This is a genomic window from Xanthomonas campestris pv. asclepiadis (assembly GCF_020784175.1).
Lineage (GTDB): Bacteria > Pseudomonadota > Gammaproteobacteria > Xanthomonadales > Xanthomonadaceae > Xanthomonas > Xanthomonas campestris_D.
Genome location: NZ_JAJGQM010000026.1, coordinates 1 through 57,671, shown reverse-complemented (window position 1 = coordinate 57,671; position 57,671 = coordinate 1). Strand labels below are relative to the sequence as shown.

38 protein-coding genes, 1 tRNA gene and 1 pseudogene are annotated in these 57,671 nt (G+C 66.0%); 31 read left to right on the top strand and 9 right to left on the bottom strand.

Annotation, left to right across the window (positions count from 1 at the left end; all coding sequences use genetic code 11):
- The first annotated feature begins 127 nt into the window (after positions 1-127).
- From purL to LL972_RS12935, 17 genes and pseudogenes are all read left to right on the top strand, one after another.
- On the top strand, positions 128-4,180 hold the full coding sequence (gene purL, locus LL972_RS13015; protein ID WP_228327951.1) for a phosphoribosylformylglycinamidine synthase: 4,053 nt from the start codon (positions 128-130) through the stop codon (positions 4,178-4,180).
- Positions 4,181-4,615: 435 nt separating this feature from the next.
- A pseudogene (locus tag LL972_RS13010) lies at positions 4,616-8,585 on the top strand (YadA-like family protein).
- Positions 8,586-8,799: 214 nt separating this feature from the next.
- On the top strand, positions 8,800-10,557 hold the full coding sequence (locus LL972_RS13005; protein WP_266104617.1) for a S8 family peptidase: 1,758 nt from the start codon (positions 8,800-8,802) through the stop codon (positions 10,555-10,557).
- A gap of 543 nt (positions 10,558-11,100) precedes the next feature.
- Positions 11,101-17,661 (top strand): ESPR-type extended signal peptide-containing protein, encoded by a 6,561-nt coding sequence (locus LL972_RS13000; protein ID WP_228327949.1) that lies wholly within the window; start codon positions 11,101-11,103, stop codon positions 17,659-17,661.
- Between the two features lie 223 nt (positions 17,662-17,884).
- Positions 17,885-19,768, top strand: a complete 1,884-nt coding sequence (locus LL972_RS12995) for a diffusible signal factor-reguated S8 family serine peptidase (protein ID WP_228327960.1) — start codon at positions 17,885-17,887, stop codon at positions 19,766-19,768.
- A 129-nt stretch (positions 19,769-19,897) separates the two neighbouring features.
- The gene (gspE, locus tag LL972_RS12990; RefSeq protein ID WP_228327948.1) at positions 19,898-21,625 is read left to right on the top strand and encodes a type II secretion system ATPase GspE; all 1,728 of its coding nucleotides are present in this window, start codon (positions 19,898-19,900) and stop codon (positions 21,623-21,625) included.
- Positions 21,626-21,800: 175 nt separating this feature from the next.
- Positions 21,801-23,018 (top strand): type II secretion system protein XpsF, encoded by a 1,218-nt coding sequence (gene xpsF, locus LL972_RS12985; protein WP_104534596.1) that lies wholly within the window; start codon positions 21,801-21,803, stop codon positions 23,016-23,018.
- Between the two features lie 123 nt (positions 23,019-23,141).
- Positions 23,142-23,573 (top strand): type II secretion system major pseudopilin GspG, encoded by a 432-nt coding sequence (gene gspG, locus LL972_RS12980; protein ID WP_039426219.1) that lies wholly within the window; start codon positions 23,142-23,144, stop codon positions 23,571-23,573.
- A gap of 10 nt (positions 23,574-23,583) precedes the next feature.
- On the top strand, positions 23,584-24,093 hold the full coding sequence (gene xpsH, locus LL972_RS12975; RefSeq protein ID WP_228327947.1) for a type II secretion system protein XpsH: 510 nt from the start codon (positions 23,584-23,586) through the stop codon (positions 24,091-24,093).
- Positions 24,090-24,506, top strand: a complete 417-nt coding sequence (xpsI, locus tag LL972_RS12970; protein ID WP_115050127.1) for a type II secretion system protein XpsI — start codon at positions 24,090-24,092, stop codon at positions 24,504-24,506. Before xpsH ends, xpsI begins: the two co-directional genes overlap by 4 nt.
- Positions 24,503-25,138, top strand: coding sequence for a type II secretion system protein J (locus LL972_RS12965; protein WP_228327946.1), 636 nt, complete (start codon positions 24,503-24,505; stop codon positions 25,136-25,138). Before xpsI ends, LL972_RS12965 begins: the two co-directional genes overlap by 4 nt.
- Positions 25,135-25,986, top strand: a complete 852-nt coding sequence (locus LL972_RS12960; protein ID WP_228327945.1) for a general secretion pathway protein GspK — start codon at positions 25,135-25,137, stop codon at positions 25,984-25,986. The genes LL972_RS12965 and LL972_RS12960 overlap by 4 nt, the downstream gene beginning before the upstream one ends.
- Entirely contained in the window at positions 25,983-27,104 is a 1,122-nt protein-coding gene (locus LL972_RS12955) for a PilN domain-containing protein (protein ID WP_228327944.1), read from the top strand. Before LL972_RS12960 ends, LL972_RS12955 begins: the two co-directional genes overlap by 4 nt.
- The gene (gspM, locus tag LL972_RS12950) at positions 27,088-27,741 is read left to right on the top strand and encodes a type II secretion system protein GspM (protein WP_228327943.1); all 654 of its coding nucleotides are present in this window, start codon (positions 27,088-27,090) and stop codon (positions 27,739-27,741) included. The genes LL972_RS12955 and gspM overlap by 17 nt, the downstream gene beginning before the upstream one ends.
- Positions 27,731-28,522 (top strand): type II secretion system protein XpsN, encoded by a 792-nt coding sequence (gene xpsN, locus LL972_RS12945; RefSeq protein WP_039510363.1) that lies wholly within the window; start codon positions 27,731-27,733, stop codon positions 28,520-28,522. The genes gspM and xpsN overlap by 11 nt, the downstream gene beginning before the upstream one ends.
- Positions 28,519-30,816: a type II secretion system secretin GspD gene (gene gspD / locus LL972_RS12940; protein ID WP_228327942.1), complete on the top strand. Its 2,298-nt coding sequence runs from the start codon at positions 28,519-28,521 to the stop codon at positions 30,814-30,816. The genes xpsN and gspD overlap by 4 nt, the downstream gene beginning before the upstream one ends.
- 880 nt (positions 30,817-31,696) lie before the next feature.
- Positions 31,697-32,536, top strand: a complete 840-nt coding sequence (locus LL972_RS12935; RefSeq protein ID WP_228327941.1) for a glycosyltransferase family 2 protein — start codon at positions 31,697-31,699, stop codon at positions 32,534-32,536.
- Positions 32,537-33,048: 512 nt separating this feature from the next.
- On the opposite strand, the gene LL972_RS12930 is transcribed toward LL972_RS12935, so the two are convergent.
- The 4 genes from LL972_RS12930 to LL972_RS12915 all read right to left on the bottom strand — a co-directional run bounded on the left by LL972_RS12930 (position 33,049) and on the right by LL972_RS12915 (position 38,067).
- Positions 33,049-33,777, bottom strand: a complete 729-nt coding sequence (locus LL972_RS12930; RefSeq protein WP_228327940.1) for a UTRA domain-containing protein — start codon at positions 33,775-33,777, stop codon at positions 33,049-33,051.
- A 105-nt stretch (positions 33,778-33,882) separates the two neighbouring features.
- Complete coding sequence (gene pnuC / locus LL972_RS12925; protein WP_228327939.1) at positions 33,883-34,458, bottom strand: nicotinamide riboside transporter PnuC; 576 nt, start codon at positions 34,456-34,458, stop codon at positions 33,883-33,885.
- A 250-nt stretch (positions 34,459-34,708) separates the two neighbouring features.
- Complete coding sequence (locus LL972_RS12920) at positions 34,709-36,874, bottom strand: TonB-dependent receptor (protein WP_228327938.1); 2,166 nt, start codon at positions 36,872-36,874, stop codon at positions 34,709-34,711.
- Between the two features lie 32 nt (positions 36,875-36,906).
- Positions 36,907-38,067 carry a phosphotransferase enzyme family protein gene (locus LL972_RS12915; RefSeq protein WP_228327937.1) on the bottom strand — a complete coding sequence of 387 codons (1,161 nt, stop codon included), beginning with the start codon at positions 38,065-38,067 and terminating at the stop codon, positions 36,907-36,909.
- Positions 38,068-38,421: 354 nt separating this feature from the next.
- Here LL972_RS12915 and LL972_RS12910 point away from each other — a divergent pair, with 354 nt between their 5' ends.
- The 6 genes from LL972_RS12910 (at position 38,422) to pncB (ending at position 45,964) form a co-directional block, all read left to right on the top strand.
- Positions 38,422-39,261, top strand: coding sequence for a glycosyltransferase family 2 protein (locus LL972_RS12910; protein ID WP_228327936.1), 840 nt, complete (start codon positions 38,422-38,424; stop codon positions 39,259-39,261).
- 130 nt (positions 39,262-39,391) lie between these two features.
- A complete protein-coding gene (locus LL972_RS12905) occupies positions 39,392-40,423 on the top strand; it encodes a hypothetical protein (RefSeq protein WP_228327935.1) in 1,032 nt (343 codons plus the stop codon).
- A 13-nt stretch (positions 40,424-40,436) separates the two neighbouring features.
- Positions 40,437-42,344: a glycosyltransferase family 2 protein gene (locus tag LL972_RS12900; protein WP_228327934.1), complete on the top strand. Its 1,908-nt coding sequence runs from the start codon at positions 40,437-40,439 to the stop codon at positions 42,342-42,344.
- A 49-nt stretch (positions 42,345-42,393) separates the two neighbouring features.
- Positions 42,394-43,689, top strand: coding sequence for a hypothetical protein (locus tag LL972_RS12895; protein ID WP_228327959.1), 1,296 nt, complete (start codon positions 42,394-42,396; stop codon positions 43,687-43,689).
- Positions 43,671-44,639: a glycoside hydrolase family 113 gene (locus LL972_RS12890; protein ID WP_228327933.1), complete on the top strand. Its 969-nt coding sequence runs from the start codon at positions 43,671-43,673 to the stop codon at positions 44,637-44,639. Before LL972_RS12895 ends, LL972_RS12890 begins: the two co-directional genes overlap by 19 nt.
- A 128-nt stretch (positions 44,640-44,767) precedes the next feature.
- Complete coding sequence (pncB, locus tag LL972_RS12885) at positions 44,768-45,964, top strand: nicotinate phosphoribosyltransferase (protein WP_228327932.1); 1,197 nt, start codon at positions 44,768-44,770, stop codon at positions 45,962-45,964.
- A gap of 241 nt (positions 45,965-46,205) precedes the next feature.
- Here the strand turns inward: pncB and LL972_RS12880 are convergent, their stop codons facing one another.
- Positions 46,206-47,864: a PA domain-containing protein gene (locus LL972_RS12880; protein WP_228327931.1), complete on the bottom strand. Its 1,659-nt coding sequence runs from the start codon at positions 47,862-47,864 to the stop codon at positions 46,206-46,208.
- Entirely contained in the window at positions 47,857-48,270 is a 414-nt protein-coding gene (locus tag LL972_RS12875; RefSeq protein ID WP_228327930.1) for a post-PEP-CTERM-1 domain-containing protein, read from the bottom strand. The genes LL972_RS12880 and LL972_RS12875 overlap by 8 nt, the downstream gene beginning before the upstream one ends.
- 385 nt (positions 48,271-48,655) lie before the next feature.
- Between LL972_RS12875 and arsC the strand changes: the two genes are divergently transcribed.
- Both arsC and def read left to right on the top strand, forming a co-directional pair.
- On the top strand, positions 48,656-49,078 hold the full coding sequence (arsC, locus tag LL972_RS12870) for an arsenate reductase (glutaredoxin) (RefSeq protein ID WP_228327929.1): 423 nt from the start codon (positions 48,656-48,658) through the stop codon (positions 49,076-49,078).
- A 223-nt stretch (positions 49,079-49,301) separates the two neighbouring features.
- Positions 49,302-49,817, top strand: coding sequence for a peptide deformylase (gene def, locus LL972_RS12865; protein WP_228327928.1), 516 nt, complete (start codon positions 49,302-49,304; stop codon positions 49,815-49,817).
- A 53-nt stretch (positions 49,818-49,870) separates the two neighbouring features.
- Here def and ettA read toward each other — a convergent pair whose 3' ends face one another.
- The gene (gene ettA / locus LL972_RS12860; RefSeq protein ID WP_228327927.1) at positions 49,871-51,532 is read right to left on the bottom strand and encodes an energy-dependent translational throttle protein EttA; all 1,662 of its coding nucleotides are present in this window, start codon (positions 51,530-51,532) and stop codon (positions 49,871-49,873) included.
- A 226-nt stretch (positions 51,533-51,758) separates the two neighbouring features.
- On the opposite strand from ettA, the gene LL972_RS12855 reads away from it, so the two are divergent.
- The 6 genes from LL972_RS12855 to LL972_RS12830 all read left to right on the top strand — a co-directional run bounded on the left by LL972_RS12855 (position 51,759) and on the right by LL972_RS12830 (position 56,270).
- Positions 51,759-52,283, top strand: a complete 525-nt coding sequence (locus LL972_RS12855) for an RcnB family protein (RefSeq protein ID WP_104585544.1) — start codon at positions 51,759-51,761, stop codon at positions 52,281-52,283.
- Between the two features lie 199 nt (positions 52,284-52,482).
- Positions 52,483-53,736 carry a serine hydroxymethyltransferase gene (gene glyA / locus LL972_RS12850; protein ID WP_104649428.1) on the top strand — a complete coding sequence of 418 codons (1,254 nt, stop codon included), beginning with the start codon at positions 52,483-52,485 and terminating at the stop codon, positions 53,734-53,736.
- Between the two features lie 102 nt (positions 53,737-53,838).
- Positions 53,839-54,363 carry a transcriptional regulator NrdR gene (nrdR, locus tag LL972_RS12845; RefSeq protein WP_006453216.1) on the top strand — a complete coding sequence of 175 codons (525 nt, stop codon included), beginning with the start codon at positions 53,839-53,841 and terminating at the stop codon, positions 54,361-54,363.
- Positions 54,360-54,839, top strand: coding sequence for a GNAT family N-acetyltransferase (locus tag LL972_RS12840; RefSeq protein WP_228327926.1), 480 nt, complete (start codon positions 54,360-54,362; stop codon positions 54,837-54,839). Before nrdR ends, LL972_RS12840 begins: the two co-directional genes overlap by 4 nt.
- Positions 54,836-55,930: a bifunctional diaminohydroxyphosphoribosylaminopyrimidine deaminase/5-amino-6-(5-phosphoribosylamino)uracil reductase RibD gene (gene ribD, locus LL972_RS12835; RefSeq protein ID WP_323134217.1), complete on the top strand. Its 1,095-nt coding sequence runs from the start codon at positions 54,836-54,838 to the stop codon at positions 55,928-55,930. The genes LL972_RS12840 and ribD overlap by 4 nt, the downstream gene beginning before the upstream one ends.
- A gap of 247 nt (positions 55,931-56,177) precedes the next feature.
- A tRNA-Ile gene (locus tag LL972_RS12830) sits at positions 56,178-56,270 on the top strand.
- Positions 56,271-56,496: 226 nt separating this feature from the next.
- Here the strand turns inward: LL972_RS12830 and LL972_RS12825 are convergent.
- Positions 56,497-57,174, bottom strand: a complete 678-nt coding sequence (locus tag LL972_RS12825) for a hypothetical protein (RefSeq protein WP_228327925.1) — start codon at positions 57,172-57,174, stop codon at positions 56,497-56,499.
- Positions 57,175-57,193: 19 nt separating this feature from the next.
- Positions 57,194-57,671, bottom strand: a 478-nt coding sequence (locus LL972_RS12820) for a hypothetical protein (RefSeq protein ID WP_228327924.1), incomplete at its 5' end; no start/stop codon positions are given.

The window sequence follows — 57,671 nt, the reverse complement described above, 5'->3', positions numbered from 1 at the left end:
GCCGAATCCGCGCCGTGCGGTGCGAGTCACCACCACACGGATCGCTGGCCGCCACATCCCGGGTCCGGCGCCGACGCATCAGCTCCGTTACAATCTGCAGCCCCGTTTCTGACACGGTTCCCCGGACATGATGGTCCTTGAGGGCGCTTCCGCCCTTTCGCCGTTCCGCCGCGCTCGGCTCGAAACCCGCCTGCAAACCCTCGTCCCCGCGCTGCGCATCACTGGCGCCTGGCACGTCTATTTCATCCGCGCCGAGGCCGGGCAAGCGCCCGACCAGGCCACCTTGCAGCGGATCCTGCAGGCCGAAGCCGCCCCCGCGCCGCAGGCCGAGGATGCCTCCTCGCGCTATGTGGTGCCGCGTCTGGGCACCTTGTCGCCATGGTCGAGCAAGGCCACCGAACTGGTGCGCGGGGCCGGGCAGCCGATCCAGCGCGTGGAGCGCGGCACCCGCATCGATCTGGCCGGCTGGCCGGCCGACGACGCGACGCAGGCCGCCGTGGCCAAGCTGCTGCACGACCCGATGACGCAGTCGCTGCTTGGCTCGGCCGCGGCCGCCGAGGCGCTGTTCAACGTACCCGATCGCGGGCAGTTGCAGCGCGTGCCGCTGGGGGCGCTGGAGCAGGCCAATCGCGACCTGGGCCTGGCCCTGGCGCAGGACGAGATCGACTACCTGCGCGAACGCTTCGCCGAGCTGGGCCGCGACCCGGCCGATGTCGAGCTGATGATGTTCGCCCAGGCCAACTCCGAGCATTGCCGGCACAAGATCTTCAACGCCAGCTGGACCATCGACGGCAAGCCGCAGGAACGCTCGCTGTTCCGCATGATCAAGCACACCCACCAGCAGACCCCGCAGCACACCCTGTCGGCCTACAGCGACAACGCCGCGGTGGTGGAAGGCGTGCCGGCCGCGCGCTATCGGCCGGATCCGGCCAGCGGCGAGTACCGCAGCGAGGCAGTGCTGCCATCGGCGTTTGCGATCAAGGTGGAAACGCATAACCACCCCACCGCGATCGCGCCATTTCCCGGCGCCGCCACCGGTGCCGGCGGCGAGATCCGCGACGAAGGCGCCACCGGCCGCGGCGGCAAGCCCAAGGCCGGCCTGACCGGGTTCACGGTCTCGCACCTGCGCATCCCGACCCTGCCGCAGCCGTGGGAGGCGCCGCGCGCGCTGAACCCGCGCATGGCCCCGGCGCTGGACATCATGCTCGACGGCCCGCTCGGCGGCGCCGCGTTCAACAACGAATTCGGCCGGCCGAACCTGCTCGGCTATTTCCGCAGCTTCGAGATTGCCGAAGGGCTGGGCCTGACCCGTGCCTACGACAAGCCGATCATGCTGGCCGGTGGCCTGGGCGCGATCGATCGCAACCAGGTCGAGAAGCTGCGCCTGCAGCCCGGCGATGCGGTGATCGTGCTGGGCGGCCCGGCGATGCTGATCGGCCTGGGCGGCGGTGCTGCCAGTTCGGTGGCCGCCGGCGACAGCGCCGAGGCACTGGATTTCGCCAGCGTGCAGCGCGAGAACCCGGAGATGGAGCGCCGCTGCCAGGAGGTCATCGACCGTTGCGTGGCGCTGGGCACCGACAACCCGATCCGCTGGTTCCATGACGTGGGCGCCGGCGGCCTGTCCAACGCCATTCCCGAGTTGCTGCACGATTCGGGCGTGGGCGGCATCATCGACCTGGGCCGCGTGCTCACCGACGACCCCTCGCTGTCGCCACTGGAACTGTGGTGCAACGAATCGCAGGAGCGCTACGTGCTGGGCGTACCGCAGGCACGCCTGGACGAATTCGCCGCGATCTGCGCGCGCGAGCGCTGCCCGTTTGCCGCCGTCGGCGTGGCGACGGCCGAGGAGCGGCTGGTGGTCGGCTATGGCGTGTTTGGGGACGGGATTGGGGAGTCGGGATTGGAGATTCGCAAAAGCGATTCGTCAGTTGCCGGGTCCGCCGTTGCTTCCAACCAATCCCCAATTCCGAATCCCCAATCCCCGCTGCCGATTGATTTGCCGATGGACGTCCTCTTCGGCAAGGCGCCGAAGATGCATCGCGATGCGGTGCATCCGCCGGCGCCGCAGTGGCCGGTGCTGCAGACCGCCGCGCTGGATCTGCAGCAGGCTGGTCTGCGGGTGTTGGCGCATCCCACGGTGGCGTCGAAGAGTTTTCTGGTGACCATCGGCGACCGCAGCGTGGGCGGCTTGACCGCGCGCGAGCAGATGATCGGCCCGTGGCAACTGCCGCTGGCCGATTGCGCAATCACCCTGGCCGGCTTCGATACCTTCGCTGGCGAGGCGATGTCGATCGGCGAGCGCACCCCGCTGGCGTTGTTGAACGCGGCCGCGTCGGCACGCATGGCGGTGGGCGAGGCGATCACCAACCTGTGCGCCGCCCCGGTGCAGACGCTGGACAGCATCAAGCTCTCGGCCAACTGGATGGCCGCCGCCGGTCACGCCGGCGAGGATGCCCTGCTGTACGACGCCGTGCGCGCGATCGGCATGGAGCTGTGCCCGGCGCTCGAGCTGAGCGTACCGGTGGGCAAGGACTCGCTGTCGATGCAGGCGCAGTGGGTTGTCGGGAATGGGGAATCGGGAATCGGGAATGGCGAAACGCCAGAGCCCTCCGCTTCCACCATTCCCGATTCCCCACTCCCCATTCCCGGGGAAACGCACAAGAGCGTTTCACCCGTCTCGCTGATCATCAGTGCGTTCGCACCTGTCGGCGATGTCCGCACGCAGTTGACGCCGTTGTTGCGTAGCGACGAAGAGAGCGAGCTGTGGTTGATCGGGTTGGGCGGCGGCAAGCAGCGTCTGGGTGGCTCGGTGCTGGCGCAGGTGTATGCCGACGATGCCGCGCTGCCGGCATTCGGCGGCGAGGTGCCGGATCTGGACGATGCGCAGCGGCTGCGCAGTTTCTTTGAACTGATCCGCGCGGCGCGTGAGAGCGGCTTGTTGCTGGCGTATCACGACCGCAGCGATGGCGGTGCGTTTGCGGCGCTGTGCGAAATGGCGTTCGCCTCGCGCCAGGGCCTGGATATCACGCTCGATGCCTGGGGCGACGATGCGTTCCGCAGCCTGTTCAACGAAGAACTGGGCGCGGTGGTGCAGATCGCCAACGAGGATCGCGCCGCGTTCGCCGATCTGGTCGAGCGGCATGCGCTGACCGAATGCGCGCAGCGTATCGCACGCCCCACCGGCGCGCCGCGCATCCGCGTGAGCGGGCAGGGCCGCGTGCTGGCCGAGTGGCGTTGGGAAGCCTTGTTCGATGCCTGGTGGTCGGTGAGCCATGCCATGCAGAAGTTGCGCGACAACCCGGAAACCGCCGACGAAGAGCGTGCGCAGGCATGCGACTTCCAGGCGCCGGGATTGCGTCCGAAGCTGGTATTCGATCCGTCCGAAGACGTGGCCGCGCCCTTCGTGGCGACCGGTTCGCGGCCCAAGGTGGCGATCCTGCGCGAGCAGGGCGTCAACGGGCAGATCGAGATGGCCTACAACTTCGAGCGCGCCGGTTTCCGTGCGTTCGACGTGCACATGAGCGACCTGATCGAAGGCCGCGTGGATCTGGCGCAGTTCTCCGGGTTTGCCGCTTGCGGCGGCTTCAGCTACGGCGACGTGCTGGGTGCCGGCCGCGGTTGGGCCACCTCGATCCTTGAGCGCTCGGCCTTGCGCGATGCGTTCGCCGCGTTCTTCGCGCGCAGCGACACCTTCGCGCTGGGCGTGTGCAACGGCTGCCAGATGCTCAGCCAGCTCAAGGACATCATTCCCGGTGCCGAGCATTGGCCGCGGTTCCTGCGCAATCGCAGCGAGCAGTTCGAAGCGCGCACCGCCTTGCTGGAAGTGGTGGAGTCGCCGTCTATCTTCCTGCGCGGCATGGCCGGCTCGCGGATTCCGGTGGCGGTGGCGCATGGCGAAGGCCGCGCCGAGTTCGACACCGTGGTGGATCAGGCCGCTGCCCGTGTGGCCCTGCGCTTCATCGATGGCGATGGCGCGGTGGCCTCGCAGTACCCGCTCAATCCGAACGGCTCGCCGGACGGCATCACCGGGCTGACCAGCACCGACGGTCGCGCCACCATCCTGATGCCGCATCCGGAGCGCACCCCGCGCACCGCAAACCTGAGCTGGCACCCGGCCGACTGGGGTGAGGACTCGCCGTGGCTGCGCATGTTCCGCAATGCTCGGGTGTGGTGCGGTTGAATGAAGTGGCGCTGTGCGGCGTGAGCTAAAGCGCCGTGCCAACAGTTTCATTCGACGGCCGTGTGCAGCGATGCACACGGCCGTTGTCGTTGCTGATCCTGCGGCACACCAAATTTAGTCACAATCGATACATGGTTTGCTTCAAGTAACTATAAAAACTACTAGTTATTTACTTGCGGTATACAGTGATGCTGCTTGTGTGATGTCAATCTCAATTGAACCTTTGGTTTTTCAATAGATTCAGACCACGTTATGAATCACTGATTTATGGCGTTTCTGCAGCACTTTATGCATTGATCGTGGATGTTTTTGCGCGGGTATTTGCCGGCGCAGAAGCAAGGCGAGTGCGTTTTCGATAAACCTCAGGGGGACCGTGCGATGCAATCGCGCGGTGGTCGGTTTTTACATGCCAGACCAATGGGGAGTGAGTCGTTAATGAAATCAATTCAATTGGATGCCGGTGGTGAGCAGTATGCTCATCGCCGAACGGTAAGGCTTGCCTGCGATACCCGAAATCACCCAGTATATCGATCTCCGGTACATGCACGCGGCAGGCTGGCGGCAGCGATGCTGCTGGCGCTTGCCGGCATGGCCGCAGCTGCCCAGGCCACCACCACGCATGCCGATGCGCTTGCGCATTGCACGGTGGTCGAGGGCCAGCAACGTTGCGACACCGATGCGGCGACCAGCGACAACGCAGCGTCTGCAAGCGCGAGCGCGCAAGCATCGGCAACGCCTGCGGCCGATACCGATGCACCGGCGTTTGCGGATGGGCAGGATGCGCTGGCACTGGGCAATGCAAGCAATGCGCTGGGCGATGGCACCAGTGCGTTCGGTGGCGGAAGCCTGGCGTTGGAGCGCGATGCCACCGCGATCGGGCACAACGTGTCGGCCGCCGGGGAATCGGCAACCGCCATCGGCGGCGTGGCAACGGTCTACGACTACGACGCATTAGGATTTGTCATCGGGCAACGCGAACAGGCCACGCAAGCATCCGGGGTGGGAGCGACGGCCATCGGCGGTGGTGCACTGGCGGGCGATCCGTTTTCCAGCGCCCTGGGCAGCGGCGCCAGCGCCACCGGCGTGCAGGGCACGGCGGTGGGGTATCGCGCGCAGACCGGCAACGACGGCGCCACCGCGGTGGGTGGTCTGTCCACCGCCAGTGGTTTTCTCTCCACCGCCGGCGGCTACAGTTCGCGTGCCAGCGGAGATACGTCCACCGCCTTCGGTTACCGGGCGCGCAGCGAAGGCAGTAGCAGTATTGCAGTGGGCGATACCGCATTGGCCAGCGGTGTGCAAAGCGTGGTGGTGGGTGGCATCAGCAACTTCGGCTCGATCACCGCCGCCACCGGAACAGGCGGCATCGCGCTCGGCGCAGGTGCGCAGAGCCAGTCCGATTATGCGATTGCCATTGGCTACGATTCCAACATCTTTCCCAATGCGCCAGGTAATACCGATTCCGTGGCGATCGGCCACAGCGCCGGCTCGTTCGCGCCACGCACGGTGTCGCTGAATGGTTTCGCATTGACGATGGGCGATGGTGGCATCGCGATCGGTCACGACAGCACGGCCTACGTGGAAAACAGTATCGCCTTGGGCGCGCGTGCCGCCACGTCGTGGTTCAACGGCAACAACACCGCGGTCGGTGCAGATTCCCAGACCAACGGGATCGATGCGGTGGCGATCGGCTATGGCGCGCGCGTGGGCGATTTTGTCGACGATGCCTGGAATCGCTCTGCATCCAGCGCCGTCGCACTGGGCGCACATTCCTACGCGTACCGCAGCAACACGGTGTCGGTGGGCGATGTGCAGGCGGGTTTGATGCGGCAGATCACCAGCGTGGCGGCAGGCACCGAGGCCAACGATGCGGTCAATGTTGCCCAGCTCGACAGCGTACGTGCGATCACCAATCGGCTCGATAGCACGCTGGCCATTGGCAAGACCGATACGGACGAAGTCGCTGCCCATGTCGATGGACTCAATGCGCTTGCGTTGGGGAGCGCCAGCAACGCGATCGGCGATGGTGCCAATGCGCTGGGCTCGGGCAGTCTGGCGCTCGGGCGCGATACCGTGGCTGTCGGCCGCAACGCCAGCGCAGCCGATGCCTCTGCCGTTGCAGTGGGTGGCGTCGCGTCCGTGCCGGTGTTCGATGCAGCGGGCTCCATCGTCGGCGCACAGGAACAGGCCACCTCGGCCCAGGCGCGCGGCGCCGTGGCGCTGGGCAGTGGGGCGATCGCCCAGCGCAGCTTCGCCACTGCGGTCGGCACGGGGGCCGCGGCCAGCGGCGAGCAATCCATGGCCGCCGGATTCAGCGCACGTGCGCAGGATGATGTTGCCACTGCGGTGGGCGCCTTTTCGACCGCGCGCAGTGCGGCGTCGTCGGCCTTCGGCTTTGGTGCGCTGGCCAACGCGAGCATGACCACGGCGATGGGCTTCAACGCCTCCAGTCTTGGTGAGAGCAGTGTGGCCGTGGGCAGTCTGGCGGTTGCCGCCGGCGAGCGCAGCGTGACGCTTGGCGGCATGTCGCTGATCAGCTCCACGCTCAGGTCGGCAGGCGCCTTCCGGGTCGGTGGCGTTGCCATCGGCGCCGGTGCGCGAAGCGACGGCGATTACGCCGTTGCGCTTGGCTACAACGCCAATGTGTTCTCCAACGACAACAATGCCGACGCGGTGGCGATCGGCCATAGCGCCGCTTCGTTCGCGCCGCGCACGGTGGCGCTGGGGGCACTGGCATCTGCCGAGGGCGTGGAGGGGATCGGCATCGGCTATGACGCGCGCGCCACCTCCAGCAGGAGCATCGCGATCGGGAGCGGCGCCAATACGTCGATCCTCTATGGCGACAATATCGCCCTGGGAAGCAATGCCAAGGCGGACGCACCCGATGCGATCGCGATCGGGCGCAATGCCAACGTCGGCGTGTTCGTCGGTGAAACCGGCAGTGCGGCGGTGGCACTGGGCGTGCAGTCCAATGCGCTGGGCAACAACAGTCTGGCGATGGGCTACAACGCCTTCACCCGGCAAGGGGGGCAGTAACGCCGTTGCACTCGGTGCCGATGCCGGTGCCAGTGGTGCCGATTCGGTGGCGTTGGGCGCGGGCTCGCGCAGCTACGAGGCCAACGTGGTGTCGGTGGGCAACGGCAATGGCCGCGGCGGCCCGGCCACGCGTCGCATCGTCAATGTCGGCAGCGGCGCGATTGCCAGTGCCAGCACCGATGCAGTCAACGGCGGTCAGTTGTTCCAGTCGCTCAGCAACGCCGCCAGCTTCCTCGGCGGTGGCGCGGCGATCGGTGCGCAAGGGGTGTTCGTGGCACCGACCTACGTGATCCAGGGCAGCAGTTACCGCAATGTGGGAGAGGCGCTGACCGCGCTGGACAGCAAGGTCAGCGAGCTGGATGCGCGAGGTGGAACGGCCACCTCCGGCACTGCCGCACGTTCAAGCGCTGCGCGTGTGGCGGCGGCGCCTTCACCAGTTGCGGACGCCTCGACTGTCGCCACCACGGCGGATGCGACAGACGATGGCCTGCAGGCGACAGCGCTGGCCACCGACGGCATGCCAGAAAGTTCGGCGTCGTCGGTTGCTGCAACGGCGAGCGCGCTGGATGCAGGCAACGCGGTGCAGGGCAGGCCGACTGCGGTGGTGGTCGGCAGCATCACCCCGGCTGCAACGTCCACCGCCGTGGGCACGGCCGCAGTGGCCAACCACGTGACCGGCACGGCGATCGGCGGCAGCGCGTATGCGCATGGCCCCAACGACACCGCGATCGGCAGCAACGCACGCGTCAATGCCGATGGCAGCACCGCGGTCGGCGCCAATACGCAGATTGCCGCGGTGGCGACCAACGCGGTGGCGATGGGCGAGGGCGCGCAGGTCAGTGCGGCGTCCGGCACGGCGATCGGTCAGGGCGCACGTGCCAGCGCACAAGGTGCGGTTGCCTTGGGCCAGGGCTCGGTCGCCGATCGCGCCAACACGGTGTCGGTGGGCAGCGTCGGCGGCGAGCGGCAGGTGGCCAATGTGGCCGCCGGCACGCGTGCCACCGACGCGGTCAACAAGGGCCAGCTGGACAACGGCGTCGCCGCGGCCAACAGCTATACCGACAGCCGCTACAGCGCGATGGCCGACAGCTTCGAGACCTACCAGGGCGATATCGAGGACCGTCTGCGCCGGCAGAACCGTCGCCTGGATCGGCAGGGCGCGATGAGCTCGGCGATGTTGAACATGGCCGCCAGCGTCGGTGGCATCGCCACGCAGAACCGCGTCGGTGCCGGTGTCGGTTTCCAGAACGGCGAGTCGGCGTTGTCGGTGGGTTATCAGCGTGCGATCAGCCCGCGCGCCACCTTGACGGTGGGCGGCGCACTCAGCGGTGACGACCGGTCGATCGGCCTGGGTGCCGGCTTCGGCTGGTAACGCAGGCCTTGCCATTGCAACGGCTGCGCGTGCGGCCGCTGCGTGCTCACTCATTCGCTTTGCATTTCATCTTGAAGAGGACGTCATCGTGATTCAGACCCATCGTTCCCGAACGCTCGCCATCGCCTGCAGCGCCGCACTTTCGCTCGCCAGCGGCATCGCCACCGCGGCCATATTGGATTCCGGCGTGAGCACTGCGCAACGTCAGCAGGCCATGCGCGACGCCCCGGTCGACAGCATCATCGTCACCTATCGCAGCGGCACAGTGACCGCGCGCAAAGTCGGCGCTGCGTCGGCGGCCACCATCACTGCGGCGGCATCACGCGCGGCAGTGCGCCTGGCACCGGCCGCCCGCAGCGGCGCGCAGGCCGCGCCGACGCATGTGCGTACCCTGGCGGTGGGCGGTGAGTTGATCCGGCTGCCCACGCAACTCAGCCGCAGCGACGCCGACCGCCTGGTACGCGAGCTGCAAGCCGATCCGGCGGTGGAACATGCGCAGATCGATGCACGCGCCTATCCGTTGCAGAGCAGCGGCGGCAGCTTGCCCAACGATCCGCTGCTGGCGAGCAATCAATGGCATCTCACCGATCCGGTCGGCGGCATCGATGCGCCGGCGGCGTGGAAGACCGCGCAGGGCGAGGGCGTGGTGGTGGCGGTGATCGACACCGGCGTCCTGCCGGCGCACCCGGATCTGGCCGGCAATCTGCTGCAGGGTTACGACTTCATCACCGATGCCGGCCGGTCGCGACGTCCGACCGATGCACGCGTGGCGGGTGCGCTGGACCGTGGCGACTGGGAAGCCGAAGACGGCGAGTGCGGCATTTTTTCCGCGGCGCATGACAGCTCCTGGCATGGCACGCACGTGGCCGGCACGATCGCCGAAACCACCGGCAACGGCATTGGCGGTGCCGGTGTGGCCTACAAGGCCAAGGTGCTGCCGGTCCGCGTGCTCGGTCACTGCGGCGGTTCGTTCTCGGACATCACCGATGCCATCGTGTGGGCGTCCGGCGGGCATGTGGAAGGTGTGCCGGACAATCGCGACCCGGCGGAAATCATCAACATGAGCCTGGGCGGCTTTGGCCCCTGCGATTCGGTCACGCAGGCGGCGATCGACGGTGCGGTGTCGCGCGGCACCACCGTGGTGGTGGCGGCCGGCAACGATGGCTCGGATGTGTCCAGTGCGGTGCCGGCCAACTGCGCCAATGTGGTGTCGGTGGCGGCCACCCGCCTGACCGGCGGCCTGGCGTACTACAGCAATTTCGGCAGCTTGATCGATCTGGCCGCGCCTGGCGGCGGCGCGCGCGATCTGGCAACCGACACCTTGTACGACGGCCCGATCGGCAGCTGGATCTGGCAAACCGGTTACACCGGCAAGACCACGCCCACGTCCGGCCAGTTCGACTACATCGGGCCTGGCTTTGCCGGAACCTCGATGGCCTCGCCGCACGTGGCGGGGACTGCCGCACTGGTGCAGAGCGCGCTGATCGCCGATGGCAAGCCGCCGCTGACACCTGCGGCGCTGGAACGCCTGCTCAAGCGCAGTGCGCGCGCGTTTCCGGTGCAGTTGCCGTTGAGCACGCCGGCCGGCAGCGGCATCGTGGATGCCGGCGCGGCGATCGATCGCGCGCTGCGCCGCTGCGACAGCGGCGATCTGGGCTGCCAGCTGGATGCGCAGGCGCTGCGCAACAGCGTGCCCGAGCGCGGCTTGTCCAATGTGGCCGGCGACGCCGGTGTGTTCGCCTTCGAAGCGAACGCGGGTGCGGTGCTGAGCTTCATCAGCTTCGGTGGCAGCGGGCAGGCGGCGCTGTATGTCGCCTTTGGCCGCGCGCCGAGCGCGACCGACAACGACGGCATGTCCAGCCGCGGCGGAACCAGCCAGACGGTGCGCTTCACCGCACCGCGTGCCGGAACCTATTTCATCCGGCTCGACGGCAGCAGCTTCGATGGCGTGAGCCTGTTGGCGCGCCAGTGATCTGACACATGGCGGCGCGAGGGGGCGCTGACGTCGGTTTCCTGGCGCAGTGATGCGGGTAAAACCGCTCTCGTCGTTGACCGTGATGGGCTGAGTCGTCGGCGCGGGGAGCGCTGACCCGATTCCTGACCTGTTCGGCGCGCCGTTTTGCGCAACCAAGCCTGCTGGCGTCCTGCCAGCGGGCTTTTTTGTCTGCTGTGGACAGGCGTATTCAGCTTGGAAATGTCTTCCAAGACATGATCTAGATCGCTGTTTTCCAAAGAATTATCAAAAAACGAATAAAAGCAAGCCGAAGTGTGATGGAAAGCACACTCAGCTTCGCTTTATGTCAAAAACTTGACGCCTGATTTGACCGCTGTTAACACTTCGCTCAGTTCTATGGTTGGGTAGCGTTCACTTTTTGACTATCCAGGGTGCTGCTTCCCGCGCACCGCCAGTTGGCCCATGGCGCCAATCACCACGGGGATCGCAGCGGCTGGAAGGCCCTCGCGATGGTGGGTGTTCGTCAAAAAACCAGTCCCAACATTCAGGAGCAGTGCGTCGATGAATCGGATTTATCGCAAGGTCTGGAACAAATCGTTAGGCGTGTGGGCCGTGGCATCGGAATTGGCCAGCGGCGACAGCCCGGGCGCAGTGAGCACCGCCGCATTCATCGACCGCCGCCAGAGCCGTTGCCTGGTTGCCGCGATCGCACTGGCGCTGGGTAGCGCCGGCATCGCCATCCCCCTTTCTGCAATGGCGCAGTCGGTCGAGGTCGGCCGCGGCGCGTCGGCACCTGCCGCCAACGCCACTGCCATCGGCGCCGGCAGTCGCGCCAGCGCGACCGGGGCGCTCGCCAGCGGTGCCGACAGCAGCGCCAGCGGCGTCAACAGCAGCGCGATCGGCCGCCAGACCAATGCGATCGGCGAGAACGCGGTGGCCATCGGCTACAACAGCTTCGTACGCCAGAGCGGCGAAAACGGCGTGGCACTCGGTGCTAACGCCGGCGTGACCGGTGCCAACTCGGTGGCGCTGGGCGCAGGCTCGCGCACCCACGAAGACGATGTGGTGTCGGTCGGCAGCGGCAATGGCCGCGGCGGTCCGGCCACGCGCCGCATCACCAACGTCAGCGCCGGCGTCAACGCCACCGACGCGGTCAACGTGGCGCAGTTGCGCGACGTGGCCGATGTGGCCGAAGACACGGCCACGTTCTTCAAGGCGACCCCGGGCGAAGACAGCGTCGGCGCGTATGTCGAAGGCGATAGCGCGCTGGCTGCCGGCGATGCCGCCAATGCCGTGGGCACGGCGACCACTGCGCTGGGAACCGGTGCCAATGCGGTGGCCGACAACGCCACCGCGGTCGGCGCCAATGCGCTCGCCTCCGGGCAGAACAGCGCGGCATTCGGCCATAACGCGCAGGCCCACGGCCCCGGCAGCGTGGCCGTGGGCGGCGCTGCGGTGGACGAAGACGGCGAGCCGTTGATCACCAGTGGCGGCGTGCCGGTCACCACCGGCGCCACCAGTGCCGGCGTCGGCGGAACCGCAGTTGGCGCCAGCGCCAATGCCGATGGCTTTGCCGCCTCGTCGTTCGGCGTCGGTGCGTATGCGGCCGGTGCGCAGTCTTCCGCTTTTGGTGCGGTTGCCAATGCAGCGGGCGATTACGCCACCGCCGTGGGCACGCAGACCAGCGCCAGCGGCACCAGCAGCACCGCTGTCGGTGGTCCGGTCGATTTCATTCCAGGGCTGGGTTTCTTCGTGCAGACCCAGGCCAGCGGCGAAGCGTCCACCGCGCTGGGCGCCGGTGCAATCGCATCGGGCACCTACACCACCGCCGTCGGCACGCTCAGTGAAGCGTCCGGCACCGAAGCCACCGCGGTGGGTTACTTCGCCTATGCACCTGGCGAAGGTGCCACGGCAGTCGGCCCGGAATCCTGGGCCAGCGGCGAGCTGAGCACGGCGTTGGGTTACTACAGCACCGCACGCGGCGCCAACTCGGTTGCGTTGGGCGCCAATTCGGTGGCCACGCGCGCCAACACCGTGTCGGTGGGTGCGGCCGGTGATGAGCGCCAGATCACCAACGTCGCCGCCGGTACCGAAGGCAGCGATGCGGTCAATCTCGATCAGCTCACCGCCGTGTCCGACGTTGCATCCACCACTGCGCGCACGTTCGTCGCCACCGGCGATGGCACCGCGATTGCAGAGGGCATCGACAGCGTTGCGGCCGGTTCCAACGCATCGGCAGTGGGTGACTACAGCGCTGCATTCGGTTCGACCAGCGCGGCATCCGCGCAGGGCAGCACCGCGCTCGGTAGCGGCGCCATCGCGACCGGCGAGAATGCAAGCGCACTCGGTTTCAACAGCAATGCAGTCGCCGACAACGCCACTGCGCTTGGCGCCGCCAGCAGCGCGTCGGGCGAGTCCAGCACCGCAGTGGGCGGCGCAAGCCAAGCCACCGCCAGCGGCGCGACTGCACTGGGTTACGAGAGCATCGCCAACGGGGCCGACTCCACTGCGCTGGGGGTGGGCAGTGTGGCCTTCGGCGCCACCAGTACGGCCGTGGGCGGTGCAAGCGTCGCGTTCGGCGATGACAGCGCCGCTTTCGGCGCCAATGCCGCCGCCGGCGGTAGCGCATCCACTGCGATCGGCGCAAACAGCAGTGCCTTCGGCGAGCGCACCGTTGCGCTGGGTGGCGCCAGTAACGCGTCGGGCGACGACAGCATTGCGCTCGGTGCGAGCAGCCAGGCCTCCGCGCTGGGCACGACGGCGGTCGGCAGCAATGCCAATGCCAGCATCGCCAATGCCACGGCGGTGGGGTTCAACAGCAGCGCCGGTGACGACTACGCCACTGCGCTCGGCGGCGACAGCAACGCATCGGGATATTTCAGCACCGCCGTCGGCGGCAACAGCATCTCCAACGGACGCTACTCGACAGCGATCGGCTATGAAAGCATCGCCAACGGCGGCTCGGCCACTGCGCTGGGCATGGCCAGCGTAGCCTGGGGCGATGGCAGCACCGCGATCGGCATCGAGAGTTCGGCCTATGGCTACGACAGCACCGCAGTGGGCCCCAATGCCTTCGCCGCCGACACCGCGTCGGTGGCGATGGGTGCGTTCGCCAACGGGTGGGGCGCGCGTGCCATTGCACTTGGCAGCGAATCTGCCGCGGTAGGCGATGAAAGCGCTGCGCTGGGCTGGGAAGCGCAGGCCGATGGCGCGCAAAGCGTGGCCATTGGTAGCAACGCGCTTGCGTCCGCGCAAAACAGCGTAGCGCTGGGCGCCGGCGCAGTTGCCGATCGCGCCAACACGGTGTCGGTGGGCAGCGTCGGTGGCGAGCGCCAGATCACCAATGTCGCCGCCGGGACCGAAGGCACCGACGCGGTGAACCTGGACCAGCTCAACGCAGTCGGCGAAACCGCCGAAACCACCGCGCGCCTGTATGCAGGCACCGGTGACGGCACTGCCGTCGCGCAGGGCGAGGACGCCACCGCAGCCGGGTCCAACGCCACCGCCGATGGCGATTACAGCAGCGCGTTCGGCTCCAGCAGCCAGGCCACCGCGATCGGCGCGGTCGCCATCGGCAGCGGTGCCAGCGCCACCGCGCAGTACGCCAATGCGGCCGGTTACAACGCCGCCGCCAGTGGCTACGGCAGCGTGGCCAGCGGCGCCTTCAGCCAGGCCAGCGGTGATTACGCCGTGGCCGTGGGTGGTGAAAGCGAAGCCGCCGGCGCGCAGAGCACTGCACTCGGCGCAGCGGCAGGTGCATACGGCGATGGCTCGCTGGCAGTCGGTGCGCTGAGCGAGGCACAGGGCAGCGAGTCCACCGCGATGGGCTATTTCGCCAGCGCCAGTGGCGATTCGGCCACCGCGGTCGGCGCAGAAAGCGTGGCCGATGGCACCAGCGCGGCTGCGTTCGGCTTCGGCGCCGAGGCCACCTCCAACTACTCCACCGCCCTGGGCGGCTATTCCAGCGCGACCGGATTCAACAGCACCGCGCTGGGCAATTTCAGCACCGCCAGCGGCTCCAGTACCGTGGCCGTGGGTGGTGATGCCACCGCAACCGGCGACTACAGCGTTGCGGCCGGCCAGGGCAGCGTGGCCAGCGGCTACAACAGCGTGTCGGTCGGTGGCGCCTTGCTCGGCCTGCTGCCGACCGAAGCCTCCGGCGACTTCTCCACCGCGCTCGGCGGCGCTGCATGGGCACCGGGCCTCAACAGCACCGCGCTCGGCAATTTTGCCGAATCCACCGGCGAAAGCAGCGTGGCGCTGGGCGCCGATTCGGTGGCCGATCGCGACTTTGCGGTCTCGGTGGGCAGCGCCGGCAACGAGCGTCAGATCACCAACGTGGCCGCCGGTACGCAGGGCGCCGATGCGGTGAATCTGGACCAGCTCAACGCCGTTGCCGAAACCGCGCAATCCACCAGCAAGTACTTCCAGGCCAGCGGCAGCGATGACAGCGATGCCGGTGCCTACGTGGAAGGAGACAACGCGCTGGCTGCAGGCGAGGGCGCCAATGCCACCGCCACCGGCGCCACGGCGTTGGGCGCAGGTGCGCAGGCGGTGGTCGATAACGCAACGGCGGTTGGCGTGAGTGCGCTGGCCAGCGGAATCGGCGCAGCGGCGGTGGGCAACAATGCCCAGGCCACCGGCGAAAACAGCAGCGCCGTTGGCAGCAATGCGCTGGCCAGCGATGTCGGCGCCACCGCAAACGGTGCCGGCGCGCAGGCGATTTCGACCTATACCACCGCGCTCGGCAGCGAAGCAGTGGCATCGGACAACCAGGCCACGGCGGCCGGTTTCCGCAGCACCGCTTCCAATGTCGGCAGCGCCGCCTTCGGCGGCTATAGCGAATCCAGCGGCCGGCTGTCGTCGGCGCTGGGTTACGGCGCGGTGGCCTCGAGCGACTACAGCACCGCGGTCGGTGCCGCATCGTTGGCCTCCGGTGCAAGCGCGGTCGCCGTGGGCGAGTTCAGCGAAGCCACCGGCGACGAAAGCGTGGCCGTCGGTGGCAGCACGTTCTTCGGCTTTATCCCGGCGCGTGCCTCCGGCACCGGCGCTGCCGCGTTCGGTGCGGGCGCATGGGCCACGGCCGACTACACCACCGCCATCGGCTGGAATTCGTATGCCGACGGCGTCAATGCCACCGCGCTCGGTCAGAGCGCTGCGGCACTTGCCGACAACACGCTGGCCCTGGGTGGCGGCAGTCGCGCCGATGCGGTCGGTGCCAGCGTCGTCGGTGTGGATGCATCGGCGACCGGCATCAACAGCACCGGCGTCGGTCGTCAGGTCAACGTGATCGGCGAGAACGCGGTGTCGGTGGGCTACAACTCGTTCGTGCGTCAGAGCGCGGTCAATGGTGTGGCCCTGGGCGCCAATGCCGGTGCGACCGGTGCCGATTCGGTGGCGCTGGGCTCGGGTTCGCGTACCTACGAAGCCGACACGGTGTCGATCGGCAGCGGCAACGGCCGCGGCGGTCCGGCTACGCGTCGCATCGTCAATGTCAGCGACGGCCAGGCGGCGACCGATGCGGTCAACAAGGGCCAGCTGGATTCCCTGGCGGCCGATGTGCAGACCACCAACGGCATGGTGCAGACCACCGGCGAAGGGGTGGCCACCGCAACCGGTGACCGCGCCACTGCTGCAGGTGCCGGCGCAACCGCCAGCGGCGCACGCAGCGTGGCGATCGCCTCCGGCAGCCGCGCCTCGGCCACCGGCGCCAGCGCCATGGGCGTGGACAGCAGCGCCAGCGGCGTGAACAGCACCGCGATGGGCCGGCAGACCAATTCCATCGGCGAAAACGGCGTGGCGCTGGGCTACAACTCCTTCGTGCGCCAGAGCGGTGCCAATGCGGTGGCGCTGGGTGCCAATGCCGGTGCCAGCGGTGCCGATTCGGTGGCGCTGGGCTCGGGCTCGCGTACCTATGACGCCAACGTGGTGTCGGTCGGTAGCGGCGATGGCCGCGGCGGCCCGGCCACGCGTCGCATTGTCAATGTCGGCAGCGGCGCGATTTCCAGTGCCAGCACCGATGCGATCAACGGCGGGCAGTTGTTCCAGTCGCTCAGCAATGCGGCCAGCTTCCTTGGTGGTGGCGCGGCGATCGGCGCGCAAGGCGTGTTCGTTGCGCCGACCTACGTGATTCAAGGTGCCAGCTACAACAACGTCGGTGCGGCATTGACCGCCTTGGATAGCAAGATCACCGAGCTGGACGCAGGTGCTGGTATTGCAACGGCCGGTACTGCGGCACGCACGGTATCGCTGCGTACTGCAGCGGTGCCTGCTGTTGCTGCCAGCGCAGTGATTGCATCGAGCAACGTTGTCGACGACAGCAGCGCCAGCGTGCAGGGCACGCCCACCGCCGCAGTGGTCGGCAGCATCACCCCGGCTGCAACGTCCACCGCCGTCGGCACGGCGGCCGTGGCCAACCACGTGACCGGCACGGCGATCGGCGGCAGCGCGTATGCGCATGGCCCCAACGACACCGCGATCGGCAGCAATGCGCGCGTCAATGCCGATGGCAGCACCGCAGTCGGCGCCAACACGCAGATTGCCGCGGTGGCGACCAATGCGGTGGCGATGGGCGAGGGCGCGCAGGTCAGTGCGGCGTCCGGCACGGCGATCGGTCAGGGCGCACGTGCCAGCGCACAAGGTGCGGTTGCCTTGGGCCAGGGCTCGGTCGCCGATCGCGCCAACACGGTGTCGGTGGGCAGCGTCGGCGGCGAGCGGCAGGTGGCCAATGTGGCCGCCGGCACGCGTGCCACCGACGCGGTCAACAAGGGCCAGCTGGACAACGGCGTTGCCGCGGCCAACAGCTATACCGACAGCCGCTACAGCGCGATGGCCGACAGCTTCGAGACCTACCAGGGCGATATCGAGGACCGTCTGCGTCGGCAGAACCGTCGCCTGGATCGGCAGGGTGCAATGAGCTCGGCGATGTTGAACATGGCCGCCAGCGTCGGTGGCATCGCCACGCAGAACCGCGTCGGTGCCGGTGTCGGTTTCCAGAACGGCGAGTCGGCGTTGTCGGTGGGTTATCAGCGTGCGATCAGCCCGCGCGCCACGCTGACGGTGGGCGGCGCACTCAGTGGTGACGACAGTTCGATCGGTGTGGGTGCCGGCTTCGGCTGGTAACGCGCTGGGTGCATGACACGCGGCGGCGCCGATGTGCGCCGCCGCGCCAGAGCAAGGCCCGAGGGGGCGGGCAAGGACCGTGGCTGGGCCGGCCAACGGATTCGATGGAGTGATGGCCTTACCAGGAGTGGCTGATCAAACGCAGCGAGCTGCACGGCAGTCGCGCAGCAGTTTCGAGAGCCGCTCCCAGCTGATCGACGAAAAACACGAAGAGGACTTCACCGTGATCGACAAGAATTTCCGTCTCTCCCCGCTGACCGGCGCCATCTTGATGATGGCACTCGGGGCATCGGGCACGCTCGCTGCTGCCCCGCAACTGCTGGTCAAGGAACCGACCCAGGCAGCATCGGCCGGCGCTGCGTTCAGTAGCCGCCTGATCGTGCGCTACAAGGACAACACCGCCGCTGCGACCGATCGCGCCAGCAAGCTGAGCGCGGTGCAGGCCGCCGTCGGCCGTGTCGGTGCGAGCACCGGCGCACGCAGCAGCGCAGCCGCCGCCAAGGCGACGTATGTGCGCAAGCTCGGCATCGGCTCGGACCTGATCAAGCTGTCCAGCACGCTGACCACCGCACAGGTGGACAAGGTGGTGGTCGAGCTCAAGAGTGACCCGTCCGTGGCCGACGTGCAGATCGATCGCATGCTGCGCCCGGTCGAGATCAAGAAGAGCGTTGCTGCCGCCGACGTAACCCCGCAACTGGTGCCCAACGACCCGCTGTACGCGCAGTACCAGTGGCATCTGAGCAACCCCAACGGCGGCATCAATGCGCCGGCCGCATGGGATCTGTCGCAGGGCGCCGGCGTGGTGGTGGCAGTGCTGGACACCGGCATCCTGCCGGGCCATCCGGACTTTGCCGGGAACCTGCTGCAGGGTTACGACTTCATTACCGATGCCGAAGTCTCGCGTCGTCCGACCGATGCCCGCGTGCCGGGTGCGCTGGATTACGGCGACTGGGAAGAGGCCGACAACGTCTGCTACGACGGCTCGTTGGCACAGGAAAGCTCCTGGCACGGCACCCATGTCTCGGGCACCGTGGCCGAGGCGACCAATAATGGCGTAGGCATGGCCGGCGTGGCACCGAAGGCGACCATCCTGCCGGTGCGCGTGCTCGGCCGCTGCGGTGGCTACACCTCCGACATCGCCGATGCGATCGTCTGGGCGTCCGGCGGTACGGTTGCTGGCGTGCCCGCCAACACCAACCCGGCCGAGGTGATCAACATGAGCCTGGGCGGCGGCGAGCCCTGCGATTCGGCCACCCAGCTGGCGATCAACGGCGCCGTCTCGCGCGGCACCACCGTGGTGGTGGCGGCAGGCAACAGCGGTGAAGATGCGGCCAACCATTCTCCGGCCAGCTGCAACAACACCATCACCGTGGGTGCCACGCGCATCACCGGCGGCATCACCTACTACTCCAACTACGGCAGCAAGGTGGACCTGTCCGGCCCGGGCGGCGGTGGCAGCGTGGACGGCAATCCGGGCGGTTACATCTGGCAGGCCGGCTACACCGGTACGACCACGCCGACCTCGGGCACCTATACCTATATGGGTTTGGGTGGCACTTCGATGGCATCGCCGCACGTGGCCGGCGTGGTCGCGCTGGTGCAGAGCGCGTCGATCGGTCTGGGCGATGGCCCGCTGACTCCGGCCGCAGTGGAAGCGCTGCTCAAGCAGACCAGCCGCCGCTTCCCGGTGACCCCGCCGGCCAGCACCCCGATCGGCAGCGGCATCGTCGATGCCAAGGCCGCGCTGGAAGCGGTGCTGGTGGAGCCCTGCGATCCGGCCACCGAGAGCTGCGCGCCGACCGCCATCGCCTTGACCAACAAGGCCCCGTTGACCGGCCTGAGCGGTGCCGCCGGCAGCTCCACGCTGTACAGCTTCGAGGCCAAGGCCGGTGCCGTGCTCAGCTTCATGACCTACGGCGGCACCGGCGATGTGTCGGTGTATGTCAGCCATGAGGCCGAGCCCAGCGCCACCAGTTACGACGCCAAGTCGACCCGCCCGGGCAACAGCGAAACCGTGCGTTTCACTGCCCCCAAGGCCGGCACCTACTACATCAAGTTGGTGGGCGCTGCTGACTACACGAAGCTGACGCTCGTCGCACGACAGTAAGCCGTCCCATAGTGTGACCGATGCCCCCGGCCAATCACCGGGGGCATCGTTTTTCAGGACGATTCAGATGCGTACGGTTGATCGTCGCGGCAAACTGCTACAGTCGGCGCCGGACCAGTGGAGACGAGTGTGAACGCGGTTGCCGTCGATCCAATTGAGCATCGCAGTGCGGAGACACGCATCGTCGAAGCGCTGCTTGAACGCCGTCGTCTGAAAGACACCGATCTGCTGCGCGCGCGCCAGTTGCAGACCGAATCCGGCATGGGCCTGCTGGCCTTACTGGGCCGTCTGGGCCTGGTGTCCGAACGCGATCATGCGGAGACCTGCGCCGATGTGCTGGGTCTGCCGCTGGTGGATGCACGCCAGCTCGGCGATACCCCACCGGAAATGCTGCCGGAAGTGCAGGGGCTGTCGCTGCGCTTCCTCAAGCAATTCCATCTATGCCCGGTCGGCGAACGTGATGGCCGGCTGGAGTTGTGGATCGCCGATCCCTACGATGATTACGCGATCGACGCGGTGCGGCTTGCGACCGGTTGCCCGCTGTTCCTGCAGGTCGGCCTGCGCTCGGAAATCGACGATCTGATCGAGCGCTGGTACGGCCAGGGCCGCAGCGCGATGGGCACCATCGTGGAAACCGCCGACGGCGATGCCAACAGCAGCGACGATATCGAAGCGCTGCGCGACCTGGCGTCCGAAGCGCCGGTGATCCGGCTGGTGAATCTGGTGATCCAGCATGCGGTGGAATTGCGCGCCTCGGACATCCATATCGAACCGTTCGAAAGCCGGCTCAAGGTGCGTTACCGCGTGGACGGTGTGCTGGTGGAAGGCGAAAGCCCGCCGGCCAAACTCACCGCCGCGGTGATCAGCCGCATCAAGATCATGGCCAAGCTCAACATCGCCGAACGCCGGCTGCCGCAGGACGGCCGCATCATGCTGCGCGTGCAGGGCAAGGAGCTGGACCTGCGCGTCAGCACCGTGCCCACCGCGCACGGCGAGAGCGTGGTGATGCGTCTGCTCGATCGCGAGACGGTGGTGTTCGACTTCTACAAGCTCGGCTTTACCGAAGAGTTTCTGCCGCAGTTCCGCAAGGTGCTGGAGCAACCGCACGGCATCATGCTGGTGACCGGCCCGACCGGTTCGGGCAAGACCACCACGCTGTACACCGCATTGAGCCAGCTCAATACCTCCGACGTGAAGATCATCACCGTCGAAGACCCGGTGGAATACCAGATCGAAGGCATCAACCAGATCCAGGCCAAGCCGCAGATCGGGCTGGATTTCGCCAACGCGCTGCGCAGCATCGTGCGCCAGGATCCGGACATCATCATGATCGGCGAAATGCGCGACCTGGAAACCGCACGCATCGCGATCCAGTCCGCGCTCACCGGCCATCTGGTGCTGTCCACGCTGCACACCAACAATGCGGCCGGCGGCATCACCCGCCTGCTCGACATGGGCGTGGAAGACTATCTGCTCACCTCCACCATCAATGGCATCCTGGCGCAGCGCCTGGTGCGCAAACTCGACCTGGCCAACGCCGAGCGCTATCCGGCATCGCCGGAAGAGATCGAACGCTTCAACCTGCGCCGGCTGCAGCCGGACGGCGAGATATACCTGTATCGTCCGCGCGCCTCTGCCGCCGCGCCGACCGGTTACCTCGGCCGCACCACCATCGTCGAATTCCTGGTCATGAACGACGAGTTGCGGCGTGCGGTGATGCGTCGCGCCGGCATGGGCGAGATCGAACAACTGGCCCGCAAGGCCGGCATGCGCACCATGTACGAAGACGGACTGTCCAAGGCCTTGCGTGGCGAAACCACCATCGAAGAAGTGCTGCGCGTGACGGAGGATGCGTGAGAGTCAACGGAGCCACAACGAGCATCGGATGCTCAGGATCGGAAGATAACCAGGGCAAGGTCCCGGCAACGCGTCACGCACGCGCACAGCTGCGCCCACTCGCGCCAACGCAGCGCAGGATCCTGCTTTTCCCGATTCCCGATTCCCGATTCCCCAATCCCGGCCGTCCAGCCTGATGCCCCTGTACCGCTACAAAGCGCTTGACGCCCACGGCGAAATGCTCGATGGCCAGATGGAAGCGGCCAGCGACGCCGACGTGGCCCTGCGCCTGCAGGAGCAGGGCCACCTGCCGGTGGAAACACGCCTGGCCACCGGCGAGAACGACTCGCCGTCGCTGCGCATGCTGCTGCGCAAGAAGCCGTTCGACAACGCCGCGCTGGTGCAATTCACCCAGCAGTTATCCACGCTGATCGGTGCCGGCCAGCCGCTGGATCGCGCCCTGTCGATCCTGATGGATCTGCCCGAAGACGAAAAGAGCCGGCGCGTGATCGGCGATGTGCGCGACACCGTGCGTGGCGGCGCGCCGCTGTCCTCGGCGCTGGAACGCCAGCACGGGCTGTTTTCCAAGCTCTACATCAACATGGTGCGCGCCGGCGAAGCCGGCGGCAGCATGCAGGACACGCTGCAGCGCCTGGCCGATTACCTGGAGCGCAGTCGTGCGCTGCGCGGCAAGGTGATCAACGCGTTGATCTATCCGGCGATCCTGCTGGCGGTGGTCGGCTGTGCGCTGCTGTTCCTGCTCGGCTATGTGGTGCCGCAGTTCGCGCAGATGTATGAAAGCCTGGATGTGGCCTTGCCGTGGTTCACCCAGGCGGTGTTGAGCGTGGGCCTGCTGGTGCGCGACTGGTGGCTGGTGTTGATCGTGGTGCCGGGCGTGCTCGGGCTATGGCTGGATCGCAAACGGCGCAATGCTGCGTTTCGCGCCGCGCTGGACGAATGGTTGCTGCGGCAGAAAGTGGTCGGCAGCCTGATCGCGCGCCTGGAAACCGCACGACTGACGCGTACCCTGGGCACCTTGTTGCGCAACGGCGTGCCGCTGCTGGCGGCGATCGGTATTGCGCGCAATGTGATGTCCAATCTGGCGCTGGTCGAAGATGTCGACGCCGCGGCCGACGACGTCAAGAACGGCCATGGCCTGGCGATGTCGCTGGCACGCGGCAAACGCTTCCCACGGCTGGCCCTGCAGATGATCCAGGTCGGCGAAGAATCGGGCGCGCTGGACACGATGCTGCTCAAGACCGCCGACACCTTCGAGCTGGAAACCGCGCAGGCCATCGACCGCGCGCTGGCCGCGCTGGTGCCGCTGATCACGCTGGTGCTGGCCTCGGTGGTGGGGCTTGTCATCATTTCGGTGCTCGTACCGCTGTATGACCTGACCAATGCCATCGGATAACGTGGTAGTGGAGTCACAACAACTTTCCGGCGACCGCGCGACACCCATGCGGGAACCATTGCAATGGCCGCCGTGTCATCTTCTGGCGGCAGCATCTTTCATCGACGTGCAAGGAAATCGTTCATGATCAAGCGCTCCATCACCCGTAGTCCATCGCGTGCAGGCCAGGCCGGCATGAGCCTGCTGGAAATCATCATCGTCATCGTGCTGATCGGCGCGGTGCTGACCCTGGTCGGCAGCCGTGTGCTCGGTGGTGCCGATCGCGGCAAGGCCAACCTGGCCAAGTCGCAGATCCAGACGCTGGCCGGCAAGATCGAGAATTTCCAGCTCGACACAGGCAAGTTGCCAAGCAAGCTCGATGATCTGGTCACCCAGCCGGGCGGCAGCAGCGGCTGGCTCGGCCCGTACGCCAAGCCGGCCGAACTCAACGACCCGTGGGGCCACACCATCGAATACCGCGCGCCCGGCGATGGCCAGCCGTTCGATCTGATCAGCCTGGGCAAGGACGGCCGCCCCGGTGGCAGCAGTTACGATTCGGACATCAAGTACCAATAAGCCGTTCGCCATGCGCGTTGCGTGTCAGCCGTTGCGTCATCCGCATGGAGTGGTCGGCCCTGGTCGCACACGCACGCGTGGCAGTTCGTTGCTGGAGATGCTGCTGGTCATCGCCTTGATCGCGATGGCCGGCGTGCTGGCCGCCACAGCGCTCAACGGCGGGATCGACGGCATGCGATTGCGCACCGCCGGCAAGGCGATCGCCTCGCAGCTGCGCTACACGCGCACGCAGGCGATCGCCACCGGCACGCCGCAGCGTTTTCTGATCGATCCGCAGCAGCGCCGCTGGGAAGCGCCCGGCGGCCATCACGGCGATCTGCCGTCGTCGCTGGAGGTGCGTTTCACCGGCGCGCGGCAGGTGCAGTCGCGGCAGGATCAGGGCGCCATCCAGTTCTTCCCCGATGGCGCCTCCACCGGCGGGCGCATCGATCTGCGCGTCAAGGACGCCATCTGGCGCGTGGACGTGGGCTGGATCACCGGCGAAGTGCGTTCCGGGCAGTTGCGGACGCCGGCGCCATGAAGCGTCAGCGCGGTTACACGCTGATCGAGGTGATCGTCGCCTTTGCGTTGCTGGCGCTGGCGTTGAGCCTGTTGCTGGGATCGCTGTCCGGTGCCGCGCGTCAGGTGCGTGCGGCCGACGACAGCACGCGCGCCACCTTGCATGCGCAATCGTTGCTGGCCGCCCAGGGCATGGACAAACCGCTGGTGCCCGAGCAGCAACAAGGCACCTTCGAAGACGGGCATTTCCGTTGGTCGATGGATGTGCGCCCGTACGACGAGCCACGACGCAATCCGCAGGCGCCGGTATCCCCCGGTGCGCACACGCTGCTGCAGCTGACCCTGGTTGTGCGCTGGGGCGAGCAACCCAACCAGGTCCTGCAGTGGCGCACCTTGCGGCTGGTGGCTGCGGCGCAACCGGGAAGCGCGCCATGAGTCGCTCGCGCAGCGCCGGTTTCACCCTGATCGAAGTGTTGCTGGCGACGATGTTGCTGGTCGGCGGGCTGGCATTGGCGTTTGCCACCTTGCGCTCGGCCAGTGCGGTCAGCCAGCGCGGCGAGGCGATCGCCCAGCGCAGCGAGCGCGTGCGTGCGGTGGAAGAATTCCTGCGCCGGCGATTGGCGGCGGCACTGCCGTTCGCGATGGGCATCGACCCGCAAAGTCAGCAGCCGATGCTGTTCATCGGCGAACCGCAGCGCATGCGTTTTGCCGCCGATGTGCCGGATTACTTGGGCCGTGGCGGGCCGTACCTGCATGATCTGTCGGTGGCCGGCGATGGCGAGCAGCGCACGCTGCGGATCGCATTGACCATGCTGCAATCGGGCAAGTCGATCGAAGAGGGCACCACGCTGCCGCCGGAAACACTTGCCGACGGCGTGCAGCAGGTGAGCTTTCGGTATCGCGGCATGGATCCGCAGAGCGGCCGCCTGAGCGCATGGTTGCCGCAGTGGGAATGGCACGACCGTCTGCCGTTGCTGGTGCGCATCGATATCCGTAGCGGCGGTGCCGCCTGGCCGCCGCTGGTGGTGGCCTTGCCGCAATCCAGCAACCCGGGAGCAGGGCAATGAGCGCAATGCGCGGTGCCGCGCTGGTATTGGTGCTGTGGCTGATTGCGCTGCTCACCGCGATGATCGGCGCATTCGCGCTGACCGCGCGGGTGGAAGCGCTGCAGGGCAGCATGCTGCGCAATGGCGCGCAGGCGCAGGAATACGCGCGCTCCGGGCTGGAATACGCGTTGTCCCGCCTGCAGAGCACCGATACCCAGGCGCGCTGGCTTGCAGACGGACGGCGCTATCGTTGGCAGATGGACGATGCCACGGTGGAGATCCGCATTACCGACGAAAGCGGCAAGGTGGACTTGAACATGGCCGAGCCCGCGCTGCTGGCCGGCCTGGTGCGCGCGGTCGGTGCCGAACAGGGCCGCGATACGCGCATTGCCGGCGCCATCGTCGACTGGCGCGATGGCGACTCGCTGAGCCAGCCCGGCGGTGGCGCAGAAGATCGCGATTACGCCGATGCCGGATTGCCGTACAGTGCCAAGGATGGCCCGTTCGAAACGCTGGGCGAGTTGCGCCTGGTGCTGGGCATGGATGGCGAGCTGTATCGCAAGCTGTTGCCCAACCTCACCCTGTACAGCGGCCGCTCGCGTCCCGAAGCGCGCTTTGCGCCCGGCCCGGTGCTGACTGCGATGGGCCTGGATGCGCGGCAACTGCTGGCCCAGCGTGACGCGCCGCCGGGTTTGCCGGGCAGCGAGGCGACGGTCGGTGGGTCGGACACTTATAGTATCGAGAGCCGGGCGCGACTGAGTCAGGGACGCGAGGCCGTGTTGCGGGCAGTCGTCTCCACCAGTGCGTCCGCATTACCTGGGTCGGCGTATACCGTGTTGCGTTGGGAAGAGGGAGCAGCAGTGCAATGACCGCATGGCGGGATACCTTGGGTCGTATCGGCGTACGCGCCATGCCGGGAGCCGGAGGCTTCTGGCGTTGGTGGCAGCAATCGCTGCTGGCCTGGCTGCCGCAGCGCTGGCAATGGCAGTTGGGCCTGTCGCCGTCGCGGCTGTTGTTGCAGCTCGATGGGCAGGCGTTGCAGTTGCTGCGTCAGCGCGATCACAGCAGCGAGTCCATCGCCAGCCTGCCGTGGCCGGTGCAGCCGCAGGAAGTCAATGCCCTGCTGCCCACCGCGCTGGAAGGCCTGCCGCGGCACTGGCTGCTGCCGGCCGCGCATGCCCTGCGTCGTCCCTTGCGCCTGCCTGCCGCCGCCGCGGCGCGGCTGCAGGATGTGGCGCGCTTCGAGATCGATCGGCAAACCCCGTTCACCGCCGACCAGGTGTACTTCGATGCGCGCGTGCTGGACGTACGCGAAGATGGCCAGCTCGATGCCGAGCTGGTGGTCGTACCGCGACGCCTGATCGATGGCCCCGATGGCGTGCCCGACGCATGGACCAGCGCCTTGTCCGGCATCGATGTCGCCGATGCGCAGGGCCTGCCACTGGGCGTGAACCTGCTGCCGCCGGCGCGCCGGCTGCGGCGCAGCGACCCGATGCAGCGCTGGAATCTGTTGCTGGCCGCCGCCGCACTGGTGCTGCTGGCCGTGGCCGGCTGGCTGCTGCTGGACAACCGCCGCCAGGCCGCCGACGACCTGCGTGCCAAGGTGCAGGCCAACGCCGCGCGCGCGCGCCAGGTCGCCGCCGAACGCCAGCAGTTGCTGGATCTGGTCGAAGGTGCCACGTTCTTCCAGCAGCAGCGCGCCACCCGCCCGACCTCGGTGGAAATCTGGGACGAGCTGAGCCGGCGCCTGCCCGGCGGCACCTATCTGGAAAAATTCTCGGTCGAAGGCGGGCAATTGCAGTTGATCGGGTTGAGCAACGAAGCCTCTTCGCTGGTGCGGCGTCTGGAGGGCTCGCCGCTGTGGCGCACGCCCTCGCTGACCGGCGTGCTGCAGAGCGATGCCGGTCGCAACGTCGACCGCTTCACCATCACCGCCGAACTGGCCGGCCCCGATGCCAAGGAGGCGGCCGATGCCACGCAGCGTTAAGCGCGACCGCTGGATCGCTTTGGGCCTGCTGTTGCTGGTGATCGGCGTGGCCTATCTGGTGCTGGTGCACCCCTGGTTCACCCAGCCGATGATCGCCGTGCAGGACGACCTGCAAGCGCTGCGCGAGCGCGAGCTGCGCGTGCGCGTGCAACTGCAGCAGGCGCCGGAAGTCAGCAAGCGGCTGCGCCAGGCGCGCCAGACATTGGAAAGCCGCCCCGGCTTCCTGCCGGAAACCTCGGCCGAACTGGCCTCGGCCGGTCTGGTGCAGCGGCTGGAGCGCGCCGTGGTGGAAGCCAGCCCCGGCAACCGCAGCTGCGCCATCAGCAACCGCTCGCCGCTGCAGCCGGAGAGCAAGGACCGCTTCACCCGCGTCGCGGTGCAGGTGCGCCTGCGCTGCGGCACGCCGGAGCTGGCCTCGGTGCTGTACAGCTTGGAAAACGGCACACCGCGCCTGTTCGTGGACAATCTCAACGTGATGGCGCAGCGCTACCAACTCTCGCCCAACGAAAGCGGCAACGGCCTGGATATCGCCTTCGAACTGGCCGGCTACCTGCGCCCGGGCGCCAGCGCCGCGCCGTTGAACACCGATGCCGCGCCTGCCGCTGCAGACGCCGCGGAGGCCAGCAATGCGCCTTGACATGATCGGTCTGCGCACCTGGCTGCTGGCCACCGTGGTTGGCTGGGCGCTGCTGGTGTGCGTGCTGGCCGTGGCCGGGCTGGGCAAGCGCGTGGAGTTGCTGCCAGACGACCCGGCCCTGGTGCAGCGCCTGCCCACCCTGCCGGCACCGGCGCCGGAACGGCTGGGCGCGTTCGAAAAATATTCGGAGATCGCCGCGCATCCGGCCTTCGCCGAAGACCGCCTGCCACATCCGTTCTTCCTGTCCGGCAATGACGGCAGCAGCGCCGCCTCGACGGTGCGCCTGACCGGCGTGCTGCTGACGGACAACTTCAAGATGGCCACGCTGACGCTGGACCCGCAGGATTCGGTGCGTGTGCAGCTGGGCGGCGAAGCGGTCAAGGGCTGGCGCCTGCTCGCCCTGCAGCCGCGCAGCGCAACCATCGAAGGCCCCGGTGGCACTCAGACACTGGAGCTGCACGTGTTCAACGGCCTGGGCGGGCAACCGCCCACCGCCAATGCGGGCGCGCGCGGCGCTGCCGGCGCCATGCCGCCGTTACCGTCGCCCGATGCCGCCGCGGCCGCACCGACGCAGCCGCCGCAGACCCAGCCCGCCACGCCGCCACAGCAGCCCGGTGGGCAGACACCGCCGACGGTGCCGCCGCAGCGCAGCGATGGCGCCCAGGAAGCCCCACGCCCCTCCGATGATCAGATGCGCGCCATCCGCGAACGTATCGAAGCCCGACGCCGCCAGCTGCAACAGCAGCGCCAGAGCGGCTCTACCCCCGGTCAGACCCAATGAGTGAACGCATGACGCAGCGCCTGTTTCCCGTGTCCCTGCTGATCGGCCTGTTGGCCGGTTGCGCCTCCACTCCGCCGCCGGAGGTGCGCCGCGACGCGCGCCTGGACCCGCAAGTCGGCGCTGCCGGTGCCACCCAGACCAGTGCCGAGCAACGCGCCGAGGGTAATGCCAGCGCCAAGCCCACCCCGGTGATCCGGCGTGGCAGCGGCACCATGATCAACCAGGGCGCGGCTGGCGCCCCGGCACCGACGCTGGGCATGGCCAGCAGCGGCAGCGCCACCTTCAATTTCGAAGGCGAATCGGTGCAGGCGGTGGTCAAGGCGATCCTGGGCGACATGCTCGGGCAGAACTACGTCATTGCCCCCGGCGTGCAGGGCACCGTGACCCTGGCCACGCCCAATCCGGTCTCACCGGCGCAGGCCTTGAACCTGCTGGAAATGGTGCTGGGCTGGAACAACGCGCGCATGGTGTTCAGCGGCGGCCGCTACAACATCGTGCCGGCCGACCAGGCGCTGGCCGGCACCGTCGCGCCCAGCACCGCATCGCCGTCGGCCGCGCGCGGTTTCGAGGTGCGCGTGGTGCCGTTGAAGTTCATCTCCGCCAGCGAAATGAAGAAGGTGCTGGAGCCGTACGCGCGCCCGAACGCCATCGTCGGCACCGACAATTCGCGCAACGTGATCACGCTGGGCGGCACCCGCGCCGAGCTGGAGAACTACCTGCGCACCGTGCAGATCTTCGACGTGGACTGGCTGTCGGGCATGTCGGTGGGTGTATTCCCGATCCAGTCCGGCAAGGCCGAAAAGGTTTCTGCAGATCTGGAAAAGGTCTTTGGCGAACAGAGCAAGACGCCCAGCGCCGGCATGTTCCGGTTCATGCCGCTGGAGAACGCCAACGCGGTGCTGGTGATCACCCCGCAACCGCGCTACCTGGACCAGATCCAGCAGTGGCTGGACCGCATCGACAGCGCCGGCGGCGGCGTGCGCCTGTTCTCGTACGAATTGAAGTACATCAAGGCCAAGGACCTGGCCGACCGCCTGTCGGAAGTGTTCGGTGGGCGCGGCAACAACGGCGACTCCAACGCTTCGCTGGCCCCTGGCTCGGAAACCAGCGTGCTCGGCGGCGCGCTGGGCAACCGCGACAGCAGCATGGGCGGCAGTTCGGGCACCACCGGCGGCAGCATCGGCGAGAGCAGCGATGGCAGCTCCTCCGGCAGCAGCTTCGGCGGCAGCAGCGGCAGTGGCAGCAGCAGCGGTGGACTAGGCAACGGCAGCCTGCAGCTGTCGCCGCGCAGCAACGGCAATGGCGCGGTGACGCTGGAAGTGGAAGGCGACAAGGTCGGCGTGTCGGCGGTGGCCGAAACCAATACCTTGCTGGTGCGCTCCACCCCGCAGGCGTGGTCCTCCATCCGCGACGTCATTGAAAAGCTCGACGTGATGCCGATGCAGGTGCATATCGAGGCGCAGGTGGCGGAGGTGAATTTGACGGGCCAGCTGAGCTACGGTGTGAACTGGTATTTCGAGAACGCAGTGACCCGGCCGTTCGATGCCAATGGAAATGGTGGGCCTGCATTGCCGCCGGCCGCCGGCCGAAATATCTGGGGCGATATCGCCGGAAGTATCACCAACAACGGTGTGGGCTGGACGTTCTTGGGGAAGAATGCAGCCGCGGTCATCAGTGCGCTCGATCAGGTCACCAATATTCGCTTGCTGCAGACGCCATCGGTCTTTGTGCGAAACAACGCCGAAGCCACGCTCAATGTGGGTTCGCGCATTCCGATCAATTCCACATCGATCAACACCGGGCTGGGCAGCGACAGCAGCTTCTCGTCGGTGCAATACATCGATACCGGTGTGATCCTGAAAGTGCGTCCGCGCGTCACCAAGGACGGCATGGTGTTCCTGGATATCGTGCAGGAAATCAGTACGCCTGGTGCGCGTCCTGCTGCGTGTACGGCCGCGACCACCACAACCGTCAATAGCGCCGCCTGCAATGTCGACATCAACACGCGCCGTGTCAAAACCGAAGCCGCGGTGCAGAGTGGCGACACCATGATGTTGGCCGGGCTGATCGACGACAGCACTAGCGATGGAAGTTCCGGGGTGCCGTTCCTCAGCAAGTTGCCGGTTGTCGGTGCGTTGTTCGGTCAGAAGACCAGAGATACGACTCGCCGCGAAGTCATCGTGCTGATTACCCCGTCGATCGTGCGCAACCCGCAGGAAGCGCGCAACCTCACCGACGAATACGGCCAACGATTCCGTGCGATGGAGCCTCTTCATCCCGGGAAAAATAATTGATAGGAAATAAGTGATTAATCGTCGAGGTTATTTTTTTCTGTGATTGCGGTCGCGGAATTTAGCTCTGTGCTCGGTTAACGTAAGGCTACGTACACATATGGATGTGAAAAGATATGCGCGCCAAAATTTTACAGATGTTTCTATGCCAAGTTTTTCTCGCGATCGCTTTGATTTATGTTCCTGGTATTTCAAGGGCATCAGAATATGATGATTTTGATTATGTTTGCGCCAGTGACGCGGTTAAGAGTGGATCCGTTGTAGATGCAATAATTAAATCAAATGAACTGGCTGGCTATTGCAAAGATGGTCTAGTAAAAAGGGTTCGGGATGTCTCTTTGGTCAAAAGCACAGTGATAGAAGTGTGTCAAGGGTCCACAATCCCTGCCGGCTGGGTAATTGTTGAAACAGTGTCGGGGCTCCGAACTGCCCAGGACCTACTGGGTACTTGGCCTACAGGATTGAGAGGGTTCAGGGGCTATCGCAAATAAATGCGTGCTCGATTTCGCAGATTCCTGTGAACTGGGTTATTACTCGCGTAAATTCTGGTGATGCGAAGTGTTACGATCCAGGTAAATCGATGTATCTTTCTTACACTTTAGCCGATTCAGTTGGACAGGCCGCTATGCAGGTGTGCGGGGTTTCCCCTATTCCATCGGGATGGGTCATTACTGCAACAACTTCCGGGGTTGCCGAGTGCTTGGATATGCCCTGGGGTGGTTATCGAGCATTTTCGATAATTAATTTAAATTAATAGAGATTGCTTGCATCTCTGGCTGATTGGCGCTGTTTTACAGGTCTTTTTCGCCGCTCGGGACGGTGAAGTTCTTTCCAATATCGCCTGATATGCTTGGAGCTAATTGATCAGCTAGCTTGAGGTTTAATGAACGACACGTTGCCCGTCGTGCTGGTGCCGGTCGGCACCGACGACGAGGCCCTGGATGCGTGCCTGGGTGCACTGGATGCGGCCACGCCCGCCGGCACGCGGGTGTGGCTGGCCGACGATGCGCAGGCCGGCCCACGCGGCCGTGCTGTGATCGCGCACTGGCTGGCGCGTACGCGCCTGCAGGCGCATCACACACGGCGCCAGCGCATGCTCGGCGAGGTGGCGCATCTGGACGAAATGCTCAGCGGCTGCGGCGATGCCGATGTGGTGGTGCTGGGGGTGGATGCCTGCCCGCTGCCGGGTTGGTTGAATCAGCTCGACGCCTGCTTTGCGCGCGATGCGGCGATCGCCACCGCCACCCCGTGGAGCAATGTAGGCGAAGCCTGTGCCTGGCCACGCCTGGGCGAACTCAATCCGCTGCCGGCCGCGCCGGAGCGGCTGGCCGCTGCGTGTGCGGCGATGCCGCCGCTGCATCCGGAACTGCCATCGGCGATCGGCCATGCGGTGCTGCTGCGCGGCAGCGCGCGGCGCAAGGCCGGCGGCCTGGACGCCAGCAGCTATGGCTCCTGGTATGCGGCACTGGTGGACCTGAGCCTGCGCATGGGTGGGCTGGGATGGCGCAACGTGCTGTGCGACACCGCCTTTGTCGCCTCGCCGCACGAAGGCCGCCCGGCCGATGGCGACATGGATGCCCTGGCCACGCGCTGGCCGGCCTGGCACGCCCGCCTGGCCAACTTCCTGATGCACGACCCGCTACGTGCGCAGCGCGATCAACTCTCGCAGTTGCTCGCCGATTTACCGCCGCCGGATCCACAACGCAGACTATTTGACGCGTAGAACAGCTGCCAAAGCGGCATGCTCACCGTCAGGCGGGTGCAGCCGGTGTTCGGTGGACTCGTACAGTGCAGTTCTTGAGCGCTGTCCTATTCAACCTGACGACTGCTCGCCGTACGGTGAGTGCAGTGGCTTTGTCGGCCGTATGTTGGTGGGTGCTATCGGAAGTCCAGGTCAAACGCCGAGTGGGTCGAGGGCGCGGTGCCCTCACCGCTCGCGGGACACGCCGTGAACCCGTCCCTGGGGGCTCGGTGGCGCATCCATGCCGCCACACGGTCCCGCAATCGGCGAGGACTCCGCACCACAGAGGGAGTCGGTTGCTTTGTTGAAAACACGCACACCGACCATCTTGACTGGTCCTTGCCCGCCCCCCGTCGCGGGCTCTTACGCGGCATGGATGCCGCGTAAGAGCTTACAAGGACGTCCTCGCAGCGTGTCCCGCGATGGTGGGTCGGCAAGGGCCCTGCAGCCAGGCCGCAGTGCGGTGACTGACGTGACGTAGTCTTGTTAGCCGCTCAAGAAGCCGACCGCATCGGTGCCTCGGTCCGCACCACCACTTCCAGCGCGTCGTGGCGCCAGGATTCGATATCCAGCTCCACTGCGCGGCCGTCTTCGGCGAAGCTGATCCGCTGCAGCCGGAAGCAGGGCGTGCCGGTGGTGGACTGCAGCAACAGGGCTTGCGCGGCGTCCAGCCCGGCCGGATGCATCGACAGCTGCGCGCGGCTCAGGAACAGCCCGAGTTTCTGGTTGAACACGCTCGACAGCGAGCCGGCCAGGTCGTGTTCCAGCAGGCCCGGTGCCCAGGCGGCCAGCACCACGTTGGTTTCCAGCAGCACCGCGCGGCGGTCGATCCAGCGGCGGCGTTGCAGCACGAAGACTTCTTCGTACGGCGTCTCCAGCCGTAAGGCGCCCGCGTAGGCAGCCCCCGCTGCCTGTCGTGTGGCACTCAACAGCTCGGTGCGCGGCTTGCGCCCTTGCGCCGCCACGTACTGCATGAAACCGGCGATGCTGGTGGGGTCGTAGCGCACGCGCGGTGCGCTGACGTACCAGCCACGACGGTTCTCGCGGTAAATGCGTCCCTGCGCTTCCAGTTGCTGCAAGGCCTCACGCAAGGTGATGCGTGTGCAGCCGAAGCGTTCGGCAAGCTCGCGCTCTACCGGCAGGCGCTGGTCCGGGCCCCATTCGCCGGCGGCGATCTGCGCGGAGACGATTTCGGTGATGGCGTGCTGGCGCGGTGCGCTCATGCGGCGATCCGCCGGTGGTGGCTGCAGCGCCTGTGCAAGACAGTTGGGTGAGAGAGGTACATGCGGCGATGGTAAAGAAGAACGCGCCCGCAAACTGCAGGTGGCTCAGGCGACGCCTGCCGGGTTCTGCTGCTGTTGGGCTTTCCAGCTACGCCATCCATACACCGCAAGCCCCACGAAACCGGCGTAGAGCAGGGCGGTGGGGTATAGCCCTTTGCTCAAGAACAGGCCTACGTAAATGCAATCGAGCACGATCCAGAGCACCCAGTTGGCGATGCGTTTGCGCGCGGCCCACACGCTGGCAACCAAGCTGAAACTGGCCAGCGCCGCATCCAGCCACGGCAGCGTGGCATCGGTGCGGTGATGCATGTAGGCACCGAGCGCAGCAGCGAACGCCGCGCCGATGCACAGCGATAGCCACAGTTCCGCAGCCGGCATCGGCAGCGGGCGAATCCGCGTCTCTGCAGCGGCACCGCGTTGCCAGTGCCACCATCCGTAGAGCTGGGTCAGCACGTAGACGCCCTGCAGCAGCATGTCCGAATACAGCTTCCACTGATAGAACAGCCAGGCATACAGCGCCACCGCCACGATGCCGACCGGCCAGCACCAGCGAATGCGCCGCGCGGTCAGCCACACGCCCAGCAGGTTGATCACGACGGCGGTGGATTCGAGCAATGACATGCAATGCCTGATGGAAAGTGGACAGCGGTGGAAGAGGTGCAGGCCGTGCAAAACAGCGGTGCGGTCGGAAGTGGATGCTGCGCGATGCCCTGAATCTGCCTGCATGCAAGCGCGGCAGCGCCCTCACCGCTGACCCCTGCTTCCCTTCAGCCAGTGCCTGAAACACGCACAGGCACAGGGGCCTTCGGTTCGCTATCCTTCCCCCGCCTGCGGGGGAAGCTGCCCGAAGGGCGGATGGGGGCAGCAGACCTCAAAAATCCACCTGCGCGGTCAAGCGCGCCGTACGCGGCGCGCCCGGGAACAGATAGGCATCGCCCTGGTATTCGCCGGAATCGCGCCAGTAGCGCTTGTCGAACACGTTGTCCACGTTCAAGCGCCAGGTGGTGACCACCCCGCCCAGTGCGGTGGCATAGCGCGCGCCCAGGTTGGCCACGGTGTAGGCCGGCACGCTGGCGTTGCCGAGCCGGTCGGCGAACTTGCGCCCGCTGTATTGCACGCCCGCCAGCAGCACCAGGCCATCGATGCCGGGCACGCTGTAGTCGGCCTGCAGGCTGGCGCGCAGCTTGGGCACGTTGATGGCCTGGTGGCCTTCGTACTCGGCAATATCGGTGTCTTCGGCGCGCGCGCGGATCGCCGCGATGCTGGCGAAGATGCGCAGCTGCGCGGTGGCCGCGCCATCGGCCGACAGTTCCAGCCCGCGGTTGTGCAGGCGGCCTTGTTGCACGAACAACAGACCTCCATCGGCCTGCGGCTGGGTGAACTGGTAGGCCTGGCGGATGTCGAACAGCGCCGCGCCCAGGCGCAGGCCGTCGAAATCGAATTTTGCGCCGGTTTCCAGCTGGTACGCATTGGTCGGCGGCAGGATCTCATCGGCGTTGTCGGCAAACCACGGGGCGGTACCGCCGGCGGCCAGGCTTTTGGCGTAGCTGGCGTACAGCGACACCTGCTGCTGCGGTTTGAACAGCAGCGCCGCCTGCGGCAGCAGCGTGTCCTTGCGCGTGCGGCGCTCCAGGACGCCATCGCGATCGAAGCTGCGCTCGTCCAGGCGCACATAACGCGCGCCCAGCGATAGCTCCCATTGCGATCCAAGCCCGATCCGGTCGGCGACCACCAGGGCGCGTTGCCGGCTGTCCAGGCGGCGCTGTTTCGGGTCCAGGGCGACGTCGGTTTGTGCAAACACCTGCGGGTCGCGGTCGATGCTGCCGCTGCCGACGAATTCGTTGACCGAACCGAAACGATCGATGGTGCGGCGGAGCCAGTCGCCGCCGATGCTCAGGTGGTGATCCAGTCCGCCGGTGAGCACGCGGCCTTCCAGCGTGGCGCGCAGTTGATCGTGAACGCGGGTGTCGTCGGGGTTGCGATAGTCGTAGACGTCGTACTCGCCTTGCGCGCTGAAAAAGTTCGGTGTGGCGATATCGGCGCAACTGGCCGCGCCGTAACAACCCCAGGCGAACGCGGAGAAGTCGTTGATCACCGAGCGGCTGCGCGCCGCTTCGGCAGTGGCGCGCCAGTCGTCGTTGAACTGGTAGGCGTAACGCAGCTGCGCATTGAGCGCATCCATCTCCACCGGCCGCGACCACGGCTGGTAGCCGAGCAGGCGATGCACATCGATGGCGCGCGGCACCTGGGTGCCGCCCAGCAGTTGATAACCCGGCACCGAGCGTTGCTGGCGATGCTGATATTCCACATCCAACTGCAGCAGCGATTGCGGGGTGATCTTCCAGTCGCCGGCCAGCGAGAGGAAATTGCGGTAGCCGTCGGCGTGGTCGACATAGCTGTCGATGTCTTCGCGTGCGGCATTGACGCGCAGGCCCAGGCTGCGTTCGGCGCCGAACCAGTCGCCCAGGTCGGCGGCGACATAGCGCGAACCTTGTTCGTCGGTCCCCAGGGTCACGCTGCGCACGTACTCGGGCCGCTTGGTGCGGTAGTCGATCAGTCCGGCCGGTTCGTTGACGCCCGATTGCAGCCCGGCCAGACCCTTGAGGAGTTGCACCTGCTGCTTGTTTTCCAGCGCGATGGATTGCTCGCCCACCGCGCTCAGGCCGTTGATGCGGTAGCTATTGGCGGCGTTGAGCGAATAGCCACGCACGACGAAATTCTCGTAGTAGCCGATCGGTGCGTAGGCCTCGCCGGCGGAGGCATCGGCGCGCAATACCTCGCTGAGCACGCGTGCCTGGCGGTCGAGCACTTGCTGGCGATCGATCACCGCGATCGAGGCCGGCGCATCCAGCAGCCGCGTGGCGCCGAAGCCGGTCAACGCCGTGCTGGCGTCGGCGCGTTCGCCACGCACGTTGACCGCATCCAGTTCGACCGCCTCGGCACCGGGGTGCTGCTGCGCGAGTGCAGGCGTGGCAACACATAGCGCAAGTGCAAGCGCGAGCGGGCGGTGGTGGGGCAGGGGGGCGGACAGGTGCATGCGCAAGACTCGAAAAGGAGAAGGAAGACCGCTCATGGCAACCGGCGCGCGCGTACGTGCAGGTGATCGAGCAGACGCTGGCCATCGGCGCTGGCAAACCAGTCCGCATGGCCGAGCAGGTAACGGTGATAGGCGATATCGGCGTTGTCGGCCGAGCGGGTGATGCCGGCGAAGTAGTCGATCTCGCTCAGGGCGAAATCGGCATGCACGATCGGCAGCAAGGCGGCCAGCTGCCGCAGCTGCGCGGCGTCCAGTGCGCAGTGCCGTGTGTAGCCGTCCAGCAAGGCGTCTAGCTGTTCCAGCTGCGGCTGCGCGCGTTGCCCCGCATCCAGGTTCAACCATGGAATCAGATTGCGTTCGATCGCCGTGGCCAGATCGAACATCGCAAAGCTGCGGTCGCACAGGCCGAAGTCGAACACCGCGCTGACCTCGATGTCGCCATCGTCGTGCGTGCGCCACAGCAGGTTGGAGGCATGCCAGTCGCCGTGCGTCCACAGCGGCGGCAATGCGCCGGGCGCCGACAACATCGGCCATGCCCGGGCGTGCCAGGGCAGCAGATGGTCGGCCAGGTCGCGGCGCCAGGGCCGGTCCTGAAAATCGGCGGCCAGGCCGGGGCGCGCCAGCAAGGCCTGTTCCACTGCCCGGATCGGATCGGCCTGCGCGAACAGGGCGAGGTTGGCCACCAGTACGCTGCTTTGGCGCGGCGGTGCATCGAATCCCTGCGCAGCCAGATGCAGGCGTGCCAGCGCGGCGCCTGCCGCCAACGCATGCGCGGTGCTGGTAAAGGGCGTCCACGACAAGGCGTCCCGATACAGGTCCTGGCCGAGACCTGCGCGCTGTACTTCATAGACCCAGTGCGCATCGGCCAGGGCGGTGCGGCCAGAAGGATCGTGCAGCACCTCGACCACCGGCGCGCCGGCCCAGCGCAGGTGCGCCATGAAGCCATGTTCTTCGCGCAAGTCGGCGATGCTGCGCACGCTGCGGTGATGCCGCTTGACGATGAGCGTGCCGGTGGCGGTGTCCACGCAGGCGGCGGCGGAAAACGGGCGTGCGCTATGCCAGCGAATCAATGCGCCATCGCCAGCAGCGCAAAAGTGCTGCAGCACGCGATGGATTTCCTCGGCGGTCAACACCGGCCAGTCCGGCAGTGCCAATTCCAGGCTCATGCCGTGCACCTGATGCGAGGTGCTCATGCACGCAGCTCCGGCCATGCTGCGCAGGTCAGTGGTATAGACCAGCCAATTGGTGCCGTTGTAGCGGACCCGGCGCGCGCACCGGCGACAACACAGACGGCGCTGCCAGGCCGTCGTTGCGGCGCATGCGCCATCAGGCGGGTGCGCTGCAGGGAATGAAAAGGCAGCGCAACACCGAAAGGTCGCTGGCCGTCATCTCGACACTAAATGTGGGGGTGCGCCGTGGGCGGCGCCTGCAGAAGACCGCTGGGCGGCTCCGGGCGCGCAGTATGCCTGCTGCTGCTGCCAGCCGTCATGTGGAGGCTGGCATCTGCATGATGGCGCTGCGCTGCCTCGGCACCGGATAATGGCCCGATGACTCGTGTCCAGATCGCCGCCGTCGTCGTCACCTATCAGAGCAGCAGCACCATCGATGCATGCCTGTCGCGGCTGCGCGTGGCCGAGGGCATCAGCGAGATCCGGGTGGTCGACAACGCCTCCAGCGACGACACCCTGGAGGTCGTGCAGCGGCACGCCTTGGCCGACCCACGCTTGCACTTCATCGCCAATCCGGACAACCCCGGCTTTGCGACGGCCTGCAATCAGGGCGCGCGCGACTCGCAGGCGCCCTGGCTGGTGTTCATCAACCCGGACCTGATGGTCGAGCGCGACACGTTGGTGCAGCTGTGCGCACGCGCGGCCGGGCACGCGGCGGTGCTGTTGGGCGTGGAGCAGGTGGACGAGCAGGGGCAGCCGGATGCGGCGGTGCGCCGTCGCGATCCGGATTTTGCCGCGATGCTGCGCGCACCGCGCGCTGCCGCCCAGTTGGCGGTACCGGCCGATCCGGCTGCGACCTTGCAGGTGGTGGATGCCATCTCCGGAGCACTGATGCTGATGCAACGCAGCCTGTTCGAGCGGCTCGACGGCTGGGATGGCGCCTACCGCCTGCACGCCGAAGACCTGGACCTGTGCCGGCGTGCGCGCCAGGCCGGCGCGCTGGTGGCGGTGGCCAATGATTTGCAGGTCGTGCACGTGCGCGGCGTGTCCAGTCGGTCGCGGCCGTTCTTTGTCGAGTGGCACAAACACCGCGGCCTGTGGCGCTATTTCCGCAAGTTCGAGGCGGGCCAGCGCGGGCTGGTCATCCGGTTTGGCGTATGGCTGGCGATCTGGACCCATGCCGCCGCCCAGGTGCCCAGATTGTTACGAAAGAGATGAGTCCGCTAGCGTTAAATTTGCGATAAATCAGTGATGGGTGACGGGGCATAACTGTGATACGTTTCGCCTCGAAGTGTGATCAATCACTAGCTTCCTGTCCCTTACGGGTCCCCCATCAGGAATCGTGCAAATGTCCTTACAGAACGACCCGCAATTGCGGGTACGTCTGCCGTGCGCCGCCGCGCTGCAGTCCAGTCCGGTTGTTTCGCCCTCATCTCTTGAGTCCATCCCTCGCCGCGTGCCGGTAGCCGCAAGGTCGGCGCTCGCGCTGAGCTGCCTGATTGCCGCCTTGCCGGGTACTGCCGTGGCCGGTGCCTGGACCCAGCCACAGGGCGACACCCTGGTGATCGTCAAGGCGCTGCATAGCGATGGCCGCGGCTGGTTCGACGACAGCCATCACCGCACGACGTTTGGCGACGGCCAACAATTCGACGGAAACGGGCGTAGCCGCCAGGACCAGTTGAATGTCTACGTCGAGCATGGGCTGACCGACAAGCTGAGCTTCATCGGCAACTTCTATTTCACCGAAGTGGGTTTCAGCAATTACGGCGGTGATGGCCGGACCCGCACCAGCACGACCGGTCTTGCCGATCAGGAAGTTGGCTTGCGCTATGCGCTGCCAAGCGCGCAAGAGGACGTCTGGCGCAGCTCGGTGCAGGCATTGGTCAGCATCCCGGCTTATGGCCGCAGCAAGACCTACCATCCGAACAATCCCAGTGCGAATACCGATCCTGCGCTGGGCCTGGGCGACTATGGCCTAGAGCTGCGTTACAGCCGTGGGCGTGGTTACACGCTGGGCGGGCGCAACGGCTACGTTGATCTGGGGGGTGCAGTACGCTTGCGCGGCAGTGCGGCCTCCGACGAACTGCGAGTGGACGCGTCTACCGGTCTGAGCCTGACCCCGAGCTGGTTGCTGCTTGGCGAAGTCAACGTGATCCAGGGCCTGGGCAACGGGCGCAACAATTTTGACGTCCCAGGCTCTGCTGGGGGCGTCGGCTTCGTTGCCACCGGCACCAACTACGACCTCACGAAGCTGCAGTTGTCCACGCTGTACACCGCGCCGGGCGGCAGCCAGTGGCAGGTGGGGTATCAGCAGCCAGTGATGGGCCGCAACACCGCTGCTGCAGGTGGGCCATTCGTGGCTGCCTGGTGGCGGTTCTAAGGACGCCACGACAATGACGGTCACCTGCGAAATGGAAGCGCTGGGACGGGCACCGGACATCGGCCGCGAACGCGGTCTGTTGGGTCGTGCGCTGGTCACGGCAGGCGTCATCACCGACGAACAACTGCGCGCTGCGCTGGCGTTGCAGCAACGCTGGAATTCGCGCCTGGGCGATGTGATCCTGGCCCAGCGCGGCGTGCCGGCGCAGCGGTTCTACGCCATCGTTGCCGCGCACTTCGGTCTTGAATTCGTCGACCTGGTGCAACAGCCGCCGGATCCGGAACTGCTCACCCCCGGCGATCTGGAAAGTTATGCGCAGCGCCTGCTGCTGCCCTGGCGTCGCGAAGACGGCGTGCTGGTGCTGGCCGTGGCCGACCCCGACCCGGCGGTGTTTGCCTGGGCGCGTGCGCACTATGGCGAAGACGTGCGGTTTGTCGGCACCGCCAAGTTCGACATCATCTGGAGCCTGCAGCGCTACGCCGACGAACAGCTCACCGACAACGCGCTGAACCTGCTCGCAGCGCATGCGCCGACCTATTCGGCGCGCCAGGTGGTGACGCGCGGGCAGAAGCTCACGCTGTGGGCAATCGCCGCGGTGCTGGTGATCGCGATGGTGCTGTTCCCGGTGCCGGCCCTGATCACCGTCAACGTGCTGGTGGCGCTGGGCTTTCTGGCGACCTTCGGATTGAAGCTGTTGCTGGTGTGGTTCGGCTCGCGCCACCGCATCGACATCAAGGTTACCGAAGACGAAGTGGCCGCATTGCGCGATGACGACCTGCCGGTCTACACCGTGCTGGTGCCGATGTACAAGGAGCCGGAAGTCCTGCCGATCCTGGCCAATGCGCTGCGCAAGCTGGATTACCCGATCAGCAAGCTCGACGTGAAGCTGGTGCTGGAAGCGGACGATTTCGACACCATCGAGGCCGCCAAGAAACTCGGCCTGGAAGCGTTCTTCGAAATCATCCGGGTGCCGCCGTCGCAACCCAAGACCAAGCCCAAGGCCTGCAACTACGCGCTGCATTTTGCACGCGGCGAATTGCTCACCATCTACGACGCCGAAGACAAGCCCGAGCCCGATCAGCTCAAGCGCGTGGTGGCGGCGTTCCGCAAGGCCGAAAAGGATGTGGTGTGCATCCAGGCGCGGTTGAACTACTACAACGCCGACGAAAACTGGCTGACGCGGATGTTCACGCTGGAGTACACGCTCTGGTTCGACTTCTACCTGCCGGCGCTGGAATACCTGCGCATCCCGATTCCATTGGGCGGCACCTCCAACCATTTCCGTCTGGATGTGTTGCGCCAGGTGCGCGCGTGGGACCCGTACAACGTCACCGAAGACGCCGATCTGGGCGTGCGGCTGATCCAGAACGGCTACCGCGTCAACGTGGTCAACTCCACCACGTTCGAAGAAGCCAACGTCAGCATTCCCAACTGGATCCGGCAGCGCTCGCGCTGGCTCAAGGGCTATATGCAGACCTGGCTGGTGCACATGCGCGATCCGGTGCATCTTTATCGCAGCACCGGGTTCAAGGGCTTCTGGGGCTTTCAGTTCTTCATCGGCGGCGGTTTCTTCACCGCGTTGGGCGTGCCGGTGCTGTGGGCGCTGTATGTGGTCTGGGCAGTGACAGGGACAAGCGCGTTCGAGCGTTTCTTCCCGCCGTGGCTGGCCACCATTTCGCTGGTCAATCTGTTGTTGGCCAATGCGTTCTTCATCTACATCACGCTGGTGGCCGCGTTCAAACGCGATTACTTCAAGCTGGCGCCCTACGCGCTGACGGTGCCGTTCTATTGGGCGCTGCAGTCGATCGCCGCTTACAAGGGCCTCTGGCAGCTGATCCACAATCCGTTCTACTGGGAGAAGACCACTCATGGCATCAGCAAGCATTCGGAAAACGAGCGCCGCGCCGCACTCGAAGAGTGAGTCGGCAGTCGCGCGTCGTCACAGTGGGCTGCCGGCGTTTCTGGTCGCCGTGGTGGCCCTGTCGCTGCTGAGCCAGCCGTTGCTGCTGCATTCGGTCGGCTCCGCCGCACCGGCCATCGCACCAGCGCACGGCCTGCCGGCAACCGGTGTGTTGTCCTGGGCGATCAATCTGGGGCTGGATAGCTGGAATCTGCCATTCCAGGTCTGGCCGTTCCTGGCGGTCGCCGCCAACGCGCTGTTCCTGTCGCTGCTGTGGCGCGACCTGGCCGGCGTGTTCGGACGCGGCTGGGCGAGCGGACTGACGGTGCTGGTGGGCTGCAATCCGCTGTTCCTGCTGCCAATCGCCGCAGGCGGAAGCCAGGCGGTGGGCCTGCTGGCGTTCTACGGCTTGTGTCGCACCTTGCGCCGCCTGCAGACGCCGGTGGAGGCCTTCACCTATCTGCGCATCGCCGGCTGGTTGTGCATCCTGCTGTGCCTGGACCTGCAGACCCTGGCGCTGTCGACGATGGTGGCGCCGTGGCTGCTGCTGGTGATGCCGCCGCAGATGCTGCGCAAGGCGCCGGGTTCGTTCTACCTGGTGTGCTATCTGCCGTTCGCGTTTCTGGTCGGCATGTGGGCCTACGTCAATCTGACCGTGTTCAACGCCCCGTGGCCGACGCTGTCCAGCATCGGGCAGAGCGCGCATCCGCTGCCGTTGCCGCTGGCCGAGCATGCGCAAGGCTGGTCGTCGGCGGTGCGGTGGGGCGTGGCGGCGGTAGTCTGCTTCCCGGTTCTGGCATTGCTGGCCCGCAGCCGCAGCAGCGCGCTCACGCGCGGCGTGGTGGCCAGTGCCGGCACCGTCCTCTGTGCGGCGGCGTTGTCGTTCGCCTTCGGCTGGGCCGGGTTCGACGCCTTGCTGCTGCTGTGGGTGCCGGCTGCGTTGCTGTTGCGCGCACTGCATGCCGATCAGCGCACTCAGGCCGCCGGCCTGCTGTTGCTGGGCCTGATCGGTGCGGCCTGGGTACAGCCGCAGGGCTGGGGCAGTTGGATGCGTGCGGCGCCTGCCGATGCGCAATCCCTGCTGCAGGGCGAGGCCTTCGTCATGACTGCGCCGGTGTCGTTGCCGACCAGTGGCCCGGCGACCCCGGCGGCAAACGCTGCGCAGTCTCAGCCGACCGCGGCGACCGCCGTGGGCGTGGCCGCGTCCACGCAGGGCGCTGACGGCGCCAGTGTGCCTACTGATGCTGCCACTGCTGCGATAGTGCGGCCGGGCAAGAACACCGCGGCCATCGGTGCGATGGACTGCGCGCGGACCACGGCCGCGTCCACCACCGAGGCATCTGCCGCATGTTCCAACGCGTTCTGAGCACCGCGTTTCTGGTTGGCGCGTGCATGCTGGCCAACGGCTGCAACGCGGACGCATCGACGTGGATGGGCGCCAACGTCAAGGTCTCGGCCAATGCGCCGTGGGAAAGCGAGGCCGCGGGGCAGTCGCTGGATGCGCTGGCCAAGACCGGCGCCAGCAAGGCGCTGCTGGTGGCGTTTGTGTGGCAGGCCAACCCGCAGTCGAATGACCCGGTATTGGGCAGCGACAGCAACGTGGAGGCCATGCGCGCCGCGTTGCGGCAGAGCCACCAGGCCGGCCTGCAGGCCACGCTCAAGGTGCACGTGTGGATTCCCGGGCATTGGGCCGGCGACACCGCGCCCACCGACCAGGCAGCCTGGTTTGCCGCCTATCAGAACGCGGTGCTGCCGTTGGCCAGATTGGCCGAAGACGAGCACGCCGAAGCGCTGGTGATCGGCACCGAACTGCGCAAGCTGCAGGACGCGCCGCAGTGGCCCGGCCTGGTGGCGGAAGTGCGCAAGGTCTATCGCGGCAAGCTGCTGTACGTGGCCGACGGCATGGAGCACGCCGAGAGCTTCCGCTACTGGTCGTTGTTCGATGCGGTGGGCACCAGCCTGTATCCGCGTCTGTCCGAAGCGGCCGCCACGCGCACGGCCGAGATGAACGCCGCTGCGCAGCGCCTGCAGCAACTGGGCCAGCGCCTGGGCAAGCCGGTGTGGGTGGCGGAGCTGGGCCTGCGGTCTGCACGCGGCAGCCTGGCCGCACCCTGGGAAAGCCCGGAACAACGCGCCGCTGCCGTCGACACCCGCCTGCAACTGCAGGTGTTGCAGCAGTGGCGCAAGGTGTTGCAGGCGCACGGCGTAGAAGGCATCGCGCTGTGGTGCTGGTACACCGACCCCAAGGCCGGTGGCTCGGGCGACAGCGACTTCACCGTGCAGGGCAAACCGGCGCAACAGGTGCTGGCGCGCTGAGCGATGCGCTCGGCATCGTGCAGGGACAGTGCCGAGCGCAATTGCCGAGGTAGCGCCAAGCTAAATCGCCCGGCGCATCGATTGGCTTGCACGCAGCGCGATCGCCGCTGCGGGCATAATCCGGCGGCATGATCATCCATTCGCTGCTCGACACCGACCTGTACAAATTCACCATGATGCAGGCGGTGCTGCATCAGCATCCGGCTGCGCAGGTCGAGTACCGCTTCAAATGCCGCACGCCCGGCGTGGATCTGGCGCAGTTCATCGACGAGATCTCGCGCGAGATCGACGCGCTGTGCCGGCTGCGGCTGCATGAGGACGAGGTGGCCTATCTGCGCGGCTTGCGCTTCATCAAGCCGGATTTCGCCGACTTCCTGGCGCTGTTCCATCTGGACCGCAAATACCTGCAGCTGTCGGCATCGACCACCCATCCGGGCGAGATCGAGCTGACCATCCGCGGCCCGTGGCTGCATACCATCCTGTTCGAAGTGCCGTTGCTGGCGATCATCAACGAGGTGTGGTTCCGCAACACCTCCGAGCCGGATTTCGAGGAAGGGCGCAGCCGCCTGCGCGAGAAGGTGAGCAGCCTGCGCAGCATGCCGGCGGGCTGCAAGATTGCCGATTACGGCACCCGCCGGCGCTATTCGCGGCATTGGCACGGCGAGTTGCTGCCGTTGCTGCGCGATGGCCTGGGCGAGCAGTTCGTCGGCACCAGCAATGTGTACTTCGCCAAGCATTACGGCCTGACCCCGCTGGGCACCATGGCGCACGAATACCTGCAGGCGTTCCAGGCGCTGGGGCCGCGGCTGCGCGACTCGCAAGTGGCCGCGCTGGAGTCATGGGCGCGCGAGTACCGCGGAGACCTGGGCATCGCCCTGTCCGATGTGGTGGGGCTGGACGCATTCCTGCGCGATTTCGATCTGTATTTCTGCAAGCTGTTCGACGGCATGCGCCATGATTCGGGCGACCCGTTCGAATGGGGCGAGCGTGTCATCGCCCACCTGCAGGCACACCGCATCGACCCCGCGACCAAGGTGCTGGTGTTCAGCGACGGCCTCAACATCGACAAGGTGATGCGGCTGTACGCGCACTTCCATACGCGCTGCCGGCTGGCGTTCGGTGTGGGCACCAGCCTCACCAACGACCTGGGGCCGACGCCGCTGCAGATCGTGATCAAGATGGTTCGCTGCAATGGGCAGCCGGTGGCCAAGCTCAGCGACTCGCCGGGCAAGAGCATGTGCGAAGACGCGGGTTACCTGCGCTATCTGCGCGATGTGTTCGGCCTGCCGCCGGTGCCGGACGCGGGTGACCACGCCCGGCAGTGACTGACGCGGCGCACCGCATCGAGAAATCGTTGCCGCTCACAGCAGGCAGCAGCAACCGTGCGGCGCATCGCTCAATCGCGCAGCTGGGAGCGAGCTCCGTGTGGGAATGGCAGATGCTGAAGCGAAATCGCGACGCCTGCGCTGGCAGGCAGCCGATCCGCTTGCGTTGAATAGGGTGATTGCAGATAAACGAACGGCGCCTGACGGCGCCGTTCGCATTACACGCAGTGAATCTTGCGGATTACGGGCGCACCTTGGTGGCACAGACAAACACCGCTGCCTGTTGAATGCGGCTGATCGCCCCCTGGTTCTGCAACTCGCGTGCGTGCTCGTCCATGCAGGTCAGGTAACCCAGGCGGTTACCGGCGTTCTGCGCCTTGCACAGGCTGTTTTCGGCCGAGATGTTCGCGCCGGGAATCAGCCCGCCGGTTTCCAGCGTCGGCACCAGCGTATTGCAGCTGCCCAGCTTGGCCAGCCCGCGATTGAGCGTCCAGCCGATATCGGCAAACAGTGCCGGGGTCAGGTCGATGTTCAGATGCGCCTGCACTTCCGGCGTATCGAACGGTTCCATCAGCGCGTTCGGCTGCAGGTCGGTATCGAAGTGCGAGAACGTCGAACCACCGGCCACCACGCTGGGCGCGTACAGCCGTGTGCGGCCTGCGCTGTCGGTGCCCTGCAACAGCTCGGGATCTTCGTACAACGCCGCCACCACCGCGGTGCTGCTCTTCAGCCGCGCGCCATCGGCCTGCGAGACCATGATCGCCGGGATGGTGATGTCGGTGATCGGCGGGGCGGCATTGCCCATCGTCTGCACGCCGGCCGCGTTATTGGCCACGATCACGCCCACCGCACCATTGAGCTGTGCGTTCTTGACCTTGATCGCGAACGCGCAGGTGCCGCGGTCGATCAGCGTCACCTTGCCGGCCACCTCGGCCGCATTGACGAACGGCGTTTCGCAGCCGTCGCTGGCCGATGCAGCAGCCACCCCGTCATTGACCGTCACCACTGCGCGCGCCGGGAAATTGGCCGCCGTGGCCAGCGGCCCGAAGCTGGCAAAGCCCACCTCGAACTTGCCGGCCGCGCTGGCCGGTGCGCTCACCTGCAACAGGGTGCGCGGATCCAGGATCAGCGCCGCCTCGCGGTTGACGCGGGTGCCGGCCCACACCGTACGACCGGGTGTACGCATCGCTTCGGCGCGCAACGCGTTGGTCATGGCCGGATCGTCGAAGCGCTTGTTCTGCACGTTGTCGAAGGCCTGCGCGGTGTAGACGTCGGTCAGGCCGCTGCCCGAACCGAGCACGCCGGTGGTCTTGTTGAGGAAGCCCGCCGCGCCCAGGCCATGGCCAATCTCATGCATCACCACGTTGAGGAAGTTGATCTGGCCTTCGGGCGTCTTGCCGTCCAGACCCAGATACCAGCCCGAGCCGGCCAGGCAGTCGGGCTTGCCCAGATCGCCGTTGAATTGCGAGAAGACGTCGGCCGGATCGCTGGGATCGGGGACCAGATCCTGCCCGGCGATCGCATCGCCCAGCGCGGACGGATACAGCGTATTGGGCTTGGAGCCGGGGAAGTCGTTGACGATCCAGTTCGGGCCGGCCTGGCCCAGCGTGCCGCCGGTGGCGGTACAGGTCAGCCGTGCGAACGAGGCGTATACCTTGACCTCGACATTGCTCTGCAGCACCGCGCCCCACAGGTCCATCGCGTACTGGTAGGCGATGCGACGCTGCTCGCCGACCGAGCGCCCCGGGTTGCCGCCCAACGGCGCCGCGGCGGTGGGGTCGTTCAAGCCGACGCTGGTGCCGGCATCGCCATTGATCAGCGTGACGTTGGCGGCGCTGGCGTGCAGCGGCGCGATGGCCGCAGCCACGGCCAGAGACAACAGCAACAAGGGCTTATTCATGCGGCAGCGCTCCGTGCTCGGCGTGGGCGGGTTGGGTGGCGGCGTCTTCGTTGTGCTCGATGACGATGCGGCCATCGGCCTGACGCGTCGCTACCAGTGAGCTCATCTGCGTGGCCGGCAACTTGCGCGCCACGGTGCCGTTGGGCAGGCGTCGCTCGGTCGCGCGTGCGGCGGCTTCGGTCTGCGGAACCGCGGTGCGGGCAGCGCTGCTGCGGGCAGCCGACGCAGCCTGCTGATCCAGCGCCGCGCTCTCGGCGTCGGTCAGCGGGCGCAGCTTGCCGGTGGCGGGGTCGATACCGACCTTGGAGCTGCTGGTTGCTGCCTCCTGCTCGACGGCCACGGCCGGCAGGCAGACGACGCACAGCACACCGGACAGCATCCATCCGGGCTTACGAAAGCTCATCATCGTTGGGGTTTCCTTGAGTCCAACAGGGAAAAGGGACGCCGTGCAGACACCAGCGTCGGGGGAATCCTTCCGTTTCAGTCTGTTCATGACTGAATCATGAATACGTGATGTGTGTCAATCTTTTGACATGCAGGCCGCTGAATGCGAAGCGAGAGCCTGAAACAGTCATCGGCGCACTTGCGCCGGGGGAATTTCCGGAAAGTGCAGCGGCGATTGGTAACCGGATTGGCCAGATTCTTGACGCGAATCGGCTGGGCCGAACGCCTCCCTTCTCCCCTCGGGAGAAGCTGCCCGCAGGGGCGGATGAGGGTACGAGCGAAGCCAGGGGGCGTTGAGTGCAGGCGCAGCGCCGTATATTTTCAGCCACTCCGCGTACCAGGTCCCCATGCACGCCGTCATCTATCACAACCCCGACTGCGGAACCTCCCGCAACACGCTTGCCCTGATCCGTCATACCGGCATCGAACCGCAGATCGTCGATTACCTGCAGCACCCACCCACACGCGAAACACTGCAGTCCCTGATCGCCGCCGCCGGCATCCCGGTCCGCGAGGCCGTGCGCCAGAAAGGCACTCCGTATCTGGAACTGGGGCTCGACGATCCCGCGCTGGACGACGTAGCGCTGCTGAGCGCCATGCTCGCGCATCCGATCCTGATCAACCGACCCTTTGTCCAGACCGCATCGGGGACGCGCTTGTGCCGCCCCTCCGAACGGGTGCTCGACCTGCTGCCGCCGGCGACGCACGGCTTCGTCAAGGAAGACGGCGAACGCGTGCTGGACGATGCCGGGCAACGCGTAACGGGCTGAGACAGATACCCGAAACACGCAGTCGCTCCACATCAAGCGCAGCCACCTCAGATCAAGATGCGAAACGCCAAGCAGCGCCACTGACGCCCCAGCTACTAATCCCTAATTCCCAATCCCCAATCCCGACTCCCGACTCCCGACTCCCGACTCCCGAATCCCCAACCTCACCCCCACCTACCGCACAGGTCCTAAAATCGCCGCAACGTTTCCCGGGAGCAGTCAGATGATTCGCGAGATTATCCGCATGGGCGACAAGCGCCTGCTGCGCGTGGCGCCACCGGTGACCAACCTGGGCAGCGCCGAGCTGCGCACGCTGGTGGCCGACATGTTCGAGACCATGGACGATGCGCGCGGCGTCGGTCTGGCCGCACCGCAGATCGCGGTGGATCTGCAGCTGATGGTGTTCGGCTTCGAAGCCAGCGAACGCTATCCCGACGCACCAGCGGTGCCGCGCACCGCGTTGGCGAATGCGCAGATCGAACCGCTGTCGGAGGAGATGGAAAACGGCTGGGAGGGGTGTCTGTCCATTCCCGGCCTGCGTGCCGTCATTCCGCGCTATCGCGTCATTCGCTACCGCGGCTTCGCGCCGGACGGCAGCCCGATCGAGCGCGAGGCCGAAGGCTTCCACGCACGCGTGGTGCAGCACGAATACGACCATCTGGTCGGCCGCCTGTATCCCTCGCGGATCGAGAACTTCGACACCTTCGGTTTCGAGGACGTGCTGTCCTACGACCTGTAATCGCGCAGCCGCATCGCATGTGACAAGGGCGCCTTGCGGCGCCCTTGTGGTACTTACTTGAGCGCCTTGAAGCGCAGACGCTTGGGACCTGCGTCATCGCCCATGCGGCGGCGCTTGTCTTCTTCGTACTCGCGGTAGTTGCCCTGGAAGAATTCCACGTGCGAGTCGCCTTCGAACGACAGGATGTGCGTGGCGATGCGATCCAGGAACCAGCGATCATGCGAGATCACGAAGGTATTGCCGGGGAACTCCAGCAGCGCATCTTCCAGCGCACGCAGCGTTTCGATGTCCAGATCGTTGGACGGTTCGTCGAGCAGCAGCACGTTGCCGCCCTGCAATAGCGTCTTGGCCATGTGCAGACGACCGCGCTCACCACCGGAGAGCGAGCCGACCATCTTCTGCTGGTCCTGGCCCTTGAAGTTGAAGCGGCCGATGTAGGCGCGCGACTGGATCTCCACGCCGTTGATGTTGAGGATGTCCAGGCCGCCTGCGATTTCCTGGAACACGTTGTGGTTGCCTTCCAGCTTGTCGCGGCTCTGGTCCACGTACGACAGCTGCACGGTCGGGCCGACCACGATCTCGCCGGAATCGGGCTTTTCTGCACCGGTGATCATCTTGAACAGGGTCGACTTACCGGCACCGTTGGGACCGATGATGCCGACGATGGCGCCGGGCGGCACGATCATCGACAGGTTGTCGATCAGCAGGCGGTCGCCGAACTTCTTGGAGACGTTCTTGAACTCCATCACCGCATTGCCCAGGCGCTCGCCCGGTGGGATGAAGATTTCATTGGTCTCGTTGCGGCGCTGGTAGTCCACCGACTGCAGTTCTTCCAGGCGGGCCAGACGCGCCTTGCCCTTGGTGCGACCGCCCTTGGCGTTCTGGCGCGACCATTCCAGTTCCTTCTGGATCGCCTTCTGGCGTGACTTTTCCTGGTTGTCTTCCTGCTTGAGGCGTTCGTCCTTCTGGGTCAGCCAGTCGGTGTAGTTGCCCTTCCACGGAATGCCGCGGCCGCGGTCCAGTTCCAGGATCCACTCGGCGGCGTTGTCGAGGAAGTAGCGATCATGCGTGACCGCCACCACCGTGCCGGTGTAGCGCGCCAGGAACTGTTCCAGCCACTCCACCGACTCGGCGTCCAGGTGGTTGGTCGGTTCGTCGAGCAGCAGCATGTCCGGCTTCTGCAGCAGCAGGCGGCACAGCGCAACGCGGCGCTTTTCGCCACCGGACAGCTTGCCGACCACCGCGTCCCAGGGCGGCAGGCGCAGCGCATCGGCGGCCACGTCCAGCTGGTTTTCCAGGGTGTGCGCGTCACCGGCGGCCAGGATCGCCTCCAGGCGTTCCTGTTCCTTGGCCAGCGCGTCGAAATCGGCGCCTTCCTCGGCATAGGCCAGGTACACCGCATCCAGCGCGGCCTGTGCCTGCAGCACGTCGCCAACGCCTTCCTCGACCGCTTCGCGCACGGTGTGCTCGGGGTTGAGCTGCGGCTCCTGCGCCAGGTAGCCGACCTTGATGCCGGCCTGCGGACGGGCTTCGCCCTCGAAATCGATATCCACGCCGGCCATGATCTTCAGCACCGTGGACTTGCCGGCGCCGTTCAGGCCGAGCAGGCCGATCTTGGCGCCCGGGAAAAAGCTCAGCGAGATGTCCTTGATGATCTGCCGCTTGGGCGGGACCACCTTGCTGACGCGGTTCATGGTGTAGATGTATTGCGACATGGGTGCTCCGTGGACGCAGGCAGCCCACCGGCCGGGGCCGGAGGCAGCGGAAAAGGGATTGCGCCGATTATACGGGCAAGCGGCCTGGCTCGCGGCGGCGATGCGGCAGCTAAACGGCAGCTTACCTGTCACCTGAATGGGCGTTTTCGTAATCGATTCCAGCAAGAATGCGTTAAGGCGATTGGCGTCTTAATGAAATTGCGACATCGCAGACAGGAGCAATCCCATGAACCGCAAACGCATCGTGACTGTTGTGCTTTCCTCCATCTTGGCGCTGGGCTTCGCCGCACCGGCCGCATTTGCCGGGGATTGGGACCGCGACGACCGCCGTGGGCATGACCACGGCCACCGCGATCATCGCGGCGACTGGCGCAATGACCGCCGGGATGACCGCCGCGAATGGCGTGACGACCGCCGCGCCGACCGCCGCGAGTGGCGCCAGGACCGCCGTTATTACAGCAATGGCTACCGTGAGGGCTATCGCGACGCGCGCTATCAGGACCGTCGCTACGACCGCAACCGGGTCTATGTCTACGATCGCCCCAACTACTACCGCGCCGGCCCGCCGCCGCGCCCGTACTGGGCCCGCGGCCAGCGCTATCACGGCCCGGTCTACGTGATCAACGACTACGACCGCTACAACCTGCGCCGCCCGCCGTATGGCTACCGGTGGCAGCGCGACAACACCGGCAATCTGCTACTGGTGGCCATTGCAACCGGTGTGATCGCCGACCTGGTACTCAACAACTAAGTTCAGCAATGGCTTGGCCGGCCTGACCCGGCAAGCGGGTAGGGCTTTACACAAGGGCGCACTCCGGTGCGCCCTTGTCGTTCAAAAGCCGGGCGCGCCAAGGCCCGCGTGGCCTGCGCCGGCGCCGCAATTGGTCACCTGTCCACGTGGGGGCTTACAATCTGCGCCCCTACTGGCAACAGCTGCCCCGGAGCTCTGCATGTTCTCGCGCGACGTCCGACTGGAAACCTACGACCCCGAACTGGCCCAGGCCATCGCTGCCGAAGCCGGCCGCCAGGAGGATCACGTCGAGCTGATCGCCAGCGAAAACTACTGCAGCCCGCTGGTGATGGAAGCCCAGGGCAGCCAGTTGACCAACAAGTACGCCGAAGGCTATCCGGGCAAGCGCTACTACGGTGGTTGCGAGTTCGTCGACATTGCCGAGCAGCTGGCGATCGAGCGCATCAAACAGGTGTTCGGCGCCGATTATGCGAACGTGCAGCCGCATAGCGGCTCGCAGGCCAACCAGGCGGTCTATCTGGCGCTGCTGCAGCCCGGCGACACCATTCTGGGCATGAGCCTGGCCCATGGCGGCCACCTGACCCACGGCGCCAAGGTCAACGTCTCCGGCAAGCTGTTCAACGCGGTGCAGTACGGTGTCAACGAGCAGGGCCTGATCGATTACGACGAGGTCCAGCGCCTGGCCACCGAGCACACGCCGAAGATGGTCGTGGCCGGGTTCTCGGCGTATTCGCAGAAGATCGATTGGGCGCGCTTTCGCGCCATTGCCGACAGCGTCGGTGCGTATCTGTTCGTGGACATGGCGCATGTGGCCGGCCTGGTCGCCGCCGGTGTGTATCCGAGCCCGCTGGAGCATGCGCACGTGGTCACCTCGACCACGCACAAGACCCTGCGCGGCCCGCGTGGCGGCATCATCGTGGCCAAGGGCGCGAGTGAAGAGCTGCAGAAGAAGCTGCAGTCGATCGTGTTCCCCGGCATCCAGGGCGGCCCGCTGATGCACGTGATCGCGGCCAAGGCGGTTGCCTTCAAGGAAGCACTGGAGCCGGACTTCAAGACCTATCAGCAGCAGGTGGTGAAGAACGCGCAGGCGATGGCCAACACGCTGATCGCGCGCGGCTACAAGATCGTGTCCGGCGGCACCGAAAATCACCTGATGCTGGTGGACATGATCGGTCGCGATGTCTCCGGCAAGGACGCCGAAGCCGCGCTCGGCAAGGCCCACATCACCGTCAACAAGAACTCGGTGCCCAACGACCCGCGCTCGCCGTTCGTCACCTCCGGCCTGCGCCTGGGCACCCCGGCGATCACCACCCGCGGCTACAAGGAGCAGGACAGCATCGACCTGGCCAACTGGATCGCTGACGTGCTCGACGCCCCCAGCGACGAAGCGGTGCTGGCCAAGGTCCGCGACGCGGTGACGGCGCAGTGCAAGAAGTATCCGGTGTATGGCTGAGGTGCCGGGATTGGTGATTCGGGATTGGGGATGCGCGGCAAGCGCGTCCTTGCTCCTGCTGTTGCCAATCCCTAATCCTCACTCTCCAATCCCGGCGCCCTGATGCACTGCCCCTTTTGCCAGCACAACGACACCCGCGTGATCGATTCGCGGGTGTCCGAAGACGGCACGACGATTCGTCGGCGCCGTGAGTGCGAGGCGTGCGGCGAGCGTTTCAGTACCCTGGAAACGATCGAACTCAAGCTGCCGACCGTGGTCAAGAGCGATGGCGGGCGCGAGGCCTTCGACGCGCGCAAGCTGCGCACTAGTTTCGACCGCGCGCTGCAAAAGCGCCCGGTGTCCGAAGAACAGATCGAAGCGGCGGTGCGCGCGGTGGTGCATCAGTTGCGCATGTCCGGCGAGCGCGAGGTCGGCTCGCTGCGGGTGGGCGAGTACGTCATGGTCGAGCTGCGCAAGCTCGATCATGTGGGCTATGTGCGCTTTGCCTCGGTGTACCGCAGCTTCCAGGATGTTGCCGATTTCCGCGAGGAAATCGAAAAGCTCGAGCGCGAGCTCCCGGTCGGCATCGAGCAATTGCCGCTGCTGGAAGCGGCGCTGGAACGCGCCGGCAAGCCCGGCAAGCGGTGAGCGCGATGCGCATCGCCTGCGTGGCCGACACGCCGGAGCTGTTGCCGGCCCTCGCGCAGGCGCACCTGCAGGCCTTCGGCAGCCTGTTGCCGGACTGGAATTTCGACGAGGCCTTGCGCGAGTTGCGCAGCCACAGCCGCGACGGCGTGATCCCGACCACGTGGGTGGCGCTCGACCAGGCGCAGTGGCTCGGATCGGTCAGCCTGCTGGAAAACGACGATGCGCGTATTCGCCAGTGGTCGCCTTGGCTGGCGTCGCTGTACGTGCAGCCGCAAGCGCGCGGGCAGGGCATCGGCGAGGCGCTGGTGACGCACTGCGTGCAGGCGGCCGCGCGCATGGGCGTGCCGGCCTTGTATCTGTATTGCCAGCCAGCACTGGCGCCGTACTACCAGCGGCTGGGCTGGCACGCGCACGCCGAGTTGTTGCTGGGGCCGATGCAGATCGTGGTGATGCAGATCCAACCGGTGCTGCCGTGAGCGTGACAGCCGACGATCATCGCTGGATGGCGCAGGCATTGCGCCTTGCCGAGCGTGGCGCCTACACCACGCGCCCCAATCCGATGGTGGGCTGCGTGATCGTGCGCGACGGCGTGTGCGTGGGCGAGGGTTTTCATCAACGTGCCGGCGGCCCGCATGCGGAAGTGTTTGCGCTGCGCGCGGCCGGCGCGCTGGCGCGGGGCGCCACTGCTTACGTCACGCTGGAACCATGTGCTCACTATGGACGCACGCCGCCTTGTGCGCTGGCCTTGATCGATGCCGGCGTGGCGCGTGTGGTCGCGGCGATGGCCGACCCGTTTCCGCAGGTCAACGGTGGCGGGTTCGCGTTGCTGCGCGAGGCCGGGATCGAGGTGCTGAGTGGGGTCCTGCAGGCACAGGCGCGCACGCTCAACCGGGGATTCCTGTCGCGGGTGGAGCGGGGCAGGCCGTGGCTGCGGGTCAAGCTCGGCGCCAGCCTGGATGGACGTACTGCGCTGGCCAGCGGTGAATCCAAGTGGATCACCGGTGCCGATGCGCGCGCGGATGTGCAGCGTTGGCGCGCGCGTGCGGGTGCGATCCTCACTGGCGCGAGCACGGTGCTGGCCGATGACCCATCCATGACGGTGCGGCTGGGCGACGACACGCCGGTCGTGCCGCCGCTGCGCGTGGTGCTCGATGCCGGGCTGCGGACATTGGCGTGCAGGAACATGCGTCAGGGCGATGCGCCGACGCTGTATCTGCATGGCGAGGATGTGGCCGCGCCGTCGCTGGACGATGCGCAATTCACTGCGATGCCGTTGCACGCCGGCCGTTTCGATCTGGACGCGGTGTTGGCGTTGCTTGCCGAGCGCGGCATCAACGAGGTGCATGTGGAAGCCGGCGCAACGTTGAGTGGTGCGTTGCTGCAGGCCGGGCTGGTTGACGAATTGCTGGTCTACATGGCGCCGGTGCTGCTGGGCGATACTGCCAGGCCGCTGCTGGCCGGGCTAGGAATCGAGACGATGGCGCAGCGCTCTGCGTTGCAGCTGCTGGATGTGCGCCAGCTGGGGCAGGATCTGCGTATGCGGTATGCGCCGGTTGTTGCCGGGTAAGCGCTGCACGGCCTTGCCTGATGCCGCGCGGGCGTGTGGTTGCGCGCATGAAAAAGGCCCCGCATGCGGGGCCTTTTTGCATCTGCGACCGCTAATTGGTAGCAGATGCCCCAAATTCTAGACCGGTCCGTCCGCGTCTCATCCATTGACTAACGATGCAATGCGATGTGAGCGTGCTATCCTTCTTTCATGCTAAGACTCTACGATCCTTGCTACTTCCGAATACGGGTGTGATCCGACAGATCACGCCCCTGTAGCTCAATTGGTAGAGCAGCGGATTTATATCCCGTCAGCGCCAGATAAGCGGCAAGTGCCGGTTCGATCCCGGCCAGGGGCACCATTAGCATGCGAGGTACAAGAGGGCCTGGCCTCGCTACAGGTCTCGGCTCTGAACCACACAACCCTAGACGTCAGATGGTGCGGGCAAATACCCTTGAGCGTCTGCAGGTGCCTTTGTTTTTGAGCACTCACACGAAGCATATTCGCAAGCTACGGTAGTGAGGCAACGCGGCAAGCAACGCCCGACAGGTGCTTTCGATAGAAATCCATGCTCATTGTGAATCGGATTAGTTCTGCGCTGTGATTGCAAATCTGTAGGGGTCGACAGGGGCAACATCCCCGAAATGCTTTAGATACACTTCGCTGTCTTCACCGTACGCTTTAAGGTGTGCGCTGTAGTTGCTAACCACAGTCCTCGCCGCTTCTTGGACTAAGCTCATGGCACAAACGTAGCTGACTTGCAGGGAAAATCCAGCCTTTTCCGCTTCCGCTCGAATCCTTTCTAGATTCCAGAAGGCCGCTAAGCTCGGGCGTTGTTTCGCGTTGTTACTTGCGGCAATACCGTCACATATCCATCCGATATGGATGTAAAAAGGTTGCGCAGGAAGGCGATCAGCGAGAACAGGGAATCGAAGTAGCCCCGCATCAGGGTGCACCCTCTTCGCCCAAGAGTCGCGCAGGTTGTTCCTCACGCGCCCGGGTTGATGCTGCAGGACGTGACGTATACAAAGTAACGTGGAAATCGCTTCATACTCGTAAAGCGAACTACATGCGCCGGCGTTCTTCAACGCGCACATGAGCCCATACAGGCTACTCAGCACATTGTTGAAAGCTGCCTCGATGTTCGAGATGCCCTCTTCCGGCTTCTTTATTTTTCTTAGGAAATAACTGAGCCCCACGACCTGTTCCGCAAGCAGTCGCAGGGTGTTTGAGAAGACGTCAAATTGGTCGTCCAGGCTTGTCATAGGTTATAGCGCGATCGAGCTAACGGCGGCCAAAGAGCCGTCGCTTTAACTCTTTGAGAAGAAATTCTATAAGCTCTTGCGCAAAGGAACCAAAGCCCGGGATCGCACCTGCAAGGCTGCCCAAGAGGGTTTTGCTTTTCTCTAAGGTTTCCTCAAGTCGGTCCTCTCTTGCAGTGTCCCTAAACGCCTGCAACGATGACTGAAAGGATTCCAATTTTAAAGATAGATGCATATCCGTGAGCCCGGCAGCGTAGAGCCCCTCATAATCTCCGGATTCGACGCCATAAAGCCGCTCTGAAAATTCTCTCAAGCGTCCCGCCGCATCTTCAATCACGGGAGACAATTCTCGGCGGAACTGTAACCTGAAAAGCACCTCTTTACCACGATCAATTGTTTCAAGAAGCTCCGCTACTGCAATGAGGGTAATCCCCCCACTTCTAGCGGTCGCCAGAAGTGGAGCTAAGTGGCCATCGCCAACTTCATGGCAGGCGTGATGC

Coding starts and splice junctions, on each gene's coding strand:
- LL972_RS12900 (WP_228327934.1), top strand. CDS start 40,437: ATGACGGTCACCTGCGAAATGGAAGCGCTGGGACGGGCACCGGACATC.
- LL972_RS12920 (WP_228327938.1), bottom strand. CDS start 36,874: ATGCACCTGTCCGCCCCCCTGCCCCACCACCGCCCGCTCGCGCTTGCA.
- LL972_RS12955 (WP_228327944.1), top strand. CDS start 25,983: ATGACCGCATGGCGGGATACCTTGGGTCGTATCGGCGTACGCGCCATG.
- LL972_RS12965 (WP_228327946.1), top strand. CDS start 24,503: ATGAGTCGCTCGCGCAGCGCCGGTTTCACCCTGATCGAAGTGTTGCTG.
- gspG (WP_039426219.1), top strand. CDS start 23,142: ATGATCAAGCGCTCCATCACCCGTAGTCCATCGCGTGCAGGCCAGGCC.
- LL972_RS12910 (WP_228327936.1), top strand. CDS start 38,422: ATGACTCGTGTCCAGATCGCCGCCGTCGTCGTCACCTATCAGAGCAGC.
- LL972_RS12825 (WP_228327925.1), bottom strand. CDS start 57,174: ATGACAAGCCTGGACGACCAATTTGACGTCTTCTCAAACACCCTGCGA.
- LL972_RS12880 (WP_228327931.1), bottom strand. CDS start 47,864: ATGAATAAGCCCTTGTTGCTGTTGTCTCTGGCCGTGGCTGCGGCCATC.
- LL972_RS12905 (WP_228327935.1), top strand. CDS start 39,392: ATGTCCTTACAGAACGACCCGCAATTGCGGGTACGTCTGCCGTGCGCC.
- LL972_RS12855 (WP_104585544.1), top strand. CDS start 51,759: ATGAACCGCAAACGCATCGTGACTGTTGTGCTTTCCTCCATCTTGGCG.
- LL972_RS12890 (WP_228327933.1), top strand. CDS start 43,671: ATGTTCCAACGCGTTCTGAGCACCGCGTTTCTGGTTGGCGCGTGCATG.
- LL972_RS12915 (WP_228327937.1), bottom strand. CDS start 38,067: ATGAGCACCTCGCATCAGGTGCACGGCATGAGCCTGGAATTGGCACTG.
- glyA (WP_104649428.1), top strand. CDS start 52,483: ATGTTCTCGCGCGACGTCCGACTGGAAACCTACGACCCCGAACTGGCC.
- pncB (WP_228327932.1), top strand. CDS start 44,768: ATGATCATCCATTCGCTGCTCGACACCGACCTGTACAAATTCACCATG.
- LL972_RS12935 (WP_228327941.1), top strand. CDS start 31,697: ATGAACGACACGTTGCCCGTCGTGCTGGTGCCGGTCGGCACCGACGAC.
- xpsF (WP_104534596.1), top strand. CDS start 21,801: ATGCCCCTGTACCGCTACAAAGCGCTTGACGCCCACGGCGAAATGCTC.
- xpsI (WP_115050127.1), top strand. CDS start 24,090: ATGAAGCGTCAGCGCGGTTACACGCTGATCGAGGTGATCGTCGCCTTT.
- xpsN (WP_039510363.1), top strand. CDS start 27,731: ATGCGCCTTGACATGATCGGTCTGCGCACCTGGCTGCTGGCCACCGTG.
- pnuC (WP_228327939.1), bottom strand. CDS start 34,458: ATGTCATTGCTCGAATCCACCGCCGTCGTGATCAACCTGCTGGGCGTG.
- LL972_RS13005 (WP_266104617.1), top strand. CDS start 8,800: ATGCGCGACGCCCCGGTCGACAGCATCATCGTCACCTATCGCAGCGGC.
- ettA (WP_228327927.1), bottom strand. CDS start 51,532: ATGTCGCAATACATCTACACCATGAACCGCGTCAGCAAGGTGGTCCCG.
- LL972_RS12960 (WP_228327945.1), top strand. CDS start 25,135: ATGAGCGCAATGCGCGGTGCCGCGCTGGTATTGGTGCTGTGGCTGATT.
- LL972_RS13000 (WP_228327949.1), top strand. CDS start 11,101: ATGAATCGGATTTATCGCAAGGTCTGGAACAAATCGTTAGGCGTGTGG.
- arsC (WP_228327929.1), top strand. CDS start 48,656: ATGCACGCCGTCATCTATCACAACCCCGACTGCGGAACCTCCCGCAAC.
- LL972_RS12930 (WP_228327940.1), bottom strand. CDS start 33,777: ATGAGCGCACCGCGCCAGCACGCCATCACCGAAATCGTCTCCGCGCAG.
- nrdR (WP_006453216.1), top strand. CDS start 53,839: ATGCACTGCCCCTTTTGCCAGCACAACGACACCCGCGTGATCGATTCG.
- LL972_RS12875 (WP_228327930.1), bottom strand. CDS start 48,270: ATGATGAGCTTTCGTAAGCCCGGATGGATGCTGTCCGGTGTGCTGTGC.
- def (WP_228327928.1), top strand. CDS start 49,302: ATGATTCGCGAGATTATCCGCATGGGCGACAAGCGCCTGCTGCGCGTG.
- xpsH (WP_228327947.1), top strand. CDS start 23,584: ATGCGCGTTGCGTGTCAGCCGTTGCGTCATCCGCATGGAGTGGTCGGC.
- gspD (WP_228327942.1), top strand. CDS start 28,519: ATGAGTGAACGCATGACGCAGCGCCTGTTTCCCGTGTCCCTGCTGATC.
- purL (WP_228327951.1), top strand. CDS start 128: ATGATGGTCCTTGAGGGCGCTTCCGCCCTTTCGCCGTTCCGCCGCGCT.
- gspM (WP_228327943.1), top strand. CDS start 27,088: ATGCCACGCAGCGTTAAGCGCGACCGCTGGATCGCTTTGGGCCTGCTG.